The organism is Arthrobacter gyeryongensis (assembly GCF_039543785.1).
Classification (GTDB): domain Bacteria; phylum Actinomycetota; class Actinomycetes; order Actinomycetales; family Micrococcaceae; genus Arthrobacter; species Arthrobacter gyeryongensis.
In genome coordinates, this window is record NZ_BAABKK010000002.1 from 54382 (window position 1) to 109957 (window position 55576).

A 55576-nucleotide genomic window follows, 5' to 3' on the forward strand; every position below is an offset into this window, starting at 1 on the left:
CGCCAGTATCAATAAGCTGCAGCGTTAGTGCTCTGAGTCTGCCGCAGCAGCCTTTTTGGCGTCCTTCTCTGCGCGAAGGGCCTCGGACTCGTGCTGTTCCTCGGCCTTTTCCTGGCGGATGACCACCGCCAGGAGCTTCTCCATCTCTTTCGCAACGCCGGCGGCGGAGGCTGGGTTCTGCCCGGTCACCAACCGCTCGGAGACTGCGACCTTCTCTGCGAAGACGTCGGCGAACACGTGGATCGCGCCCTGTTCCTTGAGCCGGTCGGCCAGGAAGAACGGGATGACCTTGTCCATGCCTGCCGCAACTTCTTCATCGTTGGTGAAGGCCGCCACTTCCCGGCCCCCGATGAGCCGGAACCCGTCGGCCAGGTCCACGTTCACCAAACCCGCCGGTCCGTGGCAGACGGCGCCAACCACACCACCGGCGTCGTAGACACTCGCAACCAGGTTCTGCAGGCCTTCGCTGTCCGGGAAGTCCCACATTGTGCCGTGGCCTCCCACGAGGAAGACCGCGTCGTACTGGTTCGCATCAACGACGTCCACGCGGGCCGTGTTGTAGAGACCGGCGCGCGTAGTCTCGTCCGTCGTGAAGGCAACCTGGATGGGATCCTGTGAGTCCACTTCATCCTGCGGGGGCTGGCCGCCCTTGATGGAGGCGAAGTCGACGAAGTGTCCGGAATCCTTGAAGACCTTCCACGGATGTGCAGCCTCGGCCACGTTGTAGCCGGTCTTCTTTCCCGTATCGCCGAGTTCGGAAACGCTGGTCAGTACCATGAGGATTTTCTTCATGAGATGCTCCTATCGTCCCCATCCACCCTACGCCTTGGCCAAATTCGGGCCCACCCCCGGCGCTGTAGCACCCAACTGACTGGCAGTTGGGACCGGGAGACAGGACGACTCAGCAGCCCTCGAAATCCGTGAGCACCTTGACCTTGTCCGCCGACGCCGAGGCCGGGTCGAAGGCATAGCCGAGCCATTCACGTGCCAACCTGCTGGCTAGTTCCACCCCGACTACGCGCTGGCCCATAGTGAGCACCTGGCAATCATTGGACAGGATGGAACGCTCCACGGAGAAGGAATCGTGGGCCGTGGTGGCGCGGATTCCGTCCACCTTGTTCGCTGCGATGGCCACGCCGATTCCAGTGCCGCAGAACAGGATGGCCCGGTCTGCCTGGCCGTCCCGGATGAGTTCACCAGCCTTGATCCCCACGTATGGGTAGGGCCTGGTGAAGTCCTCCGGGGAGTCGCTGCGGTTGACGCCAATATCGATGATTTCGCTGACCCGGGGATCGTCCCGCAGGTCCGCCATGATCCGGTTTTTGTAGTCCACGCCTGCTTCGTCGGCGCCCAGGATGAGTCGGAAACCTTTCGTGGTCATGCCGCGACCTTCCCAGCACTCACAAGGTGCGGGCCCATGACTGTGAAGATCATAGCCAGCGACGTGGCTCCGGGGTCGGCTGTGCCCACGCTCTTCTCGGCGAGCGGGCGGGCCCTTCCTTTGAGCGGACGGAGGGAAGCCGTGGCTTGCGCAGCCGAGGTGGCCGCTGCGGCAGCTTCGGCCCAGGCAACATCCGGAAGGACACCCTCGGAGGTGCGCTTGCTGAAGGTTTCGGCGAAGGGGAGCAGGGCGTCCACCATGGTCTTGTCACCTATCTCGGCCTTGCCCAGATCAGTGATCCGCGCAGCGAACGCTGTCACGGCCGCGGCAAGTTCAGCCGGTTCCGGCGCCTCGTCGTTGCCAAGGGATTCGCCGAATGCCCGGAGGCCCGCGCCCCACAGGACGCCCGAGGTTCCGCCGGCTTTATCCGCCCAGGCGTCGCCTGCGGCTGCCAACATATCGCCGGCTCCGGCACCATCGGCCAGGGCCTTCGCGGCTGCGGCAGTGCCGGCGTCGATTCCGCGGACCATCCCGCGGCCGTGGTCGCCGTCGCCCGCTACCGCGTCCATGTCTCCAAGGTGGGATTCGGCGTCGTGCAGTGCTTTCCGGGCCGCCTCAAGCGCGTCCGCGCAGCTCGCGGCGTAGTTGCGCGAGTCGAGGGTGGCCGCAAACTCTGCGGCGACAGGGCCGCCGTCGAACGCTTCCTCCGCAAGCTGGCCCCCAGTCAACAGCGCCGCGTTGCCGCGCCGGTAAGCGGGAGTTTCGGCCGGCGCCGTCCAAAGCGGTTCGAGTTCCTCGTCGAGCCAGGTGATGGTGAGGGAGACGCCGGACATGTCCAGACTGGTGACCAGTTCGCCGACCTCCGGCATGACCAAGGTGTACCCGGCCGCGCGCAGCAACGGAGCCACGGTCAGCCACAGGACGAAGAGTTCCTCGTGTTTGGTGGAGCCGAGTCCATTGAGGATGACCGCGATGCGGTTGCCCGCTCCGTGCGGAGTCTCCGCCAACAGCCGAGCGACGAGTTCCTGGCCGAGTTCCTTGGCCGGCGGCAGCTCGGTATCGAACAATCCGGGCTCGCCGTGGATGCCCAGGCCGAGTCCCATCTGCTTGTCCTTGAGGGTGAACAGCGGCGCGTCGGCGCCCGGGAAGGTGCAGCCGTGGAAGGCGCTGCCGATGGTACGGGTCAGGCTATTGGCCTTCCGCCCCAAGCGCACGACGTCGGCCAGCTCGGCTCCCGCTTCGGCGGCGGCGCCCATGATCTTGAAGACCGTGAAGTCGCCCGCGATGCCGCGGCGTTTGGCGGATTCCGACGGCGGCGCGCTCGCAATGTCGTCCGTCACCAGCACGTTTTCCACTGCGATGCCTTCCGCAGCCAAGCGCTCGCTGGCCATGCCGAAGTTCAGGACGTCCCCGGCGTAGTTGCCGTAAGTGAACACCACTCCGGCGCCGCTATCAGCTGACTTGGCCACGGAGTAAGCCTGTTGTGCGGACGGCGAGGTGAAGATGTTGCCCACGACGGCGCCGTCGGCCAGTCCCGCGCCGATGAGTCCGGCGAAAGCCGGGTAGTGCCCGGAACCGCCGCCGGCCAGGACCGCGACCTTGGGCTGCTCGGGACGGTGGCGACGCACTGCGCCGCCGGGAACCTGGCGCACCAGGCCGGAGTGGAGGTCGCAGAAGCCGGCGAGGGCTTCGTCTGCGAAATCGGCGGGATCGTTGAAGATTTTGGTCATCGTGGGCTCTTTCGGCTACGGATGTGGGGACTGCTAGTGGATGTGGCTTCCACCATTGATGTCGATGGTGGTGCCTGTGAGGTAGGCGGATTCCTCGGAAGACAGGAACGTGATGACGGCGGCGATTTCCTCGGTGGTGGCATTGCGGCCCAGGGGGATACCTGCGTTGATGGCGGCTTCCTGCTCGTCGGTGCTGCCGACGCGGATGTTGGTGTCCACGGCGCCCGGAGTGATGGCGTTCACGGTGACGCCGGTTGCGCCGATTTCGCGCGCCAGTGCCTTGGTGAAGCCGAGGATGGCTGCCTTTGCTGCGGAGTAGGGGACCTTGCCGAAGACGCCGCCGCCGCGCTGGGCGGAGACGGAGGACATGTTGACGATGCGGCCCCAGCCACTGGCGATCATGTCAGGCAGGAAAGCCTTGGTCACCAGGTAGGTGCCTGTGGCGTTCACGTCCATGACCTTGTGCCAGAGTTCCAGCGTGGTTTCGAGGAACGGCACAGGGGAGGTGATGCCCGCGATGTTGGCGAGGGCGCCGACGGCGGGAAGGGTGCCGGCGCTGATTTCCGCGGCGACTGCTTTGTACGCCGCGTTGACGGAAGCTTCGTTGGCGACGTCGATCTCGTAACCGAACGCAGGGACGTTGAACTGGTTGCCGATTTCCGCCGCGACCTTGGCGGACTTCTCGCCGTCGAGGTCCAGGATCACCACGGCCCAGCCGTTACTGGCGTAGCGGCGTGCGGTGGTGATGCCGATGCCCCGGTCCGAGGTTGCCCCGGTGAGGACGGCGGTGCGCTGGATGGTGGTGGTCATGATGCTCCTTGGATTTGTTGTTGTGAAAGTCAGATGAGGTCTGTGATGAAGCTGGCGGCTTTGGCGGCCGCTGCCGGGCGCTCGTCGTGGGTGACGTCGCGGGTTTCGAGCTCGAGCGAAAAGTGGCCGCTGTAGCCGGTAGCTGCCAGCGAGCTGAGTCCGGCGGCGAAGTCCGCCTGGCCGTTTCCGATGCTGAGGTTGATGTTGCCCGGTACAGCGTCCCGCAAGTGGACATGTGCTATCCGGCCGCGATGGCGTTCGATGTAATCGAGCGGGTCTTCGCCTGCGGCGACGATGTGGCTGAAGTCCATGACAATCCCGACGCCGGAGCCCGCCAGCCGTGCGGCCAGCAGTTCGGCGCGTTCCAGGTTCCAGCAGAACCGGAGGAAGTGCAGGGATTCGGTCCACAGTTCGACGCCGAACTCCGCCGCGCGCTGTCCGGCACCGATGAGTCGGGCGGCGATGGTGTCCAGGTCTTCGTCGAGGCTGCGGACAGGATCGTGTCCCAAGGCGCCGCAGGGGAGGACCAGAGCCTTTGCTCCAGTGTTGGCGGTAAGGGTGAGCAGCGCATCGAGGTGGCTTTGGCGTGCGGCGAGCTGGCCGGCGTCGAGCACTGCGTTGAGGTCGCCTATATCGCCGTTGACTGAGCGGACCCGCAACCCAGAGGCGGCGACCTCCGCAGTAACGGCCGCGACGGCGTCGGAATCAAGCTCATAGGGGACGTGATCGCAGACGCCCGGCAGTGCGCCGAGGTCGATTTCCTCAAAGCCCAGGCCATTGATGGTGCGCAATGCCGTGGGTAGATCCTGGTGCCGGAAGCTGATGGACGAGCAACCGAGTCGGGAGTTGAACATCTTCGTTTCCTCCAGTCGTGCCCGAAGGCGGTAGTGATGGGAACCACAGTAGCTAAGTTAACTGTTAACAGTCAACCCTTGAAGTTGACTGTTGACAGAAGTAGATGATGCAGGTCACACTGGCATATCATGTGTTAACAGTCGACAGTGCTGAAGCGCCTAGCCTCAGTCGCTCTTCGAAAGGGATTCACCAATGAGCAAAGAAGCTCTGACCATGCGCGGTCCGGTCCACGGCACCAAGGACGCCCGACGCGTCGCCATCGGCTCCGGTGTGGGTGCAGTCATCGAAACCTATGACTTCATCGGCTTCGGCACCGCGGCTGCCCTGTACTTCGGAACGGCCTTCTTCCCCACGGGCGATCCCGTGACCGGAACCCTCGCCGCTTTCGCGACCCTCGGCGTCGGCTTCGCTGCCCGTCCTATCGGCGGCATCATTGGCGGCCACCTTGGCGACAAGCTGGGACGCAAGCCCGTCCTCGTAGCCTCGTTGATCCTGATGGGCGTGGCCACGTTCCTGATCGGCCTTCTTCCCACCTACAGCCAAGTGGGCCTCTTGGCGCCGGCACTACTCGTGTTCGTCCGCATCGTCCAAGGCCTGGCTTTCGGAGCCGAGTGGGGCGGCGCAATCCTGATGAGCTACGAGCACGCACCGTGGAAGAAGAAGGGAAAGTACACCGGCATCGTCCAGGCAGGATTCCCCGTGGGTCTCCTGCTTGCCAACCTGACGTTCCTTGTCAGCGTCCAGCTGGGCGGCGAACTCGCCTGGCGCATTCCGTTCCTCGCCAGCATGGTGTTGGTTGTCGTCGGCTTGATCATCCGCTCCAAGGTCCCGGAATCCCCGGTCTTCGACGAAGTCAAGGAGAGCGGCGCAATCGTGAAGTCGCCCATCGTCGAGGTCCTGAAGACCGACTGGCGGAACATCGTCAAGGGAATCGGCCTCCGCATTGCCGAGACCGCAGGCTACGCCGTCTCCATCACGTACATGATTTCCTACTTGAATGGCCAGCACCTGGCGGACAAGACCCAGACCCTGGTAGCCCTCTGCATCGCTTCAGCCATCGGCATCTTCGCAACCCAGGCCTGGGCGCGGCTGACGGACAGGATCGGACGGCGTCCCGTCTACATCTGGTCCTGCGCCTTTGCGGTCCTCTTTGCCATCCCGATGTTCCTGCTCGTCAACACCGGTATGTTCATCTTCATCATTGCCACGATCGCCGTCTCCTACGGCGTCTGCCAGAACTCCCTCGCCGGCGCCCAGGGCGCCTGGTTCCCCGAGTTGTTCCAAGCGAAGACCCGTGCCTCCGGCGCGTCACTGGCCTACCAGATCTCGGCCACGATCTCCGGCTTCACCCCCTTCATCACCACCCTGCTCTTCGTCGCCATGGGTTGGATGGGCCCGGCAGTGCTCTTCGGCCTGTACGCCGCGATCGGCCTCTGGGCTGCATTGGCTACCCGCGAAACCTGGGGCAAGAAGGAACGTCAGTTGGCCGATGAGGCCACCAAAAGCACTCCCCAGTCGGTGAATGTCTAATGACGGTGGCGCAGGACCAAAACACGGCAGGACGAATCGGAGAGACCGCGATGGAACGCATCGAACGCGTAGGCGCAGCCGCAACCCGGATCCGGCACCACGCCCTCAACATGGGCGAAGTCCAGGGGCAGGGCTACGTCGGCCAGGCGCTCGGAGCGGCGGACATGCTCGCCGCAGTCTATGCTGACCAGCTCCGCTACCGTGCCAATGATCCCGAGTGGGAGGGCCGGGACCGTTTCCTCCTCTCCACGGGCCATTATGCAATCGGACACTACGCGGCTCTGGCCGAGGCCGGGATCATTCCCGTCGAGGAGCTCGAAAGCTACGGCTCGGACGATTCCCGCCTCCCGATGTCCGGGATGTCGACATACACGCCGGGCATGGAAATCTCGGGAGGGTCGCTTGGCCACGGGCTCTCCATCGCTGTCGGAATTGCCCTTGGCCTCCGGCGCCGCGCTCAATCGGAAGAGGGCTCCAGAGCGAGGGTGTACAACTTCCTCTCGGACGGGGAGCTTGACGAAGGGTCCACGTGGGAGGCCGCCATGGGCGCGCACCACCACCAACTGGGGAACCTCACCGCGATGGTGGATATCAACGCCCTCCAGGCAGATGGCAAGACGGACACCGTCCTCCGGACCGAACCCGTGACGGAGAAGTGGGAAGCCTTCGGCTGGTACACCCAGCGGGTGGACGGGAACGACGTCGGCGCGTTGCTGGCCGCGTTCGACAACGCAGCCGCCCAGGCCGCCGCCGTCGGGCGTCCTTCCGTCATCCTGTGCGACACGAAGGTGGGGCGCGGCGTGCCGTTGCTCGAGGAACGTGAAAAGGCGCACTTCATGCGCATCGAAGAACACGAATGGCAGCTCTGCCGCAAGCAACTGACCGCAGGATCCAACGGGAAGGCCGGCCGATGAGCACCGTCACCGCTTCGAAGGGCGCGGCTTTGAAAGGCGCGGCGCCCAAGCTGAAAACGTCGGCCATGATCGCGTCCTTCGCCGACCCGGGCCAGAAGACTTCGTCGGCGCCTTTCGGCCACGCGTTGGTGAAGGCCGCCGAGGCCGACCCGCGAATCGTCGGGCTTACCGCCGACCTGGGCAAATACACGGACATGCATATCTTCGCGAAGGCGTTCCCGGAGCGGTTTTTCCAGATGGGCATGGCTGAGCAGTTGCTCTTCGGTGCGGCCGCAGGGTTGGCCGAGACCGGCTTGGTGCCGTTCGCCTCGACCTATTCCGTGTTCGCCGCGCGCCGGGCCTACGACTTCCTGTGCCTCGACATCGCCGAGCCGAACCTCAACGTGAACATCGTGGGCGGACTCCCGGGCCTCACCACGGGTTACGGCCCCAGCCACCAGGCCACCGAGGACATGGCGATCTTCCGCGGCATGCCGAATCTGACCATCGTCGATCCATGCGACTCCGTGGACATCGAACAAGCTGTGCCACAACTGGCCGCCAGCGACGGTCCCACCTACCTGCGCCTCCTCCGCGGCAACGTCCCCACCGTGCTGGACGAGTACGACTACACCTTCGAACTCGGCAAGGCAAAGGTGCTTCGTGGTGGCAACGACGTTGTGTTCGTCTCCAGCGGGCTGATGACCATGCGCGCCCTGCAGGCAGCGGAGGCACTGGCCGCGCACAAGGTGGACGTCGCCGTCGTGCACGCGCCCACCATCAAACCGTTCGACGCCGCCACCGTTCTGGCGGAACTGAACACTGACCGCCTGGCCGTCACGCTGGAGAACCACAGCGTGGTGGGCGGCTTGTTCGAAACCGTGGCCTCCGCGGTGGTCACCGCTGGGCTGGGCAAACGAGTGGTGCCCGTGGCGCTTCCCGACGAGTTCCTCGACGCCGGCGCGCTGCCTACCCTGCACGAGCGCTACGGATTGTCCGTGCAGCGCATCGTGGCAAAGGTCCTTGCGGAACTGGGCTGACCCTGGTAATTCCTTGGCGGGAGCGCGGAGCAGGCGTCGGCCGGTTCCGCGCTCCTGCCGTAAGATCAACAGTTAACACACCGACTGTAAACAGTCGACCACTGACATTGAGGACGGACAAGATGGCCGGAGCAACAGCACCCCTTCTGGGACTGGAAAAGAAGAGCCTCCGCGAGCAGGCGCTCTCCGCCCTGCGTACCGCCATCACGAGCGGAGAGTTGGAACCTGGACGGCACTTGGTGGAAACCGAGCTGTCGGACATGCTCCAGATCAGCCGCGGAACGCTCCGGGAAGCCCTGCGTCAACTCGAGCAGGAGGGCCTGCTGTCCGCAGGGCCCCGCGGCAGGCTCTCCGTCCGCCACCTCGATGCCAAGGAAATCCGCGATATCTACTCGGTTCGGGCCGCCTTGGAATCCCTCGCCGCGCGTACGCTCTGCGAGTTGCCGGACCGCCAACAGGTGATCACTTCGCTGCGCTCCGCCATCGACGCCATGGCCGCCGCCGCCAAGGGAAGCCTCGAGGAACGGATCGAGTCCGACCTGGAATTCCACCGCACCCTGTGCCGCCTCACCGGCAACGAGACCCTGCTCCATTCCTGGGAATCGCTGGAGGGATCCATTCGGATGTCCATCATGTTCGCCGGCCTTGAAAAGGGCGTCAAGAACATGAGTGTCGAGCGGCACCACGACATCGTGGCCGCCATCGAGACCGGCGATGTTTCCCTTGCACGCAAGACCATCCTCGAGCACATGGACAGCGCTGCCGCGGAGCTGGTGGCTTAGCGCTCGACGGCGGCACATCGAGTGAGGGCATCTCTGAACCTGTCGCCACAGCGGTGTTACATGTAACATGGATTCCATGGCAGTTCGAGATCGGGTCAGCGAGTACCGTAAGCGGATGCGCGAACACGGCTTCCGCCCAATCCAGGTGTGGGTACCGGACGTTCGGGCCGACGGTTTCGACGCCGAAGCACACCGGCAGGCCGCTGCCGCAGCAGCTGCTGATCGCCAGTCCGATGACCAGGAGTTCATCGAGGCTGTGTCAGCGCCTTGGGACGAAGAGTGAACCGTGGCGAACTCTGGACCGTGGCTGGCGGTGTCTACGCCTCCAAGCCGCGGCCAGCGCTTGTGATCCAGGATGACCGATTCGACGTCACCGATTCCGTCACGGTTCTTCCTCTGACAACAACCCTCATTGACGCACCCCTACTTCGGGTCAGTGTCTCAGCTTCAGAGCTGTCCGGCTTGCGGCAGGAAAGCCACGTGATGATCGACAAGTTGACGACGGTCCGGCGTTCCAACGTGCAAAGCCGCGTCGGCCGTTTGACATCCGCACAGCTCGTAGAGATTGAAAGAGCTTTGCTGGTGTTCCTTGGACTTGCCGGTTAGCGCATCGTCGGGTAACTGCACCTCCGTTGAGGGTCACTGCCAGTACCCCTCAAGACAGAGACTCCCTCATGTTCTTCCTGGGCTGTTTCCTTAAACCATGACTCGCCCCGAAACCACCTTGCCGGCTCCGGTTCCTCCCTCGGCCATGGCCGAAGCGCCACGGGCACGGCTCACGCTCACGATTGCGTCGCTGGGATTCTTCCTGATCACCCTCGACATCCTGATCGTCAATGTCGCGCTCACCAGCATCGGCAAGGAACTCGGGGGCGGAACGGCCAGCCTGCAATGGGTGATCGACGGCTACACGCTGATGTTCGCGGCGTTGTTGCTTTTCGCGGGAAACCTGTCGGATCGGATCGGCGCGAAAAGGGCGCTGGGATGGGGCATCGGACTGTTCTTGGTGGCGTCCGTCGCGTGCGCACTCGCGCCTACCTCGGGAGTCCTCATTGCCGCGCGCTTCCTCCAAGGAGGTGCGGCATCGATCATGCTGCCGGCATCGATGGCGCTGATCCGGCAAGCCTTTCCCGATCCCCGCCGTCGCGCACATGCCCTCGGGATCTGGGCGGTCGGCGGGGCTGTTGCCGGAGCCGTGGGACCGCTTGTCGGCGGCCTCCTCACCACACTGGACTGGCGGCTCGTGTTCGGCATCAACCTTCCCGTCTGCATTGCGATGCTGATGCTCCTCGCTTCTGTCGCCACATCCCCCCGACGGCCGACTCCGTTCGACTGGGCCGGCCAGGCCGCGGCGATCGTTGCCTTGACCGCGTTGATGTACGGCCTCATCACGGGAGGGACCGAGGGCTTCGGCACGGTACCCGTCATCGGCAGCCTGGTCCTCGCAGGGGTTAGCCTCGCGGCTTTCCTCTTGATCCAGGCGCGCGGCCGGCACCCGATGATGCCGCTCGAGCTGTTTCGCTCCACCGGCATGAGAATTTCGCTCTCAGTCGGTTTCGCGTTCATGGTGGGCCACTTCGGGACCGTTTTTGTGGTCAGTCTTTTCCTCCAACAGCACCTCGGGCTGACACCCCTTCAGGCCGGGTTCACTTTCCTTCCTTCGGCGGCGTTCAGCATCGTCGGCAATATAGTCAGCGGAACCCTCTCGAACCGCTTCGGGACGGGGGTGCCAGTCGTCGTCGGATTGACGTCCATGGTGGTGGGGCTCACCGCGATGCTTCTCACTGCGCCGCTGGGATCGCCGCTACTCGTCGGTGCCTTCCTGATTTTCACGGGTACCGGTGGATCGATCGCGATGCCTCAGGTCACCGCCGTCGTGCTCGCGAGCGTCCCGGGCGAAAAGGCGGGCACGGCAAGCGCAGTCTTCAATACCTTTCGCCAAGTGGGCGGCGCAGTCGCCATCGCAGTCTTCGGTGCCCTCATCGCCGATCGCAGCAACTTCGTCCACGGAATGCAGGCAAGCTTCATCATCGCGGCGTCACTTCTCCTCCTCACGGCGCTCGCCAGCCTCTTCATCCACTCGCCGGGCGCCCCCAAAAGCTAGCCAACCGTCCGTCAGCTCACCGGCCGACGTAGGCTGCCAGGTGCTCGCCGGTGAGGGTGGAACGCCCGGCGACGAGATCGGCGGGAGTGCCCTCGAAAACGATCTGTCCGCCGTCGTGACCGGCGCCGGGGCCGAGGTCGATGATCCAATCGGCATGCGCCATGACCGCCTGGTGGTGCTCGATGACGATGACAGACTTCCCGGAGTCCACGAGCCGGTCGAGCAAGCCGAGCAGCTGTTCGACGTCGGCGAGGTGCAAGCCCGAGGTTGGCTCATCGAGAACCAGCACGCCGCCCTTTTCGCCCATGTGGGTGGCCAGCTTGATCCGCTGCCGCTCGCCGCCCGAAAGGGTGGTGAGAGGCTGGCCGAGGCTGAGGTAGCCGAGTCCGACGTCGGCCAGCCGCTGCAGGATCGCGTGGGCTGCCGGGATCCTGGATTCGCCCGCGGAGAAGAACTCCTCGGCCTCTTGCACCGACATCGCCAACACCTCCGCGATGTTGCGGCCGCCGAGGCGGTACTCAAGCACCGATGCCTGGAACCTCTTGCCTTCGCATTCCTCGCACGGAGTGGCTACGGTGTCCATGAATCCGAGATCCGTGTAGATGACGCCCGCGCCGTTGCACGTGGGGCATGCCCCTTCGGAATTCGCGCTGAACAGCGCCGGCTTCACGCCATTGGCCTTCGCGAACGCCTTGCGGATGGGCTCGAGCAGGCCGGTGTAGGTCGCGGGGTTGCTCCGCCGGGAGCCCTTGATTGCCCCTTGGTCGATCGAAACGACGCCGTCTCGCTTGGACAACGAGCCGTGAATCAGCGAGCTCTTGCCGGATCCGGCGACGCCCGTGACGACAGCCAGAACCCCGAGCGGAATGTCGATGTCGACGTCGCGCAGGTTGTTCTCGCTCGCGCCACGGATCTCCAGTGCGCCGGCGGATATCCGCACCGTCTTCTTGAGGGTTGAGCGGTCCTCGAGGTGACGCCCAGTCAAGGTGCCGCTTGAACGCAGTCCTTCGAGGGTGCCTTCGAAGACCACTTCGCCTCCGGCGGTGCCCGCGCCGGGACCGAGGTCGACGACGTGGTCGGCGATCGCAATTGCCTCCGGTTTGTGCTCCACGACGAGCACGGTGTTGCCCTTGTCCCGCAACTGCAGCAGCAGTTTGTTCATGCGCTGGATGTCGTGAGGGTGCAAGCCGATGGTGGGCTCGTCGAAGACGTAAGTGACGTCGGTAAGCGAGGAGCCCAAGTGCCGGATCATCTTGGTGCGCTGCGCTTCACCGCCGGAGAGCGTACCTGCCGGCCGGTCGAGCGAGAGATAGCCGAGTCCGATCTCCGCGAACGAGTCGAGGAGGTGCCGCAGCCCTTTGAGGAGCGGCGCCACCGATGGTTCATCGAGGCCGCGCACCCATTCGGCAAGGTCGCTGATCTGCATCGAGCACGCGTCGGCGATGCTGATTCCCTTGATCTTGGACGAGCGGGCGGCCTCGGTGAGCCGGGTGCCATCGCAATCGGGGCAGATCGTGAACGTGATGGCCCGCTCCACGAAGGCACGGATGTGCGGCTGCATTCCCTCCGGATCCTTCGAGAGCATGGACTTCTGGATCTTGGGAATCAGGCCCTCGTAGGTCAGGTTGATTCCCTCGACCTTGATCTTGGTGGGCTCCTTGTGGAGCAGGTCGTGGAGTTCTTTCTTGGTGTACTTGCTGATCGGCTTGTCCATGTCGAAGAAGCCGGAGCCGCTGAAGATGCGGCCGAACCAGCCGTCCATGCTGTAGCCGGGGATGGTGAGTGCGCCCCCGCTAAGCGACTTGCCGGCGTCGAACAGTGCGGTCAGATCGAAGTCCGTGACCGAACCCCGCCCTTCGCAGCGCGGGCACATACCGCCGGTGATGCTGAAACTCCGCCGCTCCTTCGTCGTCGTGCCGCCTCGCTCGATAGTGACCGCGCCCGCGCCCGAGACTGAAGCCACGTTGAAGGAGAACGCTTGGGGCGAACCGATGTGCGGCTGGCCAAGCCGGCTGAAGAGCATGCGCAGCATGGTGTTCGCGTCCGTAGCAGTACCCACAGTGGAGCGGGGGTTTGCGCCCATGCGCTCCTGGTCGACGATGATCGCCGTCGTGAGCCCTTCGAGCAGGTCCACATCCGGCCGCGCCATGGTCGGCATGAACCCTTGCACGAAGGTGCTGTACGTCTCGTTGATCATGCGCTGCGACTCCGCGGCGATCGTGGCGAACACGAGGGAGCTCTTGCCCGAACCGGAGACGCCCGTGAACACCGTCAACCGGCGCTTCGGCAGCTCGATGCTGATGTCTTTGAGGTTGTTTTCCCGCGCGCCCTGTACGCGAATCAGATCGTGGGTGTCAGCAGTATGCAGCCCAGGCGACTGCGTGTCCATGCTCGTGGCCGTGCTCATCGTGTCTCCATCTTTTACGCGGGGTCGTCTTCGCAGTCTTCGTCGGCGTCTGGTTGGCTATTGAGGATCCTGAAGCAGCCCGAGGACGTTGCCGTCGGGGTCGGTCACGGTGGCAACCAGACGGCCGCCCCCGACGTCGCGCGCTGCTTCCTTCAGGGTAGCGCCGGCGGCCGTCACCTCGGCCAGCTTCGCCTCGATGTCCGAAACGTGCCAGTAAGCAACGGGTGAGGTCATGGCCTGAGGTCCGCCTCCCGGAACGAGCCCGATGTGCTGGCCCGCGACGTCGAAGCCGACGTAATACGGCCCGTCGGCCTGCGGCGGTATGCCGAGCAAAGCCGTGTACACGGCCTTCGCAGCGGCGAGGTCGGAAACGGGATGCAGCACGGTCTTGATTCCCTCGTTGGAAGAGTCGCTCATGATCACTCCTGAAGTCATTAGGGGACGAAGCTGGCGTGGACGGTGTTGTCCATGACCGCCATTCTAGGCGCGGCCCGAAAGCGGCGCTTCTCCATTCCTGACCGGTCTGTGGCCGGGAGATTCGTTCTATGGACATCCCTGTTGAGCGGTGCCACGATGACCGAACATGGCCCTTGGCGTACCGCGCGAGGGCGAAGCGAGGCTGGAGGAACCAATGCCGGATTCCGATCTCGATCTGATGGTGGAGAAGTACCATCGAGCGCTCGATGCGTTCGTCAAGGGAGACCCGGAGCAGCAGAAGAAGCTGTTCTCAAAGAGCGACGACGTCACTCTCGCTAATCCTCTCGGCCCGCCTGCGCGGGGCTCGAGCGCGGTCGAGGCGACCATGGATCGGGCGTCTTCCGGGCTGAGGGAGGGCGAGCCCATCAGATTCGAACGAATCTCCGGGTATGTCGGGACGGAGCTTGCGTACATCGTCGAAATCGAATGGGCACGGGCCAAGGTTGGCGGATCTGATGAGGTGTCCCCGATACCCCTACGGGTGACGACGATTTTCCGCCGGGAAGACGGTGAGTGGAAGGTCCTCCACCGCCACGCGGATCCCATACTTTCCGCGCGGCCAATCGAGTCGATCGTCCAGGCCTAGCGGCTCCCGATGTGCCGGATCAGCGCGTCGAGGATCGGGACCTGCCCGCTCACCAGTTTGGCGCGGGCAACGGCCTCCGTGGCCCAGACCGCGTGGTCGATCTCGGGGTAGCTCCGGATCACGCCTGATCCTTTCGGCCACTCCAGCTCGAAGGTGTTGCTCACGATTCGGCCGGGGTCGAAGTCCGACTCCGCTGTGAAAGCCGCCACGAGTTTGCCCGACGGTTGCCGGAAGTTGCCCAGCTGGTGATATTCGACCGCGGGCGGGGGAGTCCCCATCTCCTCGGCGAATTCACGTTTGGCGGCCACCAGGGGATCCTCGTCTTCGAGGTATTCGCCTTTGGGAATGGACCAGGCGCGTGCATCCTTATGGGCCCAGAACGGGCCGCCCATGTGGGCTATCCACACTTCCAATTCCGCCGTGGAGCTCCGACGGTACAACAGAATGCCTGCGCTTCGAACAGTCATTTGCCCTCCCAGGCATAGGTTATCTGCCGGGTCGGACGGTCGGAACCCGCAGCACTCCCAAGGCCTCTACCAAATACGGGACCGGATCCGCATCCGTGCCGGCGGCCCACTGCATCCAGGCCTCGAAAGTCGCCCCGAGATAGGCGGCGCACAGATAGCCTGCCGCGCTTTCGGTGACGCCTTGCGCCAGGAGGTAATGCCTCGCCCGTTCCCGCTGCGGAGCCAGGGCATCGTAACTTCTGCTCGCCAGCTCAGGGTGCTCTGCAATCAGGCGCAGGCGCCCGCGCGTGACGGAAAGGTCCGGGATCGCCGAAGCCCCGGCGATGGCAGCCGCGCGCAGTCCGGCGAGGATGCCGCCGTCGGAAGTGTCGCCGTCGGTGGGGCCCGCGGTTCGGGCGTTCTCCAGTACCTGTCCGGAGGCTTCCACCACCGGCTCGATACCACCCCAGACGAGGTCAGCTTTGCTCGGGAAGTAGCGGTAGAGGCTCTTCCGTCCGATTCCCGCAGCGCGTGCGATGTCCTCCATTGATGTCCGTTCGTAGCCGTTCTCGGCAAAAAGACGGAGCGCGACGCCGGCCACGGCGTCCGGATCAATTGTCGCCGGGCGTCCGGTGGAGCGCCCGACGCCGGGCTTCGTATGGTCTGAGGGCATCTCTCCAGTATCCACTCTTACATAATGACACGGAGTGTCATAAGGCGAAGGAAACGCCACCACACGTTCGGGAGGAACAACATGGGCAACGAGACTACATGGCAGGAAGCCGCCATCAATGGCCGTTTTGCCGGGCTCGATTCGAATAAGAGATGTCTTTCCACATCTGCTCGGCGTCCATTGGGCCGAGCACCAGCGACCGGACAGGTCTCTCAAACCCAAAGAGGGATAACCGGCGTGTGAGCAGGTTACAGGCGGAATCGGCCATTAGGAGGTTGATGTTCCCGAATTGAGTGGCCCGAAGAGGGAAATTGAGTGGTCCGAAGGGGAAAATTGAGTGGCCCAGAGGAAAATAGGCGTGCAAGCCACCGTCCCCGCTTCCGACTGCCGCTGGTCGGCGCTGCAGGGCCTTTCTTTAAAGCGAGACGACGACGGCGGGAGCGTCCCGCCGTCGTCGTCTCGTGTTCCTCGTTTTTCCTAGAGGGCGCCTTGGGCCGGCGTTCCCGCAGGGATCGGCTCGTGGCGCATCACGTCGACCGGGCGTTCAAGGAGCCCGTCCAGGGCCGCGTTAAGTCTTTTGACCGGTTCGCCGCCGCCGTGGGCGTCGAGCAGTTCGGCGGACTCCCACTTCTCGATCATGAGGATCTGGCCGTTCGGTGAGTCGTGGATGGCGTAGAGCAGACAGCCGGGCTCCTGGTGGACTTCCGCGATGGCCGGGGACAGGGCGGCGACGACCTGGTCGAACGATCCTACCTTGGGGGTGAACGTGGCGGTGACGACGACGGGCATGGGTTCTCCTTAGTGAATAGCGGTTTGGGCGAGAGGCGCGCAGCTGTTGCGGGCCAGGAAATCTGCTTTGACTTCGATGAGGCGAGGGCCGTCGGACAGTTTGCCCTGCATCCTGCCCAGCACCAGTTCGAGGGAGTGTACTGCGAGCATGTCCAGGGGCTGCCTGATCACGCTGAGCGGCGGTGACATGAGTTCGGTCCAAGGATTGTCATCGAAGACGATCACGGAGAGTTCCTCCGGGATTCGGATGCCGGTTTGGACCAGCCGCCTGACCGAGCTTTGCACCTGGGCGGTGTTGGCCACGATGAGGCACGTTGGTGGCTGGGGCATGGCGAGGAGGGAGCCGACGGCGTCCCCGCCCGAGTCGCCACGGAACGGTACATCTCGGATCAGGAGCGGGTCGACGGCGAGGGAAGCGTCCTGGTGCGCGGCCCGGTAGCCGTTGATTCTTGCCCGTCCGGTCGATGTGCTGCGCGGACCTGTCACCAGGGCTATCCGTGTATGGCCGAGGCCAATGAGGTACTCCGTGGAGCGCTTGGCGGAGTCAAAGTTCTCGATGCTGACGACGTCCACATCGGTGAGTTCGTCTATGGTGCGGTCCACGAACACCACATTCACGCCCAGGTCCTGCAGGCGCGCCCACTTTTCGATGTTTCCTCCAGTGGGAGTTGCTATGACCCCGCTGACGGAACGGTCGAGGAGGGTGTCCAGGGAGTCGGCTTCCAGGTGCGGATCCTCCTGGGTTGTCATCAACACCACTTGGATCCCGTGGCTGCGGGCCTCCCAGACGATGCGGTCAGCGAGGCGTGCAAAGAACGGGTTGGACAGGTCAGTGACCACCAGGCCAATGGTGAGCGCGTGTCCTGCGCTCAGTTCGCGGGCCGCGGCCCGGGGACGGTAACCCAGTTCGTCGATCACCCTGAGGACGTCCTGCCGCTTGGCAGGCGCCACGGGTCCCGAGTCCGGATTTAACACCCGGGACACCACGGAGACGGAAACGCCCGCGGTCGCCGCGACATCGCGAATGGTCGGGGCCTTCTTCACCGCTCCTCCTTGAGGGAATCGATTGGGCATACGTCTTATGCTGCGGCTCCTCGCGGCCCACCGTCATCGTCATGAAGGCGCTTGGCTTGGAGTCGTTGACACAGCTTAGCACCGGGTGGTACAAAAGTGGAACCGGTTCCACTCCGGATAGTTTTCACGCAAAACGCGACAAAGAAGTTGTCCCTCCGCTCAGGCGGCCAGGTTTCCTTCGCATCGCACTCCTATGAAGAGAGACTCCAGTGAACCTTCACAAACTCCTTGTCGACCGCGAGCAGGAAGGCCGTCCCATCAGGGTTGGCCTCATTGGTGCCGGGCGTTACGGCACGATGTATCTAGCCCAGTCCAACAACATTCCCGGGATCCACGTGGTGGCCATCGCCGACATCAACGTGAAGCGTGCAGAAGGCGCTTTCGCCCTTGTCGAATGGCCGGCCGAGCAGATCGCCCCGGACATTGCCACGGCACTCAAGGACCGCACAACGGCAATTGTGGCCAACGCCGACGAACTGTTCGACGTAGACATTGACGTGATCGTGGAGGCCACAGGCAACCCGATCGTGGGAATCAAGCACGCCCTGCGCGCCATCGAAACCAAGAAGCACATCATCATGGTGACCGTTGAGGCTGACGCGTTGGCGGGCCCGGCTCTGGCTAAGCGTGCAGAAGCCGCCGGCGTCGTATATTCGATGGCCTACGGCGACCAGCCGGCCCTCATTATGGAGTTGGTGGACTGGGCACGTACCAGCGGATTCGACGTGGTCTGCGCGGGCAAGGGTGCCAAGTACCTGGAGCACTACCACGAGATGAATCCGGACAACGTCTGGGAGAACTGGGAATTCTCGAAGGAACTCACGGACTCCGGGCAGCTCAACCCGTACATGCACACCTCGTTCCGGGACGGCACTAAAGCGGCAATTGAGATGGCCGCCGTCGCCAACGGTGCGGGCCTGGCGCCGTCGGACTCCGGGCTCAGTTTCACGCCGGGCAACGTTGAGGAGATCGCCACGATTTGCCGGCCGAACGAGGTCGGGGGCTCGCTCGCCCATGAAGGCAGCGTGGATGTCATGTCCAGCGTGAACCGTGATGGCAGCTGGATCAGCCACAACACCCAGGAAGGCGTCTTCGTCGTTGTCAAGGCAACAAACGCATACGTTTCCGGCTGCTTCAACGAATATCCGTGGCACCCGGACCCGACAGGCCAGTACGCGGCCCTGTACCGCCCGTATCACTACGTCGGCCTCGAACTGAACGTATCGATCGCAAATGCGGCGCTCCGGGGAATTGCGACCGGCGCACCCGTCGGTTTCTTCGGCGACGTGGTCGCCACCGCCAAGAAGGACCTCAAAGCCGGCGAGTTCCTCGACGGCGAGGGCGGATTCACGGTATGGGGCAAGCTGGTGTCGGCCAAGCATTCGGTGGCTACGGGGGCCCTGCCGGTGGCCTTGGCCCACCACGTGGAATTGCGCAACGACATCGCGAAGGGAGCGATCGTCCGCTGGGACGACGTCATCATTGATGACTCGCTGTCCCAGGCCCTTGAGCTGCGCCGCGAAACCGAAGCGTTCATCGCCCAGGCCGCCCCCGTGGGCGCCTGACCAACCCCTTGCTTCCGTCATCCGGATCGCATCCTTCCAATGAAGAAAGGCATCGCATGAATACCAAGACCCGCGCCATCACCGGAGTGTTAGCCTGCAGCTTGGCTGCAACTGCCCTTGCCGGATGTGCCGCCGCCGGCGCATCCAGCGGCGGCCAGGCCGCACCGGTCGCCAAGATCCAATTGTCGATTCCTGATCCGCTCACCTCCTCAGTAGGCGTGTCTGCCCAGCACTTCGCGGACCAGGTGAAGAAAACCTCCAACGGATCGGTGGTTGTCACAGTCGTTCCCAACGGGACCAGCTTCAGTGGTGATCAGAACGCCGCCGTCACCCGCCTTCAGGGTGGCTCGTTGGACGCCCTGATCCTTTCAACCTCGGTCTACGCCTCGATTGTGCCCGAAATGAACGCGATCAGCATTCCCTACCTCTTCAAGGACACCAGCGAAGAGGCCGCGTTCCTGGCAGGCAAGCCCGGCCAGGACCTGAAGGACAAGCTCGCCAAAAAGGACACTGTTGCGCTCAGCTTCCTCACGAGGACAGGCCGTGAAATCACCAACTCCGTCCGTCCCATTACGCAGCCTTCGGACCTCAAAGGACTGAAGATCCGCGTACCGGGCAACACCTTGTGGACGGACTTCTTCGGCAAGCTCGGCGCCAGTCCCACCACCATGGCCTTCTCCGAGGTCTTCACGGGCCTGCAGACGGGCACCATCGACGGCCAGGAGAATCCCATCGAGGTGCCGTGGACCAACAAGTTCTCGGAAGTGCAGAAGTATGTCTCGCTGACCAACCACATCAACGACGCCTGGGTGCTCGCCCTGTCGTCGAAGAAGTGGGGGACACTCAGCGCGGACCAGCAAAAAGCGCTCACGGATGCGTCGACGGAAACCGCCTCGTTCAAAACCACCTACGACACAGATCAGGCGAAGAAGCAGTTGGACGAGCTGACCGCCAAGGGCATGAAAGCGAACGAACTGAGCGCTTCCAGCATCGAAGAGTTCAAGGCCGTATCGAAGAGCTTGTACCCGGACTTCTCGAAGCTCATTGGAAAAGATTTCTTCGACCAAGCGGTCGCGTTCACTCCCGCTAAGTAATCCTCAACCCTGGGTGGGAGCCCTCCCGGGCTCCCACCAAAGCCTCACCCCACCCTGCATACCAATTCCGCTCTCAATGTCGAAAGTCTGGACCATCATGGAACACACCCTCACTTCCCGCGACCTGGAAGAGGCGATCCCGCCTGATGCCGAGGAGATCCTGCATACGGGTCACGTCGCTCCGGGCTGGAGCGGTGCGCTTTGGCTGGACCGGACGTTGGAGTGGATTGTGGGCGCCGCGATCCTCGCCGAGCTCGTCGTCATCCTGCTGAACATCACTGTCCGAGTGATCACCGGCGATTCGGTTCTTTGGACCCAGGAAGTCTCCGAGATAGCACTACTGACTATCGCCTTCATGGGCGGGGCAATCGCCTATCCCAAGGGCGCCCACATGTCCGTCCAGGCCCTGATCATGAGGCTCCCCGCCGCGTGGAAGCCCTACCTGGCCGCGCTCGTGGACTGGCTCGTCTTCGTGATGAGCGCCGGTGCTTTTGCGCTTTTCATTCCCACGCTCGTCCAGCAAATCGAGGAAAAGACCCCCATCCTCCAGCTCCCCGTTTTCTGGGTCTCCATGCCGTTTTCGCTGGGCATGGTCCTCATTGCCTGGTTCGCGCTCGTCAAGCTTTGGCGGCAGCAAAAGCGCGCCGTCCTGGTAGCCGGCGGCATCGCGGCAGCCCTGGTCGTCGTCGTGCTTTTGGCGCCGCCGCTCTTTTACTATGCCTCGCCGAACGTCCTCCTTGGCACCGTGCTCGCGGTTCTGTTCATCCTGCTGTTCCTCGGACTTCCGATCGCGTTCGTGCTTGCCCTTGCCTCCGGGATCTACCTTTACCTCGGAGGGATTTCCGAGGTCAGCGCGATCCCGATCGGCATGGCCTCGGGCGCCAAGGGATTCGTGCTGTTGGCGATACCCTTCTTCATCCTCGCCGGCACCGTCATGAACTCCGCAGGGCTCACGCTGCCGTTGGCCAAGCTCGTCGACGCCCTTATCGGGCACCTGCGCGGGGGACTGCTCCAGGTGGTCGTCGTGACCATGTACATTTTCTCCGGCATTTCGGGCTCGAAGGTCGCCGACGTCGCGGCCGTCGGCACCACAATGCGCGGCATGCTCGAAGAGCGCAAATATCCGCGCGCCGAGGTTGTCGCCGTACTATCAGCGTCTGCCATCATGGGTGAAACCATCCCGCCAAGCATCGTCCTTCTCGTCCTTGGCTCCATCACCACGATTTCGACCACCACACTCTTCCTTGCCGGTTTTGTGCCCGCCGCATTCCTGGCGCTCGTGGTCATGGCGCTCGTGTTCCTGCGGGCACGCAAACAAGGTGGAGTCGCCAGTCCCAAGGCAAGCTGGCGGGCACGCGGTTCGGCCACGTTCTTCGCCCTCCCCACTCTCCTCCTGCCCGTCGGCATGGTGGCCGGGATCCTGACCGGATTCGCGACGCCGACGGAAGTTTCCTCCGTTGCCGTCGCCTACGCGTTCATCCTGGCCGCCGCCTACCGCCGGGGCAGCAAGCGGCTGCTCGGGGACACGCTGCGGGAAACCACCACGACGGCGGGCATGGTGCTCTTCATCATCGCTGCCGCCTCTCCGCTCGCCCAGACCCTTGCCCTCGCCGGTGTCTCGCAGCAAATCCACGACCTCATGTCCAGCCTCGGGGATTCCCCGGTCCTCTTCATGCTGTTCACCGTGATCCTGCTCGTCATCATGGGCCAGCTCCTCGAGGGACTTCCCGCCGTGCTGATCTTCGCCCCGTTGCTGCTGCCGATCGCCACCGACTTCGGCGTCAACCCCGTGCAGTACGCCATGGTGCTCATCATCTCCATGGGCATAGGCTCGTTCGCTCCACCGGCCGGCGTCGGCTTCTACGTCGCGTGCGCCACCGCCCGGGAAACCGTGGAAAACAGCCTCAAACACTTCTGGCCGTACCTGCTTGCCCTCTTCGTCGGACTTCTGGTACTCGCGGCGGCGCCGTGGTTCAGCACCTTCCTGCCCGCCCTCGCCGGACTGATCCCGTTCTAAACCATGACGCAGATAACCAACGCTGAGACACCCGTTCCCTCATCGGTGGCCCTGTTGGGTACCGGACCGATGGGCGCCCCCATTGCCCGGAACCTCATAGCTGCCGGCGTGCCACTGAAACTCTGGAATCGGACGGCCCACAAGGCCAGAGCGATCCACGGAGGGCAGCCCACCGATTCCCCGGCGGAAGCAGCCAGCGCGGTGGTGCTGACCGTCCTGCCCGACCTTCCCCAGGTCGAGCAGCTACTGCACGGACCAGGCGGGCTGCTTGCCGGGTGGAAGGTCAACCGGATAGACAACCCGGTCCTGGTGGTCCACGGCACGGTGTCGCCCGTCGCTGTCGCGGCCTTCGCCGCCGAATGCCGCAAGACCCATGGAATAACCGTCATTGACGCCCCGCTCAGCGGCGGCATCATCGGCGCCGAAGAGGGACGGCTCAGCATCATGGTTGGCGGCCCCGGTGACGTCGTGAAGCGCCTCAAACCGCTTTTCGAGCTCTACGGTGCCACCGTTCTGCGGTTCGGGAATACGGGCGCAGGCTCCATCGCCAAAGCCTGCAACCAAATCGTGGTGGCCGCAACAGTAACGGCAATCTCGGAGGCCATGGTGTTAGCCGAGGCCTCCGGGCTCGATCTGGGGCATGTCCAAGAAATACTTGCGGGTGGCCTGGCGAACTCCGAAGTCCTTCGACAAAAAGGCCAACGCTGGATCGAGGCAGATTTTGATGGCGGGGGATCTGCAAAGAACCAGCTGAAGGACCTGACCTTCATCGCGGAAATCGCAGCGGAGTCAGGGCTGGATCTACCGGTTTCCAGCAGCGTCCGCAGTGCATTTCAAACCATGATCTCGCAGGGACTTGGCGAGCTGGACCATACGGGCATCTATCTCAGCATCCGCGCCTAGCCAGGACGACGACGGCGGGAGCGTCCGCCGTCGTCGTCCTGTGTTGCTAGAGGCTTCAGCCCGTGTAGCCTTCCACCTGTTTTGGAGGCCGTGGTTTGGCCTCGTTCGGGTTCTCCCCGTACTGCCTCTTGGCCCGCCGTTGCCGCAGCAGGTCCCAGCACTGATCCAGGTCCAGTTCGATGCGCTCCAGCCTTGCGCGGTCAGGTGCGTGCGCCGGACCCGGCGGGGCCGCCTCTGCCTTCTCGCGGAGCTCCCGCTCCTCCTCCACCAGCGATTGGATGCGGTGCAGAATGCCCTGTTCGTCCATGGTGACCCTCTTCCTGAACTAGCCGTTACCAGTCAGGTTAGTGAGCTGCGCTGGGTGTGAATAGAGGCCGAGTCCGCGAGAGCCATCCCGGGAATCTCCTGCTTGCGGAATACTTGGACGCAGATCCAGGATTCCGCAAGCGAAGGCGGTGATTAGCCGTGAACGGCGAAAACAGTGCGTTCAAGCGCCGGCTGGAGCGAGCCATGGAGCTGCGGAACGTCCGCGCAACCGGCATGACGGCCGAAGAAGAAGCCGAACTTGAGGCCGCCGAGGACGAAGAGCGGCGGAAGCGCAAGAAGGTGGACGACGCCGCGCGGGTGGAATACCTGATCCGCGACGCCATGGCGCAGGGGAAGTTCGACAACCTGAAGTACGCGGGCAAACCGATCCCCGGGTTGGGGGAGCGCTACGATCCCGACTGGTGGGTCAAGGGCCTCATTCAGCGCGAGCATCTCAGCGGCCTTGGCCCGAAAGCCATTCTCCTACGCACCGAGGATGCCGAACTGGATGCCAAGCTTGACGCCCTGTACACCGAAAAACAGGTCCGCGAGCTGGTGGAGGACTTCAACGCCCGGGTCATTGACGCGCGGCGCCAGCTCCAGGGCGGCCCGCCGGTGATCACGAAAACCCGGAATGTCGGCGTCGAGCTGGAACGCTGGCGCGAGCGCCGGGCAGCGGCTGCCGAGGCAAGCGCGGCCCAGGAAGCCGTGAATCAGGAACGTGCGGGCAAGCGGTCGTGGTGGCACCGTCTCTGGGGCACCCCCGGCTAGGGAACGCTTGGGAAACCCGGTAGTGGAATCCGGCCCGTGGCGCCACGCATCGACGTCGTCGTTGTCCGAGACAAGCCAGGCACCCCCCGTTGTTGCCGAGGACGTCGTTGCGATGAATGTTCGCGGTGACCGACCGGCCGGCACCTTAAATGTCAGACCCTCCCCCTAGCCTGAAAGTGTCAGGCAGCCGAGTGGCCTCGCATGGTTGAGGGGCAGGAATCCAGGAAGGGGGCAGGCGTGGAAAACCGGGTGTTCGGAGCGGAAGGCGATGCGTGGGTTCCGGCCGTCAGCTTCACAGACCGGGAGGATTCGCCGCTGGTTGGCACCGTGAGCCTGCCTCTCGCATCCTTCCTCAGTGCCGACGATGCGCTCGGTGTTGTGGAATCGACCGACAGGCTCATTGCCTGGGCCACGGCCGTGAAGTATCAGGCCCTGGTCCGCGTTGAAGAAGTAATCGGTGAAGAATCCCCGAGGAGGCACGAGAGGCAGCCGGTACGGTTCGGTGGGGACGAGGCCCATGCCTTGGCTGTCTCCGAAGTGTCCACCGCTGCGCCCTGACGGAGGGCACGGCCGCGCGCTTGCTGAATGATGCCGCGGATCTTGCTACGTCCCAGTGGGCAGTCCTCGAGGCGGTCGAGGCCGGGGAGATCTCCGAGATGCACGCCCGGATCATTCTCGACCAGGCCCGTTCCCTCCCGGCCGAGCACGCCGAAAAATTCGCTACCGTGGCCCTGCTGCGCACGCGGACGCGGCGGGGCCGGCGCCGCACGCCGTCAGAGTTCCGCGCCTGCCTGCGGCGGCTGCGGGAGCACGTGCACCCCGAAAGCATCATCGCCCGCAAAGAGTCTGCCCAGCGTGAGCGCGGCGTGTGGTTCACGGCCGAGCCGGACGGCATGTGCACGTTGTCCGCGTTCCTCACGGCGGAGGTCGGGATGGCCATTTACAACGGCCTCGACCATGATGCGCGGCAGGCCAGTGCGCGGGCTGCGGAGCTTGGAGATCTTCCGGGGCCGCACCCTACGTCCGATTTTGGCGCCGCCCTCGATTCCCGTACGCTGTCGGAGCTCCGCGCGGATGCGCTGGCCTACCGTCTCTTTGGTGGATCTGACCGGCTTTTGAGTGGATCAGGCGAGCTGCTTGGCGGATCTGACGTGCCCGAATCCGGGGCATTCCGCGCCGAGGTCGTGGTAACCATTCCCGTTGGATCCGTCTTTGGCGGCAGCATCGTGCCCGACGGTGGCGAGTTCGAAACAGCTGAACTCGAAGGATACGGACCAATAGACGCTGCAACGGCCCGGCGCATGGCGGCCCTTGCGCCAACGTGGCAACGGCTGTTCACGGACTGCACCAGCGGCCAGGTCCTGGGTGTGGGGCGCACGGCCTACCGTCCACCGAAGGCGCTTCGCCGGTACCTGCAGTGCCGTGACGGGACCTGCCGGTTCCCCGGGTGCACGCGGAGGGTTGTCGTTTGCGAACCCGACCACATCACCGAGTGGCAGGATGGCGGCACCACTGACGCCGACAACCTTGCAATGCTCTGCCGAAAGCACCACGCACTGAAGTCCATAGGCGCCTGGAGCTATAGACAGTCCTCACCAACCGGCGACCTCGAGTGGAAGTCGCCCCTCCGTCGGCAATACAGGACCGAGGCGGCAGGTGTTGGCAGGACGGTCCATTTGCTCCAGCGGCCAGAACCCCCGCCGTTCTAGGGCGGGGCCTGCAGTGGCGCGGTTTGGGTGGCACGGTTTGGGCGCCGTAAGTTCTGCGTGTCCCCGGGCTGCGCAAGGGGTGACAGGTGCAGGCCTGCGAGCTGCCAGCGCCCGTCCTTCCGGATCACGATCTGTGTAACGCGGAACTCGCCATTGGAAGGATGCCCGCGGTAGGCGGCCGTCTGGTTCTGGATTCCGATGAGGACGGCGGAGTCGCCGTAGCTGCGGACGTTGTTGATGTTCCATTCGAACTTTTCGTTGACGAAGGCCGCTTCGCGGTAACGATCGAGCCACTGGACTCGCGAGAGGACGAATCCAAGCGGCCCGACGGCCGTGAAGTCTTCTGTCAGCAGCGTGTCCAGCGCCGTGACGTCGTTGTTCCGTTCGGCGCTTGCCCAGAGAAAGCTGAGCTCTTCGATGTCGGAATGCACGTCATTCACGGCTGGGTTCCCTTTCTGCTGGTGTTGAACGCAGGCGTTCCGGCAAGTCGGCCGCCGTCGACGGCGAGAACAGTTCCGGTGACGAACGAGGACTGGTCCGAGCAGAGCCAGAGGGCGGCGGCAGCAACCTCGGCCGTGGATCCGATCCGGCCCAGCGGCACGGCGGCGGCCACATGGTCTTGGGCGGCTTGGCCGGCCCCGGCGAGTCGCTCGGTGAGGATGGGGCCGGGAGCGATCGCGTTGACCCGGATCCCGTGCGAGGCGTAGTCGAGCGCGGCCACCCGCGTCAGGCCGCCGACGCCGAACTTGCTCGCCACGTAGCCGCTCAAGCCGGCGACGCCTTGTTCGCCCGCGGTGGACGACATGTTGACGATCGCCCCGCCGTCTCCGCTTTCAAGCATGAGCTCTATTTCGTATTTCAGGCAGAGGAACACTCCGCGCAGGTTGATCGAGATCGCGCTGTCGAACTCCGCGCTCGCCCACTTGGCCAATGGCGCAGGGGTCCGTCCGCCGCCCGCGGCATTGTTGACCGCGACGTCGAGCCGGCCGAAACGGTCCCGGATCCGGGCTATCAGGGCTTTCACCGAGTCCTCATCGCCCACATCGACGGTCATGGCCACGGCATTCCCGCCGCCCGAAGTAATGGCGGCGACCTGCCGGATCACGCTGGCACTGTCACGGGAGGCAAGGACAACATCGGCACCGGCGCCAGCCAGCGCAGCTGCGATCTCTGCACCGATTCCGCGGCTGGCTCCGGTGACGAGCGCGACCTTGCCGGACAGCGGCCGGGTGGGATCCGGCGTCGTCATGGCGTTGTGGGGCTTGGGCCGTGCATTTTGCTTGCGCCGGGCGCGTGCGCCCGGGGCTCTTGGTTCGCGGCAGCGCGGGTGCGGGGGAGCAGGAAGCCGGCAGCGACCAGCCAGAGAAGGCCGCCGAAGCGCCCGACCGGCAGCAGGAACTGAAGAGGCTCGATCGCCATCGACAGGAAGCTCAACTCGGACAGTGCGGCAATGACCAGTCCGGTCCAGGCCAGCCAGCGGGGCATGAAGCCCAGGATCAGGGCCGGGACGGCGATGCCCGCCATGAGGAGGCCGATTCCGACGACGAAGCCGACCCCGCCGGTGATGAACGCGAGGAACGCGAGTGCGTGGGTGAGCGTCACATCGGTGGTGATTTCCGGCCGGCTCAACAGCCAGGTCACGGAACCCGACAACATCAGGAAGATGGCTGCGCTGATGCCGCCAAAGAAGCTAATGGCCGGTCCGGGAACGCGCACGCCGAGCCGGAGCTGCCGGGCGTAGACGGTGGCCGCGTAGATCCCCAATGGCACGGCGGAGCCGAATTGGAGCATTCCGCCGACCCGTAGGGCAGCGACGTTTTGCTGGAAGAATGCGGCCACCTGCCCCGTCGAGGCAAAGGGCGAGACGAACGTCTGGCCGCCTGTCAGGATTGCGGACGTGATGAGGCTGGCGAGGAAAATGCCCAGGCTGACGAGGGCAAGAACGCCGGGGTGTGGGCCGCCAGACCGGGCTGGACGGCCGTCATCGGAAATCGAACGACTACTCATGGCTGAACCTCTCCTAATTGCATCACTACTGAAATAGTTCACCTCTAGAATTATTCTGTCAAGCATGTATTCTGAAGACATGGACTTAGCCACACCGGGCCGGCCGAGACGGACCGCATTTCTCTTGTCGCAGCTGGGCGCCGCGGCATCGTCCCGCTTTGCCGACCGCACTCGGGAGATCGGCCTCACGCCCAGCGATGCTGGTGTCATCCGCCTGCTCGGACGCGCCCCCGGTCTGAGCCAGCGCTCACTTGCGGACAGGCTCGGTGCCGTCCCCAGCCGGGTGGTTTCACTCATCGACTCGCTTCAGGAACGCGGCCTCGTGGAGAGGGTGCGCAGCAGTACAGACCGGCGGAACTATGAACTCCACCTCACGGACGCCGGCAAGCGCGTGCTGCGAGAACTGCGCGGGATCGCGGAACAGCATGAAGCGGAGCTTCTGGCCCCGCTGACAGACGAGCAGATCACGCAACTTGGCGAGCTGCTTGCGCAGCTCGCCAACGGCCATGGGCTGGACAGGGACCTCCACCGCGATGTCGTCCGCCAGGCCGGACGCGATGCTGGACCTGACGGCGGACCTGATCGAGCACGTAAGGCCTGATCCGCTACAGCACCACTTCGCGGCCGGTCCTGCTGGACTCGTAGATCGCGGAGATGATCTTGATGAGCTCAAGGCCGTGGTCGGCCGGAGCGGCCTCGGCGGCATCGCCCCGGGCGGTGGCCAGGAACTGCTCCACTTCGTTGCGGTATGCCACGGTGCTAAAAGTCGGCGAATCCAGCACCGGCGATATGTCCAGCAGCGTGTCGTGCTGTTCGGTGAAGATTTCCAAAGCCGGCTCCAGCTGCGCGCCGCCTTTGTCTCCGAAGATTTGGACCTTGGTTTCATCGGCGCCGTGCATCGAGTAACTCGTGTCGAAGTGCATCACTGCGCCGTTGCTGAACTTGATCAGTGCTGTCGCAAGATCTTCGACGGGGTCCGCCGGTGGTCGTGCCGGATCGAAATCGGCGGAGAGATACCGGCTGAAGTTCAAGATATTGTTCCGTGCACCGATCTTATGGAAGACAGTCCCGGAGACCGAAGCCACGGAGGGGCAGCCCATGAGCCACCAGCAAATGTCGATGAAATGGACGCCCAGATCGATGAGCGGACCTCCGCCGGACAACGCCTTGTCGGCGAACCAACCGCCGGGATTTCCTACCCGGCGCAGGCAGGTGGCCTTGGCATAGTAGATCTGCCCGAGGTCGCCGGCGTCGATAAAGCGCTTGAGTACCTCGGCGTTGGGCGAGAAACGGCGGACGTACGCTACCTGCAAAACGGCGGCACTCCTCTGGGCGGCAGCAGCAACAGCCAAAGCCTCCCCTAGGGAGGCCGTCATAGGCTTCTCGACCAGCACATGCTTGCCGGCCTCGAGCGCCGCAATCACGATTTCGGCGTGCGTGTCATTGCGCGTGCAGATGCTGACGGCGTCGATCTCGGGATCCGCCAAGAGCTCCTTGTAGTCCGTGAAGACCTTGACTGCACCGTATTCCGCGGCCCGGCTCCCGGCACGCACAGCGTCGATGTCGCAGACAGCCACCAGGTGCGCCGACGGCGAATCACGGTATGCGTCCAAATGCATGTCCGAGATGGTCCCGAGCCCGATGACCCCAACGTTCAGGGCCCCCATGTCAGCAGCCCTCCCACAATGCGGCGGCGTTACGCAGCGATTCGGGCGCCGCCGTGAGGCAGTCCTCGCGGCCCTCGTATTCCACCGAACACGGTCCGCTGAAACCGAAGTCCTTGATCAGGCGAAGGACACGCGGCAGGTCCATGTCCCCAAGGCCGAACACGGAGCCCTGGATATGGTCCCCTGCCAGCGTTTGCAGCCAGCCGCCGCCGGGACTTCTCTTCCGGCGGTAGAAATCCTTCAGATGCACCACAGACGCGTAGGGGAGGAGTTTGGCGACGGCCGATTCCGGCACCTCATCGACGCACAGGAAATTGCCGATGTCCAAGGTGATCTTGAAATTGTCGCGGTCCACCGCGTGCACCAACTGCAGCAACCGTTCGCTGACATTGAAGGCCATGCCGTGGTTTTCCACGCTGGTGGTGATTCCCAGGGTTGCCGCGTAGTCGGCGAGTTCCCGGGACGCCGGGACCACCTGCTCCAGGGCATCCCGGTATTCGGCGTATGAGGCGGGGCGCCAGGCCCACGGCACCACATCGTGGCGGAAGCGGCTGATCCCCATCCGGTGGGCCGTGTCCAAGTGCGCCTTCACCCGGGCGATTTCAGCCGCCGCGTCGGCGCCAAGGAAATCCGCACCCACCACATAGTTGACCAAGGCGATCCCGGACTCCTCTCCACGCTCGCGCAGTCCCTCGGCCGCCGCGTGGTTTTGGGAAAGGTCCACGCCCAGTCCCGCCTCGGCCACTTCGAGATGGCTGGCCTGATGTGATGCTGCCCAGCCGGGCAGGTCCAAAAGGCCCATTCGTCCGTCGGCCAAGGCTCCTGCCAAACTGTACGTACTCAGCCCAATCTGCATTGTTAGATCCTCTTCCGTGGATTCCGCGCGCCGTCACTTGCGAGCCCACGTTAGGCAGGATTCCGGGCTAAAAGGGCTGATTGAACTTCATTCGGCATTGAACTTTTGCGGCCGCGCCCCGGTCCCGCCGCGAACCTCAATATGGTGGCAGGCATGATCGAAAAGAAGCCCCGGATCCTCATTACCGGAATCGCCCTCGAGGCCAGCACCTATTCCCCTGCCCGGACCCGCATCCAGGACTTTGTCCGGCGGGATGGCCAGGAGATCTTGGACCAGTACCCCTTTTTCGCTCCGGGCCATCCCGTGCGCGAGGCGGCGGATTGGCTGCCGCTAGTCCATTTTCGATCCATCCCGGGCGGGTCCGTCCCTTCCGCCGATTACACCGAGATGAAGCAGACAATTCTTTCCGCTGTCGCGGATGCCTTGGATGAGGGCCCGGTGGACGGGCTCTATTTCGACATCCACGGTGCCATGAGCGTGGATGGCGTAGACGATCCCGAGGGCGATTTGCTCCTTGCCCTGCGCGGTCTCATCGGCCCGGACGTGCTGGTGTCCAGCGGTATGGACCTGCACGGCAACGTTTCCTGGACTTTGGCGCACCAACTGGACATCCCCAGTTGCTACCGCATGGCCCCACACGAGGACTGGCTGGAAACCAAGGAACGCGCAGCCGCGAACCTGCTGGAGCGACTGGCACTGCCGGAGGCCACCCGCCGCCCTATCAAGGCCTGGGTTCCGGTGCCCATCCTGTTGCCCGGGGAAAAGACCAGTACCCGATTGGAACCGGCCAAATCGCTATATGAGGAAGTTGCAGTGATCGCTGGTCGGCCAGGCGTGCTCGACGCCGCACTATGGATCGGTTATGCCTGGGCAGACGAACCGCGCAACCGGGCCGTGGTGATGGTCACCGGTGACGACGCCGACGCCGTCGCGAGCCATGCGGGCCGGCTTGCAGCCGACATGTGGAACAGACGGGACGAGTTCCGTTTCGTGGCTCCCTCGGCGCCGCTCGCTGAATGCCTCGCGGCAGCGGAGGCAAGCACGAAGCGCCCGTATTTCATCAGCGATTCCGGGGACAACCCCACGGCCGGGGGAGCCGGTGACGTCACCTGGACCCTGCACAAACTCCTTGAGCACCCACCCATCGCAGCCGGAACGGTGCAGGCCATTTATGCCTCGATCCCGGATCCCGCCGCGGTGGACCATTGCATTTGCGCCGGCGTCGGTGGATCCGTCTCTGTGGAGGTGGGTGCTCGCGTGGACGGTACACAGTCCGGCCCGGCGCGGCTGGACGGCATTGTTGAGCATCTGGCCCAGGGCGACCCCGTGGCCATTGACGAGGCAGTCATTCGCGTTGGCGGGCTGCGCATCATCGTGACCCGGCGGCGCAAGCCGTACCACTTGGAATCAGACTTCCTCAGGAACGGCTTGGATGCCCGGACAGCCGACGTTGTGGTGGTCAAGATCGGCTACCTCGAGCCAGAGCTCTTCGACATGGCTTCAGACTGGATGCTGGCGCTTACCCCAGGGGGCGTGGACCAGGATCTGCACCGCTTGGGCCACCGTCGGATCGCGCGGCCCATGTTCCCGTTCGACGACGGCGGGGTGGCACCTGACCTGAGCGCACGGTTGGTACCTGCGTCGAACCAGCCGGCCGGCGTCGAGCGCTGAGCGGGGCCGGTGCGCCCGGGGCTCCGAACCGGACCGAAACTAACTTCGATTCTGAACTAAGTTAGCGGCCCTTCCGAAGCATCATTCCTCCATGATTTCGTTTGCTGCATGGTCAATCGACCCTGTGAGTTCAAAGTGGAGGAAGCGATGAAAGAACTTAGTCGACGTGGTTTGCTCGGTCTGGGCGGGGCCCTGGGTGCCGCAGCCTTGCTGTCCGCATGTGGCGAGGCCTCGGGCTCCGTCTCTTCGGACAGCCTCTCCTCTCCGGCAAAGCTGCGGGTCTGGTTCATGAAGGACTCCGTGTCTGACAAGGCCCAGGCGTGGCTGAAGCAGGAGTTCGAAAACAAGTTCCAGGGATCCACCCTCACCATCGAGCAGCAGGAGTGGGATGGCATCGTCCCGAAGCTCCAGACGGCCCTTGCCAGCGCCGAATCGACGCCGGACATCATCGAACTTGGCAACACCCAGGCGCCCACGTTCTGTGCGGTGGGAGCACTGGCCGATCTGAGCGGTATGAAAGAAGAGCTGGGCGGTGCAAATCTGACCAAATCGCTCGTGGAACTCGGCAGCTTCGAGAACAAGATGTACGCCGCACCCTTCTACGCCGGAAGCCGGATCGTGTTCTACCGGAAGGACATGTTCCAGCAGCTTGGGCTCGCGATACCTAAGACCATTGACGAGCTGACCGCCGTCGCAACGAAGATCCAGGCCGGCAACCCCGAGAAGAACGCACACTTTTCCGGGATGTTCCTGCCCGGGATTTCATCACAGTCCGCGTTCGCCTGGGTGTTCAGCAATGGCGGACGACTAGCCGTGCAGAAGGACGGGAAATGGGAAGGCAGCTTGTCCTCGCCGGAAAGCCAGAAGGCCATCGCCCAGCTCCAGCAATTGTGGACGACCGGCTCCACCACCGGAACCATCACCGATTCGACCATCGGTTCCCAGCCGTACACCGCATTCAACACGGGCGAGGCAGGGATGTTCTTCGGCTTCAACTTCCATCTGAAGAAGATCAAGAAGGAACTCCTGGACGCCGGCAAGGTGGGGTACTTCAACTTCCCGTCGCCTAAGGGTGACGCCGTGGGCAATCCTTTTGCCGGCGGTTCCAACGTGGCCATCTCGAACAACAGCAAGGCGCGGGGGCTGGCCAAGGAGGCCCTCAAACTCATCTTCAGCAAACCATTCCAGGAGTTCTTCGCGACCGAGGGAGGCTGGGTCCCGGGAAACCTGAACTACGCCACAGCCCTCGGGCAGGACGAATTGTCCAAGGTCACCATCGAGGCCGTCAGGAATTCCGTGGGCACCCCGGCAGCGAAGAACTGGGCATTGGTGGAGAGCGCCAAGGTGGTTGACGACTTCTTCGTGGCTATGGGCGCGCTGAAGGACCCCGTTGGGCTGGCCAAGACCGCCGACGCCAAAATGACCGAAATCCTCAACAGCAAGTAGGCCCGGCGGGAAGCAGAAAGGACCGAAGCCATGACCGTAACCAGTACGCGTGCGAAGCCGGAAGGGATCCTCCCCGACCGGACTGAAGCAGCGGCCCCGAAGAAACGCAGGCGCAACCCCCTGCCATACATCCTTCTGCTTCCCGCGGTGCTTATTGTCCTGGTGGACATGGGCTACCCGTTGCTCCGCCAAATCACCATGGCGTTCCAACACTTTTCCCTTGAGCAGCAGTTCGGCAAACCCGCGGAATTCGCAGGGCTCGACAATTTCACACGGGTACTCGGCGATTCGGCATTCTGGCTCACCCTGGGAAGATCCCTTGCCTTCTGCCTTGTGTGTGCCGCACTGACAATGGCCATCGGGATCGGAGGTGCGCTCCTCCTCACCAAACTCTCGGGCCCGGTCTCCGTCTTCGTCCAGGCCGCCATGCTGCTGGCGTGGGCGATGCCCGTGTTGTCCTCGCTCCAGGTGTTCCAGTGGATCTTCGATTCCAGGTCCGGGGTGGTCGACTGGACATTGGCCGGACTGGGACTGCAGGGGATGGCTGGCTACAACTGGTTTTCCAACCCCCTGACCTTCTTCGCAGTAGCGGCCATCCTGGTCATCTGGATGAGCGTGCCGCTGGTGGTCTTCATGGTGTATGCATCGGTCACCCAGATCGATGAGTCCATGCTCGAGGCCTCAACGCTGGACGGCGCCAACGGCTGGAAGCAATTCCGCGAAATCACCGTACCCACCATCGCCCCGGTTCTCCTGCTGGTCACGATCCTGGAAATCATCTGGGACCTGCGGGTCTTTACGCAGATCTTCATCCTCCAGAAAAACGGCGGCATCACCGAGCAGACCAACGTCCTTGGCACCTACGTCTACCAGGTGGGTTTGTCCGGCGGCGACTACGGCGTGGCTTCCGCGACCGCCCTGATCATGCTGGTGATCACGTTGCTCCTCACGTGGCGTTATGTCACCCAATTCCTGAAGCAGGGAGAAGTCTGAATGGCCCTCAAACCCAACCCCGTCCGCCGCTCGGCGGCCAACATCACGGGCCTGGTCTTCGGTCTGCTGTGGATTTTCCCGGTCTACTGGTTGGTCAACAATTCGCTCGTGACGGACGACGCCTTGCAGTCCCGCACTCCGTCGTTCCTGCCGCTCGACTTTACCTGGGCGCACTACGAGACAGTGCTCCACGACAGCCGCTTCTGGTCCGCCCTGCGGATGAGCTTCGGCGTTGCCCTGATTGTGGTGGTGGCTGCGCTGCTTTTCGCCTTCTTCGCGAGCATGGCGCTCAGCCGCTTTCGATTCAAAGGCCGCAAGATCGTCATCATCTCGGTGCTCGTGATCCAGATGATCCCGGCTGAAGCCATGTTCATTTCCCAGTACAAGATGATCGACAGCTGGCACCTGCTCAACTCCGTGCTCGGCTTGAGCCTGCTGTATATCGGGGCATCCGTGCCTTTCACTATCTGGATGCTCAAGGGATTCGTTGACGGGGTCCCGGTGGAGCTCGAAGAGTCTGCCATGATCGACGGTTGCTCCCGAATGGGCGCATTCTTCCGGGTGACCTTTCCGCTGCTGGGCTCCGGACTCGTGGCCTCCGGGATCTTCGCCTTCTTGGCCGCGTGGAACGAATACACGTTGGCACTTGTCCTGCTGAGCAGCGATAACAGCAAGACACTTCCGCTCTGGATCCAAGGCTTCAGCGGCCAGAATCAGGCAACGGACTGGGGCGGGATCATGGCCGGGTCCACCCTCATGGCGCTACCCGTGATCATTCTCTTCGTCATCGTCCAGAAGAAGATGGCCCAGGGCCTCGTTGCCGGCGCGGTGAAAGGCTGACATGCAGCTGAGCGTACAAACCGCCGGTTCGCCGCCGACGTCGTTGATTCTGGGACCGGGCGCTCCAGTGATGGTTTTCGACGTCGGCGGAACCGACCTGAAATACGGGGTCGTGGATTCCACTGGCCGCTTCGCACACCAGGGAACCACGCCAACGGCCAGGGCTTCGCAGGGGGAGTTCCTGGACCAACTGTCCCGCCTCGTCGCCATCTACCGAGCTGAGCCCCCGGAGCGACGGCCCCAGGCAATCGCCGTCAACGCGCCGGGGATTGTGGATGCAAGCACGGGCGTCGTGGTCTCCGCCGTGAATCTAGGCTGGACCGACTTCGCGCTCTCCTCCGCGTTGGAGGCGCGCGTCGGACTTCCTGTGGTGCTCGGCAACGACGTGCAAGTGGCCGGTTTGGCAGAGCACCGCCTGGGTGCCGCGAAGGGGCTGCGGAACGCCTTGGTGTTGGTCATCGGCACCGGGATCGCCAGTGCGGTCATCCTTGACGGCGAGGTGTACGACGGCGACGGATACGCCGGAGAAATCGGCCATGCCCGCATGGAGCCACTCACGAGCACAACGGCCATCCCGTGCACTTGCGGCGCGTCGGGATGCCTGCAGACGGTGTCCTCGGCGTCCGCCATCGCGCGCAACTATTCAGCCGTGTCCGGCATCGCCGTGGTTGGCGCGAAGGAAGTCATGGAGGCCGCAGCAGCAGGTGACGCGGCCGCCGTCGGGGTCCTGGACCAGGCATATGACGGGCTCGCGCTGGCGATCGCGCAGAGCGTCGCCCTTCTGGCACCGCAGGCCGTCATCTTCGGCGGCGGCCTGTCCAATGCCGGCGACGCGCTCCTTGTCCCGGTGGCGGACCGGCTGGACTCTATCCTGAGTTTCCACCGCAGGCCCTTGCTCCTTCCTGCGCGGTTCGGCTCTTCGGCAGGGCTTCTCGGCGGCGCGGTGCAGGCCCGTCAGCTACTCTGCAAAGAGCGGCCCGCCGGCGGGCGGCAGACACCGAGCCCCTGGAGGGACTGACTTTGGGTTACAAGCCTTCCTACGCCAAGACCGTGAAAAGAACCGGCCCCCGGGACATCGCGCTGACCGAATACTCCTCCAGCATCCTGTCCATGATCGCCAGCGGCCGGGCGAGGTCCCGCGCCGACCTTGCGCGCACCCTGAACCTTGCCCCGTCCACCATCACCATCAAGGTGAACGAGCTGATGGAAGCCGGGCTCATCAGCGAGAGCGGTTCAGGTTCGGCGACCGGAGGCCGGAGGCCCACCCTCCTGGAACTGGTCCCGGACGCGGGCTTCATCCTGGCGGCGGACTTGGGCGCCCATCATTTGTGGGTCGGCAGGCTCAACCTCTCCGGCAATCTGCTTGTCTCCGAAATCAGGACCATCGACATCAACGACGGCCCCGAAGTGGTTCTGCCCCAAGCCGCGGCGATGATGCGTGCCCTGAGCGATCCGGCCGTCGACCCTCCGCTGCGCGGCGTAGGGATGTCCTTGCCCGGTCCGGTCAACTTTGCCTTGGGTGCGCTCGACTCGCCGTCCAGGATGCGTGGCTGGCACGAATTCAAAGTCCGGAATTGGCTTGCCGAGGAATTCGGCACTTTGGCGGTTGTGGACAACGACGCCAACATGATGGCTTTGGGTGAGCACACGCTGCGCCAGCGGGAATCACCCGATTCCAAGGTCCGGCAGAACACGCTGTTCCTCAAAGCAGGTGCCGCGATCGGCTGCGGGCTCATCATTGACGGGCAGGTCTACCGGGGCTCCACCGGCGCTGCCGGAGACATCGCCCACGTGCAGATCCCGGCCGCGGGCGACGCGCCATGCTCTTGTGGCAACCGCGGCTGCCTGGAGACGGTGGCCAGCGGGTCCGCCATCATCCGCGACCTGGCCGCCGTCGGGATCGATGCAGCGGACGTCAACGACATTGTCCGGCAGGTCAACAACGGCGACCCGCACACCACCACCCGAGTCCGTACTGCCGGCCGGATTCTGGGGCAAACCCTGAGCATTGTGGTGAATTTCGTGAACCCCGATGTGGTGGTGCTGGGCGGCGGACTTTCGCAATTGGAGCCGTATGTCGCCGCTGTGCGCTCGCAGCTATACGAAAGCTGCCATCCGCTCGCCACCAAGAACATCGTGATCGAAGCCTCGCTCGCCGGTTCGCAGGCAGGCCTTCTCGGCGCGGGACAGCTTTGCCTGCGCACCGTGCTTGCCTCGTGAACATTCGGCCCGTCCAACCGGAGAACCATGAAGATTGAGATATGCGTCCAGGATCTGGACGGTGTTCGCTGTGCCATCGAAGCCGGCGCTGACCGCGTCGAATTGTGTTCAGCGCTTGAGGCCGGCGGCCTCACCCCGAGCGCCGGCCTCGTTGAGGCAGCCGCAGAGCTCGCACTCGACGCCGGTCGCCAGGATTTCGTCCACGTGCTTATCCGCCCGCGGCCGGGCGGTTTTATCTATACACCGGGTGAAATCGAGGTCATGAGGCGGGATGTCCGGCAGTCGCTTGCCCTCGGCGCCGACGGGGTGGTCGTCGGACTGCTGACCGCTTCAGGCGACGTCGACGTCGCGGGCGCCGAAGCGCTGATCCATGCGGCGGGCGGGACCTTCGTCACCTTCCACCGTGCCGTGGATGCGGCCCGGGATCCGCTTCAAGCCGTGGACGACGCCGCCCGGCTGGGTGCGCGGCGCATTCTCACCTCGGGCGCAGCCCGGGCCGCCGGCAACGGCATTGACATGCTCAAACGCATGGTCGCTGCCTTACCCAGTGAGGTTTCCGTCATGGCTGGCGGCGGTGTCACTGAGCAGGCTGTTCCCGCGCTTTTGGCCGCGGGAATCCGTGACATACACTTCTCAGGCCGTAAGCTCATGGTCGATTCCGCCCCGTCCGGGCCAGGCGGCGGGGATGGGATACGCTCAGTCACGCATCCGGCGACAGTGGCGCGGATGGTCAGGGCAATGCGCACCGCGAAAGCTCACATGACGATCGGGCCACGATTTTCGCCACTATGTGGGGAATAGCAGCTGCATGGTGTATGTTGCACATTCGCCAGCAAATATACAAGAGAAGAGATAACACCAGGTGGCAACCGATTACGACGAACTCCGCTCCGACGTCGCGGAATCCCAAAGCACGTCACTTCAGGCCCTGCAGTCTGCCAATGCTCCGGACGCCCGCAGCGTTGTGCGGGAGCTGGACGAAGCCGATGCTTTTGAAGGCAATGAGGTACCAGGTGGCGAATTCGTAGCTGAGGAACTGATCATTGCGGTCGTTCCCCAGAAGGAAGACGAGTTCACGTGCTACTCGTGTTTCCTCGTCCGTCACCGCTCCCAGATTGCCCGTGAAAAGAACGGTCACGCGTACTGCGTGGAGTGCGAAGGCTGATTCACTGAGGCCCAGCCCCGTCCCTCAGACTTGGGTCCCGCACTGTTGCGTTCATCACAGGGGATTCAGGCGCTTCTTCTTGGCAAGCTTTTCATAGCGGGCCCAGGAGTCCGCGGCTCGCTGCTCTTCGGCAGCGAGCAGGGGGGCATAAGGCGAGTTGTCCTCCACCAATTCATCGGTATTGTTAGCGAGCCGGAGGAGTATTGAGCGGCTGACAACGCTGTCCTGGTGCTCTCCTAGGATCTTCTGGATCTTCTGGGCATTGCGTGCCAGCTTCACGGCGGGTTCCTTGTGTACGTCCTCCAGCGCTTCGGCGGCATGGCGCAGCCGTTTTGCGTCTTTGCGGACCTGATGCAATGCCCTGTCGCCTTCGACGCCGGTTTGCCCGGCGGCCGCCTTCTGGGACCGGCGCAACCGCTTGATCGCTTTACCGGCCAGCTTGGCCGTGGCTGGACGGGCCTTCTTCCCGGCGCGAGGCTTCGTGGGAGGCTCGTCGCGGAATTCCTCAAGGGACTCCAGGAGCCGGAAATATCGTTTCGTTCCCAATGAGCGGAGCATCTCGCGATACCCGGAGTTGAAGGCGGCCTCGAGTTCGTCATTGATCCTGCTGGCAGCTGAAGCGGGTACCGAGCCGTCGGGTTGCTCATTCATCAGTTCCCCGATCCGATCGCGCAGCACTTCGGCGTCCCGGGCCTTGCCCAGGACCTTGCCCAGCCATTTCAGTTCGGTCTTGAGTTGATCTGCGGCGTCGGCCTCGAAGAGCTTGCCGTAGACGGACAAAGTTGAGCGGAGCCTGCGCGTGGCCGAGCGCATGCCGTGAACGGCGTCGTCGGCACCTTGCCGGACTCCGGGGTCCAGTTCGGTGATTTCAGCGATCTGCGCGGCAATGTAGGCAACTATTGCGTCCCCGGCGGAACCCTTCGGACGGGCTTTCGGTGGCGCCGGCACGGCGGCTGGCCAAGCCGTTCCGAATGCGCGGGCCAGCTTGGAAGCGTGCCCCGAAGGGGTTGCGCCGGCCCCTGACAACACGCGCTCCGCACTCTCAAGCAGGGCTTCATCGCCGTGGACCAGCTCTATTTCCCATTCCCGCCATTTCCTCTCCATCTGCACTGGGTGCAAGGTCTCGGCTGTCACGTGGTCATCGGCGAAGTCGGCCAGGGTGACGTCCTCGCTACCGTGCAGCCGGTGCACAGTGCGGCGGGTGTGGATCCGCGCTACGGGCCTTAGTTCATCGTCGCGGGTGAACACGAGGACCTTCTCTGCCAGTTCCTCTGGAACGGTCTCAGGCTGCCCCAGAGGCGCCTGTATCTCCACGCGTGTGCCCCGGTCTGCCGGCAGCTTCAGATGCCAGCCTGAATCGGTGCCGCCGGTTCGGCGCCGCAAGGTGATGCGGTGTTTGGCAAGGATGAGGCCGTCCGTGTCGAAGTAGACGGCCTCGAGTTGATGATCTGCAGGGTCAGCGACTTGATCGACGCCGGCGATGTCCTCGAACGCGGGAAGAGGCGTTTCCAGGTCAGCGTCGTACTTGCGTTCTGTTTCCACGGATTCCTGGATCGACATGCCGTTTCCCGTCCTTCTCGTAGTTGCTCGCGCCTATAGGCATCCTCCCACCAGGCCTTCCGCAGGGAAAGGCCGGGCGAAGGGATCTCATCGGGTCCCTTGCGGGCGCGTCGATCCGGGGAAGAATGTGGGCATGACTTCGACGCCGAGCCTTGGTCCGTTCGTTCATGATTTCTTCGGGGGTGCCTTGTGAGCGCGTTCGTGCTGGTGCCCGGAGCAGGCGGCTCAGCCTGGTATTGGAGCCGCGTCGTCCCCCTCCTACAGGAGGCAGGCCACGATGCCGTAGCCGTTGATCTGCCGGGAGACGACGAAAGTGCGGGCCTGCCCGAGTACGCGCGCTTGGTTGGGGCGGCAATCAGTGGCCGAACCGACGTCGTGCTTGTTGCGCAATCGCTTGGCGGTTTCACGGCGCCCATGGTGGGCGCCCGGCCAGGCGTCGCGGAGATCGTGTTCGTCAACGCGATGATTCCCAACCCGGGTGAGACCCCTGGTGCATGGTGGGACAACACGGGTTGGGAGGACGCACGCAAGAGTGCTGCCGTGGCCGGCGGCTACAGCGAAGAGTTCGATGTGAACGAGTACTTCCTTCATGACGTTCCGCCGGAGGTGGCGGCCGAGGGGGAACCGCACCAGCGGCCCGAGGCGAACGCCGTCTTCTCGTCGCGCTGCGAATTCATGGAGTGGCCTGCCGTGCCCATCAGAGTGCTCAGCGGCGAGGGGGACCGGTTCTTTCCGCTCGGGTTCCAACGCAGGGTAGCCCGCGATCGCCTCGGGCTTGATCCGGATGTCCTCCCCGGCGGGCATCTCCTTGGGCTGTCGAATCCGGCTGGCGTTGCGGACTACCTCTTGCGTCGATGAACTTTTTGCGATCCCGGGCGTTCGATTCCCTAGACCGGAACCGGCCCAAGCCCTAAGATCACTCTGACGGCACCAGCCCTGCGCTGATCGATGTCCGTCGCGGTCTCACCCTTAAGCGTGAGCGCCGGGTCCGTTCCGCGACTCCTGGGTCTTCGAACGGGCCCGGTCGACCTCCGCCTGGCTACTCGACAGCGATACTGTTGCGGTCCGCTTAACGCCAAAGGAAGAAACCTCGCGATAGTTAGAGAGTAATTACTCGTAGATGGTGACTGCAGCCCGCCAACGGAGGATGCTTGATTGTTGGGAGGGAAAATCATGACACGAGATGTGACTCATTTCGAGCGCCTTTCGGCGTGGACCGAAAACGACATGAAGCCAGCCGTCGGCAAGCTGTTGCGCGGTGATGGTTTGCCTGCCGATCCCCGGGAAAGCAACCATCCCTCGCCCCTGGATTTCCAGATTCCTCAGGAACTGGATCGCGCCTTGGAGTCGGCTTCGCAAACGCTCAGCCTCACGCCCAGCGAGATCCTGCGCGAGGCCCTGTCAGAATGGCTGGGGAGCCACGGACAGCCAGCCACGGGCCACCATCCGTTCGGGAAGCACACCGCGCTGTAACGGGCTGCGGGTCGCGGACCGCGGCGCTGCAGCCGTTACTGGTGGCTGCCCTGAACAGGGTCTCCGTGCCACCGGGGCCGGCGTCGTCCGCGCGGAGCCTAATGACGCGCGGAGTGCCTGGCGCTGCGCTGAATGCCTGACGCAGCCGGAATTCCCTGTGCGACAGGTATTTGGCGCGTCGCAAAGGAGGCGGCGTCCTAGGCGACCTTGGTGCTTCGGTGGCCGTTCCCGCCTTGGTGGTCACCCTGATCGGGCTGGGGTCGTGGTTCTTCAACCTGCCCGCTTCGCTCATCACCATCAAGTTCGGCGAACGGTGGGCCATCGTGGCTGCAGGCGCCGCCGGAGCAGTGGCTGTCTGCCGACGCCGGCCGCCCGAGGACCGGGCGCCCATGGCCAGTCCTCGGGTCGGGAATGTAAAGCGCCTCTAGCCGCCGCAGTACTTGCCGTAATTGGTGCCCGCGTTCTGGTAATCGTTCTTCATGGCATCGAGCTTCGCGGTATCCGGCTTGTCCTTCGAGGACTCGTCCAGGTAGTCCACAAGCGTCTTCAGGGTGGGCTTCAGCTCATCCGAGGACACGGCTTCGATCGGGCGGAGCTGGTTGGCTACGCGGATGGTTCCCGTTTTGTCCGTGGTGTTCGTGGGGTTCGAGATGACGGTCTTGACCCGGCTGCAGGTGTCCGCGGTACTCAGCTGCTGCGGTGCCGAGCAGGCTGAAGCGGAGAGGAGGAGCCCGGCCGCGAGCAGGGTTGTGGTGATTTTCTTCATGGTTCCCTCAGTAGTTGCTGACGTTTGATTGTAAGCAGACGGGGCGTGGCGCCCAATGCGGGCTTAGCCAGCGCAACGGTCCTTTTCGTACAGCCCAGGCTCGGATGAGTGCAAGGGAGGGGTCCCCCGGCCGTCCGGCCGTGGAACCCCTCGAGTGTTCGAAGCGCGCTGGATCAGCGCTGTGGGAGGGTTTTGGTCCCCTCGATCTGAACGGCCTGCAGCTTGTTCGGATCCAGGCCAAGGGTCTTCAGGATGGTCGGCGCAATCTGCGTCGTCTCGACCGCGGTGGTCACGGTCCGGGCGTGTTCGTCATTGGCCCCGGAGATCACGAGCGGCACATCGCGGTCGTCCGCGCTGGCTCCGCCGTGTTCGGCGATCTTGGACTTGCCGCCGGTGTAAACAACGCCGGTCTGGGCGATCCCCAAGATGTCCGGGTAGCGTGCATCGCTGGTTTGGGTGCCGAAGTAGTTTGCAACTTCGCTGCCCGCATAGACCTTGCTCAACCCCGAGGTTGTCACGGTCTTGGCAGCTCCGTTGATGTCGTTTCCGGCGGCACTGTGCGTTGCGAGGTAGTCCTTGGCGAACTGCGCTGCGGCCTGCGAGTGGTCCGAAAGCCACAGCTGCATGATGTCGTCGTCGGTGGAGAACGCCACCAGGTCTGCGGAGCCGGGGTGGGCCGACTTCCATGCTGCGTTCAGGCCGTCGATGATTGCGCTGTCAGGCACCCTCGTCAGCGTTGAAGCGTCCATCGGCGACTGCCCGTGCTTGGCAGAAAGGATCACCGTGGTGTCCTTTGCATGGCCGGAAGCCTCTAGTGCGGACTCGAACTTACCCACGGAGGCGTTGACGAAGTCCAGGGCTTTGCTCAAGAGCGGCCCTGGAACGGTGCCGCCCTGGAGGTAACCGCCGGTGAGGCCGTCCGACGTCGGGAGCTTCTGTGCCGTCGAGACGGCCTGGAAGTTCATCCCGAAGATGCCCGGTACTGCGGCCGTCTTGGTGCCGGAGTGGTCCTTCCCGTCGATTTCGTTCAGCACGGCCTGGACCTTGTAGCCGTCGTACTGCTGGGTCGCGGCGTTGTCCTTGGTCCAGTCGCCATTGAAGGGAGCGGGGGCGATGCTGTTGATCTCAGGGGTGAATAGGTCATCCAGGCCCTTGCCTGAAGGGCCGTTCAGGATTTCGTAGGCGGGATGCTTGTCCGACCACGCCGTGGTCAGGCCGGCGCTCTTCGCCACCTCGAAGACCGTGTTCACCTTCAAGTACTGGTGCGGGTAGACCGGCTTGCAAGTCGCCGGGTCAACCGGGAGCGCGGCCGGGTCGAGGAGTGCACCGGGCTGTCCCGTCATGTTCAGGATGCTCGCTGGAAGCCCGGGCAGGCCCTGGCCGGCGTCGAGGGCGTTCTGGTCCTTGTCCGCGGCTTCGGTGAAGGCCACTTCGGCGCCGGGCGCAGTGTTCTTGCAGTCCGTTGTGCCTGCCGGCAGGAGTGCCCTGTTGAAGGTGTCGTCGTAGTAGACGCCGGTTGTCCCGGGATTTCCACCGGTCAGCTGGCCGACCATGCCGGGGAAGGAATCCGAAGGCACGGGAGTCTGGGCGTGCGTATAACTGGTGCCGTGGTTGACCAACGACGCCAGTGCCGACGCCGGGTGGTTCTTCACGTACAAATCCAGGTCCTTCTGGTGGAGGCCGTCCACCGAAAGCAGCAGGACGTGCTTCGATGTTTCGCCCTGGCCGCCTGGGCCCTTGCTGTTGTCTGGTCCCTGCTGGCCCTGGATGTCCTGGCCGCCGCGTGAAGCGTCATCGGCCATCGCCGGCGCCATCGCGGATCCGGCCATCAGCACGGCCCCCAGGACCGCTGCTGTGGCAAGCCCGTTTTTCTTGGCTGTCTTCATCAAAATAAGACCCTTCGCTATTGCGTTCTTATCGATCGAGAATGCGTCCCCGGATGATTCTTGTTGTGGCGAGGGGATCCGTCTCGCCGATTGGGCCTCGCTGCGGAAACGTTCACGATAGGTTCAATTGCGGGTAGCCGAACTCTTCCGAAACTCACAGGAAATCCGCGTGCCCCCGGGGTGGCCGGGGGTACGCGGCTTGGCTACTGGACAGGAATTCTGAAACTCAGCGGGAAGGACTGGGCGACGGCGTCCCCGCCATGGACGCGGGCGGCGCCGGGAAGGCCGTGGCAGGGTACAGGTGGCCGACCTGCGTCATGTAGTTGGCCCACTGCGGCCCGGCCAGCATATATCCGTCGATGGCGGTGTAGAACTTGCCGTTGATCGTGACGTTCTGTCCCGCCCGGCTCTGTCCTGCCATGGTGTCGCCGAAGAAGGACGCCGTGGCGAGCCCGGTGGTGTATCCGACCACCCAGGTGGAGCCGTTGCTGTTGTTCGTTCCCGTTTTTGCGGCGGTAGGGAACAAATCCTGGACCTTGGGTTGAATGTAGATGCCGGATCCCCGTTTCAGGACGTCTTGGAGAACCGAGTTGACGCCGCGGGCAACGTCGGGCTTGATGGCAGGGCGGCACGAACTGGCTTCGGCCGGCAGCTTCCCGCCGGATGGATCCGTGATGCCAACAATCGCGATCGGCCCGCAGTATGTGCCGTCATTGGCGAAAGTGGCAAAGGCATCGGCCATCACGAGTGGCGATATTTCGGTGCCGCCGAGGAGATTGCCCAATTGGTGCATGTTCACGGGTGCATTGTCCACGCCACTGTGGAGACCCACCGCATCCACCACTTTCTGGATGCCGCAGAAGTCCAGTTGGGCTGCCTCTGCAAAGGTTGCGGTGTTGATGGAGTTGTAGAGCCCGTAGTTGACGGGCATCGGGCGGTAGTAGCCCTCGTCGTTGTTGCGGAGATCGTCAGCCGTGCCAAGGCCGGCGACTTTCTGGGCCGTGCTGTAGCCGCCCAGCACCTTCCCGCAGCTGTCCCTCCAGGGGAATCCGAGTGGATAGACCCTCCGCGACGCGTCCACCTCGGTGGTCATGGACTTGCCCTCGTTGAGCCACTCAGTGAAAGTAAACGGCTTCATGGCGGAACCTGGCTGGAAGCCTCCGGCTCCGTTGAGGTCATTGCCGTTGGCGTCCACGGAATCAACGTTGAAGTTGAGTTGGGTATCGAATTTGCCGGGCGCGGCCAGGAAAACCGTGTTCTGTGCCATGGCCAGGATCTTGCCCGTGCCGGGCTGCACCGAGACCAAGGAGGCGCCCCATTTGTCCGGGTTTGCCCCTGCCGTGGCATCGACCTGCTGCTGTGCCACTGCCTGCAGTCGGCTGTCCAAGGTGGTTGTGATCGTGAGGCCGCCGCGGTAAAGAAGCTGTTCCCGGTCCGTGACGCTGGCACCGTATACAGGGTCGTTGAGGATGAGGTGGGAGATGTAGTCGCAGAAATACACGGCCATGTCTGCTGCGGCGCAGCCTTGCTTCCCAGGGGTGATGTTGAGCTTGAGGGGAGTGGCGACCGCGGCCGCGTAGGCTGCCTGCTGGATCTTGTGCTGGGCGAGCATGTCGGCCAGCACCAGGTTGCGCCGTTTGATGGAGTTGTCCGGATGGACGGACGGGTCGTAGTAGCTGGGGCTGTTGACCAGGCCGGCGAGCAGGGCCGCCTGGGGAAGGCTCAGGTCCTTCGCGGAAACGCTGAAGAAGTGCTCCGCCGCGGCTTCGATGCCGTAAGCGTCCCGATTGAAGAACACGATATTGAGGTAGCCCTCCAGGATCTGGTCCTTCGTGAATTTCTTCTCGAGTTCGACGGCGAGCTTCATCTCCCGCACCTTGTCACCCAGGGTTTTCTGGCCGCTCAACACCACCTGTCCGGTCTGGCCTGCCGCCAAACGGGACTCGTTGAGTACGTTGGTCACGTACTGCTGGGTGAGGGTCGACGCACCCTCGTTGGTGCCCTTGGTGAAATTGGAGGCCAATGCCCTGAGGATCCCCTGGGGATCGATGCCGCCGTGCTCGTAGAAGCGGTTGTCCTCGACGGCTACAATCGCGTCCTTGATGTAGGGCGACATCTGGTCCAGGCTGACCCTGACACGGTTCTCCGCATAAAAGGTGGCGATCGTCTTTCCGTCTGCGCTGAGCACTTTGGTCGACTGCGACGGCGAGTTGACCACCAGGTCACCCGGGAGGTTGTCGAAGTACTGGATCGAACCGCTGACGGCCATCCCGGCCGACGCCACACCGGGGACTACTAGCCCGGCGGCCAAGACGCCACAAACAGCACTCACCAGGAAGAATCCGAAGATCCTTCGCAGGACCCTGGCCAAACCACTTTTCGGGTTGTTTTTCCGAGCCATTTTTCCAGCTATCAACCGTGCGTGTTTTCAGATTACGCCGCCATTCCACCCGTCACATAGGCCCCTGAATCCGTGGCGACACGCCCCCCTTGGTTATGTTCGTCACTTCGCCCGCGCGCTGGCCGTGTCCGGCGTTTTTCCGGATGCATACTGAAGTTATTCGGGTGCGGTGATGGAAGGCAGGTGGCAGCCGGTGGAGACACTGATGGCTGTTGTGAGGAGCGAGTATTTTCCGGCGGGAGCAGTGCTCGTGGGAGTGGTTTTGTTCTGGACAATCGGCTTGCTCGGCGGCCTCTCCTGGTTGAGCGGAGCGCAGCAGCCCTTGGCCATCTTGACGTGGATGATCTTCATCTACGGCGTGGTCGTGTTGTCTCCCCTCGCCGGAATCTGGGCCGCAGTGGACCTTGCCCGCCGTTGGTTGCGGAACCGCGAGGCTCGCCGGCAGCAGCTCGGAACGGCCGACGTCGAGTCCCGGTAGCCTGAGGGTAACGCCTGCACTTGCTCTGACCGCACGGAACGAGGACTTCCCATGATCACACGCGTCGACGTCGATGAAGCTGCCGCCCGGATTGCGGGGAGGATCCGCCGCACCCCCGTTTTCGAAGCGGATGCCGGAACGGTGCCCGGGCAATTGTGGTTCAAATGCGAGTTCATGCAGCACACGGGGACGTTCAAGGCGAGGGGTGCTTTCAACCGCGTGCTGGCCGCGCGGGAGCGCGGTGAGCTGAAGGACGATGTTGGAATCGTCGTCGCCTCGGGAGGCAACGCGGGCCTGGCTAATGCCTATGCCGCGGCGCAACTCGGTGTGCCGGCGACCGTTTTTGTCCCCGAAACCGCACCTGCCGTGAAGGTCAAGAAACTCAAGGCCAGCGGAGCCACGGTGGTCCAGCGCGGAACCGAGTACGCCGAAGCGTTTGAGGCCGCCCTCGACTACGCCGAGGAAACCGGTGCAGTCTATTGCCACGCCTACGATCAAGCCGAAATCGCCGCGGGCGCAGGCACCGTCGGCTCGGAGCTCCTGGAACAGCTGGGCGCGATAGACACCGTGGTGGTGGCCGTTGGAGGCGGCGGGCTCATGGCGGGAATCGCGGCCGCCGTCGAAGGCCACGCCAAGGTTGTCGGCGTCGAGCCGGACAATGCTCCCACCCTCCATTCGGCCCTCGCTGCAGGGGCGCCCGTTGACGTTGCCGTCTCCGGGATCGCCGCAGATTCCCTGGGCGCCCGGCAGATCGGCCGGATCGGTTTCGAGGTGGCCGTCCGCACGGGTGTCCGGACGGTCCTGGTGTCCGACGACGACATCGCCGCGGCGCGCGCCCTGCTCTGGGAGCAGTACCGGATTGTCGTGGAACATGGCGCAGCCGCCGCCTTCGCAGCGGTGAACTCCGGAGCGTATGTTCCGGCCGAAGGGGAACGCGTAGCCGTGATCCTCTGCGGCGCCAACACCGACCCCGCCACTGTCTGAAGCGGCGGGGCGTGGCCCTGCCGCGAGCGCTCCACAGTTGCTAAGCTCGAGCCACAACGCCGGGGCACGCAAAACCGCTTCACGAACGGACAGGTGACACTTGCGATTGATCATCATGGGGCCTCCTGGCTCGGGCAAAGGTACCCAGGCTGAGCACATCGCCGGTCATTTCGGCATACCTGCCATTTCCACGGGAGACATCTTCCGCGCGCACGTCGGGGGCAAGACGGAACTCGGAGCCGAAGCCAGCAAGTACATGGACAGCGGGGAGTTCGTCCCGGATCACGTCACGAATGCCATGGTCCGTCAGCGGCTTGGCAACGCCGATGTCCTGGCAGGATTCCTCCTGGACGGATATCCCCGCACGACGGCGCAGATCGATGCACTGGACGGCATTTTGGCCGGCAACCAGCAGCAGCTGGATGCCGTCGTCGAACTAGCGGTCGACGACGACGAGCTCGTCGCGCGGATGCTACGCAGGGCGCAGGAGCAGGGTCGAAGCGATGACACAGCACCGGTGATCCGGCGTCGCCTGGAGCTCTACCGCAACGAAACACAGGCCGTGGTTGAGCGATACTCCGAGCGCGGAATCGTGCTCGCCGTGGATGGTTCCGGCCAGCGGGAAGAGATCACGGCCAAGGCCATAGCCGCCATTGAATCAGCACTGGGAAAGGGACTGTGAACGGTCAACCGTCTACCGGCCAAAGAATCGAAGACTATGCGATGATCGGGGACCTGCACACCGCAGCCCTCGTCAGCACAGCGGGCTCCATAGACTGGCTGTGCCTCCCACGCTTCGATTCGCCCGCGTGCTTCGCCGCGCTCCTTGATTCCCCTCAAGCCGGGCGCTGGCTCTTGGCGCCGGAATCGGGGGGCATTTGCACGCGCCGCCACTACCGTGACGGAACCCTCATCCTGGAAACGGAGTGGGAAACCGAAGAAGGGCACGTCCGGGTCATCGACTTCATGCCGCCGCGCGACGCCGTCGCGGACATCGTGCGCGTGGTGGAAGGGATCCGCGGGACGGTCAAGATGCGCGGGGAATTGATCCTGAGGTTCGACTATGGACACGTGGTGCCCTGGGTGCGCCGCGACAGGCACGGCCTCCGCGCGGTTGCCGGTCCGGACTCCGTCTACCTCAAGACCGCCGCGCCGTTGGTAGGCAAGGACTTCACCACGGTCAGCGAGTTCACGGTGAACGCCGGTGACCACATCCCCTTCGTCCTGACCTGGGCGCCCAGCCACGAACGGCGGCCACGCACCGTCGAGGCAGATATCGCCCTCGACGACACCGCAGCATTCTGGACGGATTGGTCCAAGCGTTGCACCGTCCGGGGCCCTTACCGGAAAGCCGTTCAGCGTTCCTTGATCACGCTGAAGGCCCTCACCTATGCGCCTACCGGGGGCATTGTTGCCGCCGCCACAACCTCGCTCCCCGAACAGATCGGCGGGCCTCGGAACTGGGACTACCGCTATTGCTGGCTGCGTGATGCCACGTTGACCCTTCAAGCCTTCCTCGCCGCGGGCTACACCGAGGAGGCCAGCGCTTGGCGGGACTGGCTACTCCGCGCTGTAGCCGGTGACCCGGCCGACCTCCAGATCATGTACAGCCTGCACGGTCGCCGGCGATTGCCCGAGACAGAGCTGACGTGGCTTTCCGGATACCAGGGTTCGAAGCCGGTGCGCATCGGGAATGCGGCAGCGGAGCAGCTCCAGCTGGACGTCTGGGGAGAAGTCCTTGACTGCCTGTCCCTGACCCGGGCATCGCTGATGACTGTCGGCGATGAGTCGTGGGCTATCCAGACCGCCTTGATGCGCCACCTTGAGGGCACCTGGGACAAACCGGACAACGGGCTCTGGGAAGTACGCGGCCCGCGGCGCCACTTCGTGCACTCAAAGGTGATGGCCTGGGTCGCGGCTGACCGCATGGTCCGGGGAATCCGTGAATCCGGGATGCCCGGTCCACTGGATCGCTGGGAGGCTTTGCGGGACACCATCCATGACGAAGTCATGACCCACGGATTCGACGCGGACCGCAATACTTTCGTCCAGTCCTACGGGAGCAAGGAGCTGGACGCGAGCCTTCTCCTCATCCCCAAAGTGGGCTTCCTGCCGCACGACGATCCGCGCGTGATCGGCACCATTGACGCCATCCAGCGTGAGTTGACGGAAGACGGCTTTGTGCTGCGTTACCGTCCACAAGACAGCGACGACGGACTGCCGGGCGGGGAGGGCGTCTTCCTTGCGTGTTCCTTCTGGATGGTCGACGCCCTCTTGGGCGCGGGGCGCCGGGCAGAGGCGACAGCCCTCTTCGAGAGGCTCCTGGCCCTGCGCAATGATGTGGGCCTCTTGAGCGAAGAATGGGACGCACATGCGGGCCGCCAACTCGGCAATATGCCCCAGGCATTCAGCCATTTCGGTTTGGTGCTCAGTGCCTTGCAACTTCACCACGGCAAAGCGCACCACAGCAACGTCCCGATCGGCGGGGTCCCGCCGTCGGGCTCTTCGGCGGAGGCATCGGAGTCGTCGTCAGCCTCAGGGGCCGCTTAGACCTGATGTTCCGGAGCGCTTTGGCCAGCGGAAGATCCGGCCTGCCAAGGCCAGCCCCGCTCCGAGGTTGAGCATTGGCAGGTAGGCCCGTGCCACTGCGGTCCCGACGGCAGGCAGGGAAGCGGCGTCAGGGTAGAGCATGTAGAGCGGCTCGTACCGGGGCTGGAATTTTGCCTTGAATGCCAAGAGGGACCGGAACCCGTACACCGGTTCCAAAGTCGCCCCCAACCAGTCGAGCAAGCGGTCGAGGCTGCCCGGAGGCCGGGATCGTCGCCTTGGGAGCGGCATCTCGGAAGGATCCTCTTCGACCCGAGCCAGGGGTGCTCCGGAGAGGCTCACGAATTCGCATCCTTCATCCTTGAGGCTGAGGGCCGCGGAAGCGATCAGGAATTCGATGCTGGCACGGAAGCCGCCGCTACGGCGACGCATGAAGTCGAGGGTCCAGCCCACGATGTGCCCGTTGCGGTATACGGGCAACCAGGACGTGACTGCGTGGACTGTGTGGCGTTGGTCGATTGCAAGCAGGCAGCGCACCTCGGGGTCGTCGAGTTCGTCGAGGCTGCCCAAGGTAAAGCCCATTTCGGGCATGTTCCTGTCTGCTACCCACTCTTCGGAGATTTCCTCGATTTGGACCTGGACCGAGAAAGGAGCCGAGGCGTAACTCGTCCATTCGTAGCGGATGCCCGCCTTCGCGGCATTGTTCAACGCCGTACGGATGTCCTGGAACTTCTTTCCCTTGAAGGAGACCGAATGCAATGGCAGGACCGTCTCCTGGGCTACTTGTGCAGAGCTCCATCCGGAGGAATCCGCGTGGTCGCGCAACTCCTGGGGTACGGAGTAGAAACACGGCGTCCACCCGTTGCCCCTGCAGTAGCGGGCAAATTCTTCGAAGACAGTGGCCATCTCGGATTTGGGTCCCACTGGGCCGCCCAGCGTGAGCGCAACCCCCGTGCTGACGCGGTAAGCAACAAAGGAGTGCCCGGAAGCGGAGAACCAGTACATATTTCCCGGCCAAGTGGTCATCCAGGACAGCGAGCTTCCCTCCCATGTCTTGATGACCTTCCGGGCACGCTCCGTACTGGCGTCGTGCCGGGTGTGGGCCTGGTGGAGAAAGGTCCTGAAGATCAGAACACCCGCGACCGCCCAAAAGATGACCCCGACGCCTTCGTATACGAGAACGGCGGCCGTGCCTTGGGGGAATATCGCCGGGGGCACATCCAGGACGAAGCCCAGCGGAAGGAACCGGTCAGGGACATCCGCCAGTAGATCCGGCAGCCCTGGTACCGGGGAGAATTCCTGCGCGAGCAAGAGCCCTGCGCCGACATAGACGACACTGAGCACAGCCGCTATTGCAAGTACCCGCACAGCGAGGCGTCTGTACGTCCCTTTCGGTGCCTGGACATGAAACAGCCGCCTGGTCGCGAGCAGAATAATGGTCAGCGCGAGGGGCAGAAGCAGCGGCAAGGCCAGGGTGAACGGCTGCGTGGAAGCCGATCCTTCGATTGCGACAATCCCCTCGCTCGCGCCGGTAGCCGAAGCAGCCGGCTGCAAGACTCCGGCCAGAGCAATTCCGGCCAGGACGGAAAGGCCTAACTGGATCAAAAGGGTCCCCACCCAGGCAAAGCGCCGTCCGCGGCGGAGACCCTCCGCAAGCAACAGCAGGAGGAAGGACGGAAGGATGGCCATGAAGATTCCGCCGGCACCGGCGCGCAACTGCAGCTGCGCGACGGCGCAGTCTTTCGCTTGCGCCGGATCGGAGCACACGCCCTGGAGCGTTTGGGGGTCGACGGGCTGGATGTTGGTAAACAGGAAACGCAGGATGGACAAGGGCCCTACCGCATGCGGGATGAGGCCGGCGACTACCGGACCGATCGCCGATGCGGCAATGAGCAGCGAGAGCAGCACCCGGCCTTCGTGCCGGGAACTGACCGGGCGCGCAAACCGCGGCCGCCGGCCCATCAGCAGCGGCCCGAGGACCGTGCCCGCACCTGCGGCGCCGAGCCTGACCAAGTCCGCAAACCCTCCGCTGTACAGGGCCAGGAGGAGCAACAAGGCGAAGGTGACAAGCCGGATCCGGCGCCTCCACAAGGTCGCCATGGACGCAGTACCCGCCATGGCGGTACCGATGATGAACGCACTAGGACCCACGAAGAGGTGGCTGCCTATCTCCGCTGTCCAGCTGCCGAGCAACCCCTGGGCCAAGGCAAGGAATCCAAGGGCAATGCCAACGCCCAGAATCTGGGTGGAGACCGCGGCGATTGCGTACGCCCGCCGTCCCATTCGCCGTTCCAACGGAACACCCAGCAGCAGCACCAAAGCAGTTTCCAGAACATAGCCCGTCAGGTCCCTGGCCCAGAAGGCGGAGGTCACAGCGGCCCACCAGTGATCAGGCATCGAGCGGGGCGTAAGGGCGAAATTGAGCCGCAATTGCGCATCCGGCCCCGTGGCGAGGCTGGAGGTCAGCGCTCCCAATCCCCAGAAGACGATGACAAAACCCAACGGGAGCTGCGCTGAGCGCAGTCTTCCCGTCCATGATCGCCGCAAGCGGACATCGGGGACAGCTTGGGTTTCCGGCTCGGGCGCCGGTGCGTGCACGGGGTTCCTCTCTGTGCGTCGGAAGGATGGGGCTGCGAAATGAAATTCTTCCACACCGGCCGTCCGGCGAGGATAATTCCCACCTCGCCGTGACCTTCCCCGTCCCGATCCAATAGACTCCGACGTAGGCAGGCTGTCGGCTCGTTCCGCCACCGGTCTGTGAGCAATGGAAAGTTGCTTCTACAACGCTTAAACGAACAGAAAGCAACCCGGGACAGGTCGATGCACAAATCTCGCATATTCCGCTTCGCTGCATCCGTGATCGCCGCCGGAGTCCTTTTGGCAGGCTGTTCACAGGCGCCTGTTCAACCGAGCGACTCATCCAGCGGAAGGCAAACAGCGGCACCCGTTGCCCCCTCGGGGAGTCCAGCGGCAGCGGGCCAAGGTCCCAAGAAACCTGATTCCGGTCAGGATCCGTCAAAGCTTCCTGTGGGGTCCTTGTACAAGAACCCCAGCGACAACCGGAACGAAATCATCCTCGGGGACGTCCGGCACACCGCCGTCCTCATTGGGGACTCCCAGGCCCAGCCTGAGGGATCTTGGCCACGGGCAGCCCTGGGCTCCATCGGCTACAAGGTGTACACAGTTGGCCGCGGAGGCACGGGCTTCGTAGCCGCCACGAGCGACACTGGCAACTACATCGACGCGCTGCAACGCGGAGACTGGGTACTCCCCTACGGGACACCACCCCTGATCGTGGTCCAAGGCGGAGGCAACGACGCCGCCCGCAAAGTGAGTGATGAGCAGATCACGAGCAATGCCAACAGGCTCATCGCAGCCCTCAGAAAGAGGTATCCGCTGGCGAAGATCGCGATGATCGGAACCCTTGCCAAGGGCGCCGACGCTGGCGGGGGCCGCCGTACGCAGGTTGACACACTGCTGGGCGACATCGCGGCAAAGGCCGGAGCGACATTCTTTAGCGTTGGGGACTGGATCACCAAATATCACGTGGAGGGGGATCTCGTGGACGGTGTGCACTTGAACCCGGCCGGGCATGCCAAGCTCGGCGGTGTCCTTGCCGCGGATATGGCCGCGGCGGGACTCCGCCTGCCCCCGGACATCGCCAATTGACCCGTCCCAAAGGTCATGAACCCTGCGCCAAGATTGAAGCTGGCAGAAGTCCGCGCGCCGGAGAACAATTGATTTATGGTCAGCTATTCAGCCCTTGAACAAGCGTCCAGCAAGAATCCGCATGACTGGGGCCGGGCGATGGCAACGGCGATGACGAAGCTCCTGGATGCGGCTCGCATTGATGGACGGCATTTTGAACACGAGTTTCTCTATGGCGAGGAACTGCGCATGAGGATCGACGAAAACAACGGCGGAGCCACGGTCAAGCTCACGTGGACGCCAGCGGACCAGGAACCCGAACAAAAGGGGACCGCGGAGTGAGCGCGCGCTGAGGCTACTCCTGTGCGAAGGGCTCGCGCCGGTTGCTCCCGGGCATTGCATGGTCAGGGGCGCCGGTGCCACAGTAAACCATGGCTACGGAGGAAGACGTCCGCGTGATTTGCCGTGGATTGTCCGGTGTAAGCGAGCGGCCCAGTTGGGGTCAGCCGGCGTGGTTCGGAAAGACCCTGATGGCCCGGATCTGGGAAAATGGCGTCCTCACCGTGAAAACCGAGGAACGGGAAGCGCTGGCCGGAACCCATCCCGGCACGTACTTCTGGACGCCGCACCACGAACGGTCCCCGAAACTGGTGTTGGTCCGTCTTGAGAGGATCGACGTCGAGGAACTGGACGAACTGCTGCAAGAGTCGTACCGGCTTGCCGGCGGGGGCGGCTAGCGGCAGCGTGGAGTGAATCAGCACAGCCCGTTCATGGTCGCGATGGCCACCTGCCGGAGCTGCTCGAACTCCGGTTGGCCGCTGCCATCCGTCGATTCAATGTGTTTGTCCGTGTCGGATGGATAGGCGAAGCTCATGGCTATCTGGCGGCTCCCGTCGGTAGTGGTCAGCGCGATGCTGGCAAACCAGGTGCTGCCGCCGTAGCCGTAGTAGAAGCCGTTCGTGCATTCGTCATTCCAACGCTGCAGCCCAAGTCCGTGGTTCTCCTGCCACAGGGTTTGCATGTCGC

56 protein-coding genes and 1 pseudogene (1 of these 57 cut by a window edge) are annotated in these 55576 nt (G+C 63.8%); 34 read left to right on the top strand and 23 right to left on the bottom strand.

The window, feature by feature from the left end:
• Positions 1-24: 24 nt before the first annotated feature.
• The 5 genes from ABEA18_RS01255 to ABEA18_RS01275 all read right to left on the bottom strand — a co-directional run bounded on the left by ABEA18_RS01255 (position 25) and on the right by ABEA18_RS01275 (position 4775).
• Positions 25-792 (bottom strand): type 1 glutamine amidotransferase domain-containing protein, encoded by a 768-nt coding sequence (locus ABEA18_RS01255; protein ID WP_345447187.1) that lies wholly within the window; start codon positions 790-792, stop codon positions 25-27.
• 109 nt (positions 793-901) lie between these two features.
• Entirely contained in the window at positions 902-1381 is a 480-nt protein-coding gene (locus tag ABEA18_RS01260) for an RpiB/LacA/LacB family sugar-phosphate isomerase (RefSeq protein WP_345447190.1), read from the bottom strand.
• The gene (locus ABEA18_RS01265) at positions 1378-3111 is read right to left on the bottom strand and encodes a dihydroxyacetone kinase family protein (RefSeq protein WP_345447193.1); all 1734 of its coding nucleotides are present in this window, start codon (positions 3109-3111) and stop codon (positions 1378-1380) included. The genes ABEA18_RS01260 and ABEA18_RS01265 overlap by 4 nt, the downstream gene beginning before the upstream one ends.
• A gap of 33 nt (positions 3112-3144) precedes the next feature.
• Positions 3145-3921 (bottom strand): SDR family NAD(P)-dependent oxidoreductase, encoded by a 777-nt coding sequence (locus ABEA18_RS01270; RefSeq protein WP_345447196.1) that lies wholly within the window; start codon positions 3919-3921, stop codon positions 3145-3147.
• 29 nt (positions 3922-3950) lie between these two features.
• Positions 3951-4775: a sugar phosphate isomerase/epimerase family protein gene (locus ABEA18_RS01275; RefSeq protein ID WP_345447199.1), complete on the bottom strand. Its 825-nt coding sequence runs from the start codon at positions 4773-4775 to the stop codon at positions 3951-3953.
• Between the two features lie 193 nt (positions 4776-4968).
• Here ABEA18_RS01275 and ABEA18_RS01280 point away from each other — a divergent pair, with 193 nt between their 5' ends.
• The 7 genes from ABEA18_RS01280 to ABEA18_RS01310 all read left to right on the top strand — a co-directional run bounded on the left by ABEA18_RS01280 (position 4969) and on the right by ABEA18_RS01310 (position 11125).
• Positions 4969-6306: an MFS transporter gene (locus tag ABEA18_RS01280; RefSeq protein WP_345447202.1), complete on the top strand. Its 1338-nt coding sequence runs from the start codon at positions 4969-4971 to the stop codon at positions 6304-6306.
• Between the two features lie 50 nt (positions 6307-6356).
• A complete protein-coding gene (locus ABEA18_RS01285) occupies positions 6357-7220 on the top strand; it encodes a transketolase (protein WP_345447205.1) in 864 nt (287 codons plus the stop codon).
• Positions 7217-8239 carry a transketolase family protein gene (locus ABEA18_RS01290; RefSeq protein WP_345447209.1) on the top strand — a complete coding sequence of 341 codons (1023 nt, stop codon included), beginning with the start codon at positions 7217-7219 and terminating at the stop codon, positions 8237-8239. Before ABEA18_RS01285 ends, ABEA18_RS01290 begins: the two co-directional genes overlap by 4 nt.
• 122 nt (positions 8240-8361) lie before the next feature.
• Positions 8362-9021, top strand: a complete 660-nt coding sequence (locus ABEA18_RS01295) for a GntR family transcriptional regulator (protein ID WP_345447212.1) — start codon at positions 8362-8364, stop codon at positions 9019-9021.
• 76 nt (positions 9022-9097) lie between these two features.
• The gene (locus tag ABEA18_RS01300; protein WP_059389418.1) at positions 9098-9304 is read left to right on the top strand and encodes an antitoxin MazE family protein; all 207 of its coding nucleotides are present in this window, start codon (positions 9098-9100) and stop codon (positions 9302-9304) included.
• Positions 9301-9627, top strand: coding sequence for a type II toxin-antitoxin system PemK/MazF family toxin (locus ABEA18_RS01305; RefSeq protein ID WP_345447215.1), 327 nt, complete (start codon positions 9301-9303; stop codon positions 9625-9627). The genes ABEA18_RS01300 and ABEA18_RS01305 overlap by 4 nt, the downstream gene beginning before the upstream one ends.
• A 97-nt stretch (positions 9628-9724) precedes the next feature.
• Positions 9725-11125 carry an MFS transporter gene (locus ABEA18_RS01310; RefSeq protein WP_345447218.1) on the top strand — a complete coding sequence of 467 codons (1401 nt, stop codon included), beginning with the start codon at positions 9725-9727 and terminating at the stop codon, positions 11123-11125.
• Positions 11126-11141: 16 nt separating this feature from the next.
• On the opposite strand, the gene ABEA18_RS01315 is transcribed toward ABEA18_RS01310, so the two are convergent.
• Together ABEA18_RS01315 and ABEA18_RS01320 are read right to left on the bottom strand one after the other, a co-directional pair.
• On the bottom strand, positions 11142-13532 hold the full coding sequence (locus tag ABEA18_RS01315; RefSeq protein WP_345447221.1) for an ATP-binding cassette domain-containing protein: 2391 nt from the start codon (positions 13530-13532) through the stop codon (positions 11142-11144).
• 57 nt (positions 13533-13589) lie between these two features.
• Complete coding sequence (locus ABEA18_RS01320; RefSeq protein WP_284984128.1) at positions 13590-13949, bottom strand: VOC family protein; 360 nt, start codon at positions 13947-13949, stop codon at positions 13590-13592.
• A gap of 166 nt (positions 13950-14115) precedes the next feature.
• Between ABEA18_RS01320 and ABEA18_RS01325 the strand changes: the two genes are divergently transcribed.
• Positions 14116-14595 (top strand): YybH family protein, encoded by a 480-nt coding sequence (locus ABEA18_RS01325; RefSeq protein ID WP_345447226.1) that lies wholly within the window; start codon positions 14116-14118, stop codon positions 14593-14595.
• Here ABEA18_RS01325 and ABEA18_RS01330 read toward each other — a convergent pair.
• The 4 genes from ABEA18_RS01330 to ABEA18_RS01345 all read right to left on the bottom strand — a co-directional run bounded on the left by ABEA18_RS01330 (position 14592) and on the right by ABEA18_RS01345 (position 17547).
• Complete coding sequence (locus ABEA18_RS01330; RefSeq protein WP_345447229.1) at positions 14592-15062, bottom strand: NUDIX hydrolase; 471 nt, start codon at positions 15060-15062, stop codon at positions 14592-14594. The two genes, ABEA18_RS01325 and ABEA18_RS01330, sit on opposite strands and share 4 nt — an antisense overlap.
• Positions 15063-15081: 19 nt before the next feature.
• Positions 15082-15714: a TetR family transcriptional regulator gene (locus ABEA18_RS01335; protein ID WP_345447232.1), complete on the bottom strand. Its 633-nt coding sequence runs from the start codon at positions 15712-15714 to the stop codon at positions 15082-15084.
• A 477-nt stretch (positions 15715-16191) separates the two neighbouring features.
• Positions 16192-16503: a putative quinol monooxygenase gene (locus tag ABEA18_RS01340; protein ID WP_345447234.1), complete on the bottom strand. Its 312-nt coding sequence runs from the start codon at positions 16501-16503 to the stop codon at positions 16192-16194.
• A gap of 9 nt (positions 16504-16512) precedes the next feature.
• Positions 16513-17547: a LacI family DNA-binding transcriptional regulator gene (locus ABEA18_RS01345; RefSeq protein WP_345447236.1), complete on the bottom strand. Its 1035-nt coding sequence runs from the start codon at positions 17545-17547 to the stop codon at positions 16513-16515.
• A gap of 239 nt (positions 17548-17786) precedes the next feature.
• On the opposite strand from ABEA18_RS01345, the gene ABEA18_RS01350 reads away from it, so the two are divergent.
• From ABEA18_RS01350 to ABEA18_RS01365, 4 genes are all read left to right on the top strand, one after another.
• Positions 17787-19142: an NAD(P)H-dependent oxidoreductase gene (locus ABEA18_RS01350; protein WP_345447238.1), complete on the top strand. Its 1356-nt coding sequence runs from the start codon at positions 17787-17789 to the stop codon at positions 19140-19142.
• Positions 19143-19198: 56 nt separating this feature from the next.
• The gene (locus ABEA18_RS01355) at positions 19199-20236 is read left to right on the top strand and encodes a DctP family TRAP transporter solute-binding subunit (protein WP_345447241.1); all 1038 of its coding nucleotides are present in this window, start codon (positions 19199-19201) and stop codon (positions 20234-20236) included.
• A gap of 76 nt (positions 20237-20312) precedes the next feature.
• On the top strand, positions 20313-22253 hold the full coding sequence (locus tag ABEA18_RS01360) for a TRAP transporter large permease (protein ID WP_345447244.1): 1941 nt from the start codon (positions 20313-20315) through the stop codon (positions 22251-22253).
• Between the two features lie 3 nt (positions 22254-22256).
• Positions 22257-23156, top strand: coding sequence for an NAD(P)-dependent oxidoreductase (locus ABEA18_RS01365; RefSeq protein WP_345447246.1), 900 nt, complete (start codon positions 22257-22259; stop codon positions 23154-23156).
• 55 nt (positions 23157-23211) lie between these two features.
• Here the strand turns inward: ABEA18_RS01365 and ABEA18_RS01370 are convergent, their stop codons facing one another.
• Complete coding sequence (locus ABEA18_RS01370; RefSeq protein ID WP_268020359.1) at positions 23212-23463, bottom strand: DUF2630 family protein; 252 nt, start codon at positions 23461-23463, stop codon at positions 23212-23214.
• Between the two features lie 158 nt (positions 23464-23621).
• Between ABEA18_RS01370 and ABEA18_RS01375 the strand changes: the two genes are divergently transcribed.
• From ABEA18_RS01375 to ABEA18_RS01385, 3 genes are all read left to right on the top strand, one after another.
• The gene (locus ABEA18_RS01375) at positions 23622-24233 is read left to right on the top strand and encodes a DnaJ family domain-containing protein (RefSeq protein ID WP_345447250.1); all 612 of its coding nucleotides are present in this window, start codon (positions 23622-23624) and stop codon (positions 24231-24233) included.
• 237 nt (positions 24234-24470) lie between these two features.
• On the top strand, positions 24471-24791 hold the full coding sequence (locus ABEA18_RS01380) for a hypothetical protein (RefSeq protein WP_345447252.1): 321 nt from the start codon (positions 24471-24473) through the stop codon (positions 24789-24791).
• 20 nt (positions 24792-24811) lie between these two features.
• Entirely contained in the window at positions 24812-25942 is a 1131-nt protein-coding gene (locus ABEA18_RS01385; RefSeq protein WP_345447255.1) for an HNH endonuclease signature motif containing protein, read from the top strand.
• On the opposite strand, the gene ABEA18_RS01390 is transcribed toward ABEA18_RS01385, so the two are convergent.
• From ABEA18_RS01390 to ABEA18_RS01400, 3 genes are read right to left on the bottom strand one after another with little or no spacing between them, the layout of a single operon-like run.
• Positions 25939-26382 (bottom strand): nuclear transport factor 2 family protein, encoded by a 444-nt coding sequence (locus tag ABEA18_RS01390; protein ID WP_345447258.1) that lies wholly within the window; start codon positions 26380-26382, stop codon positions 25939-25941. The genes ABEA18_RS01385 and ABEA18_RS01390 overlap by 4 nt on opposite strands.
• Positions 26379-27191 carry an SDR family NAD(P)-dependent oxidoreductase gene (locus ABEA18_RS01395; RefSeq protein ID WP_345447261.1) on the bottom strand — a complete coding sequence of 271 codons (813 nt, stop codon included), beginning with the start codon at positions 27189-27191 and terminating at the stop codon, positions 26379-26381. The genes ABEA18_RS01390 and ABEA18_RS01395 overlap by 4 nt, the downstream gene beginning before the upstream one ends.
• The gene (locus ABEA18_RS01400; protein ID WP_345447264.1) at positions 27188-27949 is read right to left on the bottom strand and encodes a hypothetical protein; all 762 of its coding nucleotides are present in this window, start codon (positions 27947-27949) and stop codon (positions 27188-27190) included. The genes ABEA18_RS01395 and ABEA18_RS01400 overlap by 4 nt, the downstream gene beginning before the upstream one ends.
• Positions 27950-28028: 79 nt before the next feature.
• Between ABEA18_RS01400 and ABEA18_RS01405 the strand changes: the two genes are divergently transcribed.
• Positions 28029-28550 (top strand): MarR family winged helix-turn-helix transcriptional regulator, encoded by a 522-nt coding sequence (locus ABEA18_RS01405; RefSeq protein ID WP_345447267.1) that lies wholly within the window; start codon positions 28029-28031, stop codon positions 28548-28550.
• A gap of 4 nt (positions 28551-28554) precedes the next feature.
• On the opposite strand, the gene ABEA18_RS01410 is transcribed toward ABEA18_RS01405, so the two are convergent.
• A complete protein-coding gene (locus ABEA18_RS01410; protein WP_345447270.1) occupies positions 28555-29616 on the bottom strand; it encodes a Gfo/Idh/MocA family protein in 1062 nt (353 codons plus the stop codon).
• 1 nt (position 29617) lies between these two features.
• Positions 29618-30472 (bottom strand): sugar phosphate isomerase/epimerase family protein, encoded by an 855-nt coding sequence (locus tag ABEA18_RS01415; RefSeq protein ID WP_345447273.1) that lies wholly within the window; start codon positions 30470-30472, stop codon positions 29618-29620.
• Positions 30473-30625: 153 nt separating this feature from the next.
• Between ABEA18_RS01415 and ABEA18_RS01420 the strand changes: the two genes are divergently transcribed.
• The 8 genes from ABEA18_RS01420 to ABEA18_RS01455 all read left to right on the top strand — a co-directional run bounded on the left by ABEA18_RS01420 (position 30626) and on the right by ABEA18_RS01455 (position 38807).
• The gene (locus ABEA18_RS01420) at positions 30626-32143 is read left to right on the top strand and encodes a M81 family metallopeptidase (protein ID WP_345447276.1); all 1518 of its coding nucleotides are present in this window, start codon (positions 30626-30628) and stop codon (positions 32141-32143) included.
• A 147-nt stretch (positions 32144-32290) separates the two neighbouring features.
• Entirely contained in the window at positions 32291-33589 is a 1299-nt protein-coding gene (locus tag ABEA18_RS01425; protein WP_345447279.1) for an extracellular solute-binding protein, read from the top strand.
• 30 nt (positions 33590-33619) lie between these two features.
• Entirely contained in the window at positions 33620-34582 is a 963-nt protein-coding gene (locus tag ABEA18_RS01430) for a carbohydrate ABC transporter permease (protein WP_345447282.1), read from the top strand.
• The gene (locus ABEA18_RS01435; RefSeq protein WP_345447285.1) at positions 34583-35422 is read left to right on the top strand and encodes a carbohydrate ABC transporter permease; all 840 of its coding nucleotides are present in this window, start codon (positions 34583-34585) and stop codon (positions 35420-35422) included.
• 1 nt (position 35423) lies between these two features.
• Positions 35424-36440 carry an ROK family protein gene (locus ABEA18_RS01440; RefSeq protein ID WP_345447288.1) on the top strand — a complete coding sequence of 339 codons (1017 nt, stop codon included), beginning with the start codon at positions 35424-35426 and terminating at the stop codon, positions 36438-36440.
• Positions 36441-36472: 32 nt separating this feature from the next.
• Entirely contained in the window at positions 36473-37642 is a 1170-nt protein-coding gene (locus ABEA18_RS01445; protein ID WP_345447291.1) for an ROK family transcriptional regulator, read from the top strand.
• Between the two features lie 27 nt (positions 37643-37669).
• Positions 37670-38443: a copper homeostasis protein CutC gene (locus ABEA18_RS01450; RefSeq protein ID WP_345447294.1), complete on the top strand. Its 774-nt coding sequence runs from the start codon at positions 37670-37672 to the stop codon at positions 38441-38443.
• 61 nt (positions 38444-38504) lie between these two features.
• Positions 38505-38807 (top strand): DUF4193 domain-containing protein, encoded by a 303-nt coding sequence (locus tag ABEA18_RS01455; RefSeq protein ID WP_059389433.1) that lies wholly within the window; start codon positions 38505-38507, stop codon positions 38805-38807.
• A gap of 54 nt (positions 38808-38861) precedes the next feature.
• Here the strand turns inward: ABEA18_RS01455 and ABEA18_RS01460 are convergent, their stop codons facing one another.
• Entirely contained in the window at positions 38862-40367 is a 1506-nt protein-coding gene (locus ABEA18_RS01460) for a CYTH and CHAD domain-containing protein (RefSeq protein ID WP_345447298.1), read from the bottom strand.
• A gap of 189 nt (positions 40368-40556) precedes the next feature.
• On the opposite strand from ABEA18_RS01460, the gene ABEA18_RS01465 reads away from it, so the two are divergent.
• From ABEA18_RS01465 to ABEA18_RS01475, 3 genes and pseudogenes are all read left to right on the top strand, one after another.
• Entirely contained in the window at positions 40557-41225 is a 669-nt protein-coding gene (locus ABEA18_RS01465) for an alpha/beta fold hydrolase (protein ID WP_345447300.1), read from the top strand.
• Between the two features lie 315 nt (positions 41226-41540).
• The gene (locus tag ABEA18_RS01470) at positions 41541-41840 is read left to right on the top strand and encodes a ribbon-helix-helix domain-containing protein (protein WP_345447303.1); all 300 of its coding nucleotides are present in this window, start codon (positions 41541-41543) and stop codon (positions 41838-41840) included.
• 203 nt (positions 41841-42043) lie between these two features.
• A pseudogene (locus tag ABEA18_RS01475) lies at positions 42044-42196 on the top strand (MFS transporter); the annotation flags it as partial.
• A gap of 68 nt (positions 42197-42264) precedes the next feature.
• Here ABEA18_RS01475 and ABEA18_RS01480 read toward each other — a convergent pair.
• The 3 genes from ABEA18_RS01480 to ABEA18_RS01490 form a co-directional block, all read right to left on the bottom strand.
• Positions 42265-42606 (bottom strand): hypothetical protein, encoded by a 342-nt coding sequence (locus ABEA18_RS01480; protein ID WP_345447305.1) that lies wholly within the window; start codon positions 42604-42606, stop codon positions 42265-42267.
• A 173-nt stretch (positions 42607-42779) separates the two neighbouring features.
• Positions 42780-44492: an alkaline phosphatase family protein gene (locus ABEA18_RS01485; RefSeq protein ID WP_345447308.1), complete on the bottom strand. Its 1713-nt coding sequence runs from the start codon at positions 44490-44492 to the stop codon at positions 42780-42782.
• Between the two features lie 226 nt (positions 44493-44718).
• On the bottom strand, positions 44719-46893 hold the full coding sequence (locus ABEA18_RS01490; protein WP_345447310.1) for a transglycosylase domain-containing protein: 2175 nt from the start codon (positions 46891-46893) through the stop codon (positions 44719-44721).
• A 205-nt stretch (positions 46894-47098) separates the two neighbouring features.
• Between ABEA18_RS01490 and ABEA18_RS01495 the strand changes: the two genes are divergently transcribed.
• From ABEA18_RS01495 to ABEA18_RS01510, 4 genes are all read left to right on the top strand, one after another.
• Entirely contained in the window at positions 47099-47371 is a 273-nt protein-coding gene (locus tag ABEA18_RS01495) for a hypothetical protein (protein ID WP_345447312.1), read from the top strand.
• Positions 47372-47422: 51 nt separating this feature from the next.
• Complete coding sequence (locus ABEA18_RS01500) at positions 47423-48355, top strand: threonine/serine dehydratase (protein ID WP_345447315.1); 933 nt, start codon at positions 47423-47425, stop codon at positions 48353-48355.
• A 106-nt stretch (positions 48356-48461) separates the two neighbouring features.
• Positions 48462-49037: an adenylate kinase gene (locus tag ABEA18_RS01505; protein WP_345447377.1), complete on the top strand. Its 576-nt coding sequence runs from the start codon at positions 48462-48464 to the stop codon at positions 49035-49037.
• Between the two features lie 41 nt (positions 49038-49078).
• The gene (locus ABEA18_RS01510) at positions 49079-50905 is read left to right on the top strand and encodes a glycoside hydrolase family 15 protein (RefSeq protein WP_425550462.1); all 1827 of its coding nucleotides are present in this window, start codon (positions 49079-49081) and stop codon (positions 50903-50905) included.
• Here the strand turns inward: ABEA18_RS01510 and ABEA18_RS01515 are convergent.
• A complete protein-coding gene (locus ABEA18_RS01515; protein ID WP_345447321.1) occupies positions 50891-53500 on the bottom strand; it encodes a bifunctional lysylphosphatidylglycerol flippase/synthetase MprF in 2610 nt (869 codons plus the stop codon). The genes ABEA18_RS01510 and ABEA18_RS01515 overlap by 15 nt on opposite strands.
• 438 nt (positions 53501-53938) lie before the next feature.
• Between ABEA18_RS01515 and ABEA18_RS01520 the strand changes: the two genes are divergently transcribed.
• From ABEA18_RS01520 to ABEA18_RS01530, 3 genes are all read left to right on the top strand, one after another.
• Complete coding sequence (locus ABEA18_RS01520) at positions 53939-54571, top strand: SGNH/GDSL hydrolase family protein (RefSeq protein WP_345447324.1); 633 nt, start codon at positions 53939-53941, stop codon at positions 54569-54571.
• A gap of 75 nt (positions 54572-54646) precedes the next feature.
• Positions 54647-54892: a hypothetical protein gene (locus tag ABEA18_RS01525; RefSeq protein ID WP_345447327.1), complete on the top strand. Its 246-nt coding sequence runs from the start codon at positions 54647-54649 to the stop codon at positions 54890-54892.
• Positions 54893-54981: 89 nt separating this feature from the next.
• Positions 54982-55287 carry an MmcQ/YjbR family DNA-binding protein gene (locus ABEA18_RS01530; protein ID WP_345447329.1) on the top strand — a complete coding sequence of 102 codons (306 nt, stop codon included), beginning with the start codon at positions 54982-54984 and terminating at the stop codon, positions 55285-55287.
• A 17-nt stretch (positions 55288-55304) separates the two neighbouring features.
• On the opposite strand, the gene ABEA18_RS01535 is transcribed toward ABEA18_RS01530, so the two are convergent.
• On the bottom strand, positions 55305-55576 hold the 3' end of the coding sequence (locus ABEA18_RS01535; RefSeq protein WP_345447331.1) for a serine hydrolase domain-containing protein. The gene runs 943 nt beyond the window's last position; only the last 272 of its 1215 coding nucleotides appear in the window; the start codon falls outside the window, past its right edge; its stop codon occupies positions 55305-55307.

Coding starts and splice junctions, on each gene's coding strand:
- ABEA18_RS01410 (WP_345447270.1), bottom strand. CDS start 29,616: ATGGGGGCCCTGAACGTTGGGGTCATCGGGCTCGGGACCATCTCGGAC.
- ABEA18_RS01275 (WP_345447199.1), bottom strand. CDS start 4,775: ATGTTCAACTCCCGACTCGGTTGCTCGTCCATCAGCTTCCGGCACCAG.
- ABEA18_RS01440 (WP_345447288.1), top strand. CDS start 35,424: ATGCAGCTGAGCGTACAAACCGCCGGTTCGCCGCCGACGTCGTTGATT.
- ABEA18_RS01290 (WP_345447209.1), top strand. CDS start 7,217: ATGAGCACCGTCACCGCTTCGAAGGGCGCGGCTTTGAAAGGCGCGGCG.
- ABEA18_RS01330 (WP_345447229.1), bottom strand. CDS start 15,062: ATGACTGTTCGAAGCGCAGGCATTCTGTTGTACCGTCGGAGCTCCACG.
- ABEA18_RS01395 (WP_345447261.1), bottom strand. CDS start 27,191: ATGACGACGCCGGATCCCACCCGGCCGCTGTCCGGCAAGGTCGCGCTC.
- ABEA18_RS01435 (WP_345447285.1), top strand. CDS start 34,583: ATGGCCCTCAAACCCAACCCCGTCCGCCGCTCGGCGGCCAACATCACG.
- ABEA18_RS01340 (WP_345447234.1), bottom strand. CDS start 16,503: ATGCCCGTCGTCGTCACCGCCACGTTCACCCCCAAGGTAGGATCGTTC.
- ABEA18_RS01285 (WP_345447205.1), top strand. CDS start 6,357: ATGGAACGCATCGAACGCGTAGGCGCAGCCGCAACCCGGATCCGGCAC.
- ABEA18_RS01320 (WP_284984128.1), bottom strand. CDS start 13,949: ATGAGCGACTCTTCCAACGAGGGAATCAAGACCGTGCTGCATCCCGTT.
- ABEA18_RS01355 (WP_345447241.1), top strand. CDS start 19,199: ATGAATACCAAGACCCGCGCCATCACCGGAGTGTTAGCCTGCAGCTTG.
- ABEA18_RS01450 (WP_345447294.1), top strand. CDS start 37,670: ATGAAGATTGAGATATGCGTCCAGGATCTGGACGGTGTTCGCTGTGCC.
- ABEA18_RS01315 (WP_345447221.1), bottom strand. CDS start 13,532: ATGAGCACGGCCACGAGCATGGACACGCAGTCGCCTGGGCTGCATACT.
- ABEA18_RS01430 (WP_345447282.1), top strand. CDS start 33,620: ATGACCGTAACCAGTACGCGTGCGAAGCCGGAAGGGATCCTCCCCGAC.
- ABEA18_RS01265 (WP_345447193.1), bottom strand. CDS start 3,111: ATGACCAAAATCTTCAACGATCCCGCCGATTTCGCAGACGAAGCCCTC.
- ABEA18_RS01485 (WP_345447308.1), bottom strand. CDS start 44,492: ATGAAGACAGCCAAGAAAAACGGGCTTGCCACAGCAGCGGTCCTGGGG.
- ABEA18_RS01310 (WP_345447218.1), top strand. CDS start 9,725: ATGACTCGCCCCGAAACCACCTTGCCGGCTCCGGTTCCTCCCTCGGCC.
- ABEA18_RS01495 (WP_345447312.1), top strand. CDS start 47,099: ATGGCTGTTGTGAGGAGCGAGTATTTTCCGGCGGGAGCAGTGCTCGTG.
- ABEA18_RS01510 (WP_425550462.1), top strand. CDS start 49,079: ATGATCGGGGACCTGCACACCGCAGCCCTCGTCAGCACAGCGGGCTCC.
- ABEA18_RS01260 (WP_345447190.1), bottom strand. CDS start 1,381: ATGACCACGAAAGGTTTCCGACTCATCCTGGGCGCCGACGAAGCAGGC.
- ABEA18_RS01530 (WP_345447329.1), top strand. CDS start 54,982: ATGGCTACGGAGGAAGACGTCCGCGTGATTTGCCGTGGATTGTCCGGT.
- ABEA18_RS01400 (WP_345447264.1), bottom strand. CDS start 27,949: ATGAGTAGTCGTTCGATTTCCGATGACGGCCGTCCAGCCCGGTCTGGC.
- ABEA18_RS01470 (WP_345447303.1), top strand. CDS start 41,541: ATGACACGAGATGTGACTCATTTCGAGCGCCTTTCGGCGTGGACCGAA.
- ABEA18_RS01280 (WP_345447202.1), top strand. CDS start 4,969: ATGAGCAAAGAAGCTCTGACCATGCGCGGTCCGGTCCACGGCACCAAG.
- ABEA18_RS01270 (WP_345447196.1), bottom strand. CDS start 3,921: ATGACCACCACCATCCAGCGCACCGCCGTCCTCACCGGGGCAACCTCG.
- ABEA18_RS01295 (WP_345447212.1), top strand. CDS start 8,362: ATGGCCGGAGCAACAGCACCCCTTCTGGGACTGGAAAAGAAGAGCCTC.
- ABEA18_RS01460 (WP_345447298.1), bottom strand. CDS start 40,367: ATGTCGATCCAGGAATCCGTGGAAACAGAACGCAAGTACGACGCTGAC.
- ABEA18_RS01500 (WP_345447315.1), top strand. CDS start 47,423: ATGATCACACGCGTCGACGTCGATGAAGCTGCCGCCCGGATTGCGGGG.
- ABEA18_RS01335 (WP_345447232.1), bottom strand. CDS start 15,714: ATGCCCTCAGACCATACGAAGCCCGGCGTCGGGCGCTCCACCGGACGC.
- ABEA18_RS01415 (WP_345447273.1), bottom strand. CDS start 30,472: ATGCAGATTGGGCTGAGTACGTACAGTTTGGCAGGAGCCTTGGCCGAC.
- ABEA18_RS01300 (WP_059389418.1), top strand. CDS start 9,098: ATGGCAGTTCGAGATCGGGTCAGCGAGTACCGTAAGCGGATGCGCGAA.
- ABEA18_RS01425 (WP_345447279.1), top strand. CDS start 32,291: ATGAAAGAACTTAGTCGACGTGGTTTGCTCGGTCTGGGCGGGGCCCTG.
- ABEA18_RS01420 (WP_345447276.1), top strand. CDS start 30,626: ATGATCGAAAAGAAGCCCCGGATCCTCATTACCGGAATCGCCCTCGAG.
- ABEA18_RS01325 (WP_345447226.1), top strand. CDS start 14,116: ATGGCCCTTGGCGTACCGCGCGAGGGCGAAGCGAGGCTGGAGGAACCA.
- ABEA18_RS01255 (WP_345447187.1), bottom strand. CDS start 792: ATGAAGAAAATCCTCATGGTACTGACCAGCGTTTCCGAACTCGGCGAT.
- ABEA18_RS01365 (WP_345447246.1), top strand. CDS start 22,257: ATGACGCAGATAACCAACGCTGAGACACCCGTTCCCTCATCGGTGGCC.
- ABEA18_RS01480 (WP_345447305.1), bottom strand. CDS start 42,606: ATGAAGAAAATCACCACAACCCTGCTCGCGGCCGGGCTCCTCCTCTCC.
- ABEA18_RS01370 (WP_268020359.1), bottom strand. CDS start 23,463: ATGGACGAACAGGGCATTCTGCACCGCATCCAATCGCTGGTGGAGGAG.
- ABEA18_RS01490 (WP_345447310.1), bottom strand. CDS start 46,893: ATGGCTCGGAAAAACAACCCGAAAAGTGGTTTGGCCAGGGTCCTGCGA.
- ABEA18_RS01360 (WP_345447244.1), top strand. CDS start 20,313: ATGTCGAAAGTCTGGACCATCATGGAACACACCCTCACTTCCCGCGAC.
- ABEA18_RS01525 (WP_345447327.1), top strand. CDS start 54,647: ATGGTCAGCTATTCAGCCCTTGAACAAGCGTCCAGCAAGAATCCGCAT.
- ABEA18_RS01405 (WP_345447267.1), top strand. CDS start 28,029: ATGGACTTAGCCACACCGGGCCGGCCGAGACGGACCGCATTTCTCTTG.